We start from the raw sequence: 57671 nt of genomic DNA, 5'->3' as shown, positions 1-57671 counted from the left end.
GCTATCTGCTGCTGCGGCCAGTGCCGGAAGCGCTTCAAAAGTGGCACCGGGATTTTCTAAGGCGATAGCATCCAGTGCCGTCATGGCACCCCACTGCAGGCGATTATTTTTGCTGCGAAGCAGCCCGGTAAAATCATTGAAATAGGGTGCAATTAAGGAAGGCTTCAGGTGGCCGGCTTCATATAGGGTTTTGATACAATCCTGCTGAATGTCCTTGCTTTTGTTAGAGAGGTTTTCTACCAGTTCCCGGATGGCCTTTTTATTATTGGTGGTTGCAATCTGTGCAGCGAGCTCCTGGTTGGGGACTTCATCTTTGCGACCCAGGGATGTGGCCAGTTTTTCAATAATGCTCATAGTGTTGTTGTAGGATTTATGAGAAACGCTTTTATATATGGTCAATAATACGATCAGCCGCTGTAAGGTAATAAGAAGCCGGGATTTGATAATGGTTTTTTTAGAACAGCAGGCGGATCGCCGTAGGGTTTACAATGGCATTGATTATCTTAGCCGCATTACTATTGAAACAGATCAATAATGGAGCATCGGTTTACAGAAGAACAACGCAGGCAGACAAACCCCGGGGCAGAACAATTGGATGCGCTTGCCACCGGCCGGAAAAATATTTTTTTCGACCTGGACGGTACGCTAACCGACTCAGGAACCGGGATCATCAATTCCGTACAGTATGCGCTGGCAAAAATGGCGATAGAAGAGCCGCATCCGGACGAGCTTTTCCGGTTTATCGGGCCACCGCTGCATCATACCTTCAGCACCCGCTATGGCCTCACTCATGCAGATGCCAACAGGGCCGTAGGTTTTTACCGCGAATACTTCAGTGAAAAAGGATGGGCAGAGAACCAGGTTTATTCCGGTATCGAAGTGCTGTTGGAACAACTGGCTAAACACCACCGGCTGTTTGTGGTTACATCAAAACCAGAGGTATTTGCGCGCCGGATCATTCATCATTTTAATCTTGCCCCTTTTTTTGAACAGCTTACCGGAAGCGGGCTGGATAATACCATGACCGATAAGACGGAACTGATCCGGTATACCCTGACAACACATCAGCTGAATCCGGAGAAAACTACCATGGTGGGAGACCGGAAATACGATATCATCGGCGCAAAGAATAACCGGGTTACCGCCGCCGGTGTGCTGTACGGGTACGGTACCGAGGCCGAGCTGCTGGAACATAAGGCAGATCATTTGCTAAGAACGGTAGCAGACCTTGGCCGGTTCCTGCTTAACGAATAATTGATATTGATTTTTTAACGAATGGAGTGGCTGGTACGCAGATCTTGCCTATCTTGCTCCGATGAAACGAATTCTTTGTATTGCCCTTTGCTGCTTTTTTATAAAACTGGCTGTAGCTCAGTCCTCCTTTCAGTTTGCCCAGATCTCCGATCTCCATATCGGCTCTAATAATGCCGATGAAGATCTCCGGAGAACCGTAAAAGATATCAACGCCAACCCCGATATCCGCTTTGTGATTGCTTCCGGGGATATTACCGAGTTTGGTGCCGACGCGGAAATAAAACTGGCTAAGCAGATCCTGGATTCATTAAACAAGCCCTGGTACATCATCCCGGGCAATCATGATGATAACTGGTCCGAAAGCGGTACCAATACGTTTAACCGCATATTTGGCAATGAAGTATTTGCCTTCAGTTATGGGGGCATTCATTTCCTGGGTGCCAATTGCGGACCCAATATGAAAATGAGCCCGGGACAGGTGCCTTACGGAAATATTGTGTGGCTGGACTCTGTGCTGGCCACCATTCCTGCAAGAGCACCGGTCATATTTGTGGATCATTATCCCCTGGATTCTTCATTGAATAACTGGTATGAGGTTGCCGACCGTTTAAAGCAGCACAACATCCAGCTATATATGTGCGGGCACGGACACCAGAACCACCAATATGATTTTGAAGGCATCCCCGGTATCATGGGGCGTTCGAACCTGCGGGCAAAAGACAATGTTGGCGGGTACAATATTATAACTGTCGAAAACGGACGTGCTGTTTACAGGGAGCGGAAACCGGGAGTGGAAACAAAAAAGGAGTGGGCCACGGTAGAACTAAAAGACCATCACCTGGATGCCGATACCCGGAGCTGGTTCCGGCCTTCCTATGCCATTAACCAGCAATACCCCCAGGTAAAAGAGATCTGGCGTTACCAGGATTCTTCGGATATCGGTAATGGTTTTGTACTGTATAAAAACCGGATCATTACGCCCGACAGCCGCGGGAGGATCCTGGCCATTGATCCCGTTAAAAACCGGGTGGTATGGCGCTTTGTTACCGGGGGAAAGATCTATGCAGCGCCGGCCATTGAAAAAAATCGCCTGGTCATTCCTTCCACAGATGGTACCATCTATTGTTTGAATGCCGATAATGGAACGCTTCTTTGGTCAGTACCCACTGCCAAATCGATTGTAGCCACGCCGGTGATAAGGGACGGAGCTGTTTTTATAGGATCTTCCGAAGGAAAGTTCCGGGCGCTCCGTTTATCGGATGGTAAAGTCCTTTGGGAATATGACAGTGTAAAGAATTTTGTAAAGGCAATGCCGCTTTATACAGCCGGCAAACTGGTTTTTGGCAGCTGGGGCAATGAACTGTATGCCCTCAATAGCAAAACCGGGAAAGCGGAATGGGTATTCCATGATGGGTACAGCAACCGGATGTTTTCGCCGGCCTCCTGTTTGCCGGTTACCGCTTTTGGCCGTATTTTTATAGTGGCGCCCGACCGGTATATGACGGCACTGGATGCCGCCACCGGCAAACTGATCTGGAAACACCGCTGGAATGAACATTGGGTGCGCGAGTCAATGGGCCTTTCGGCGGATAAAAAACGGGTATTTGCAAAAACCATGCAGGGCCACCTGGTAGGCATCGATACGCAATCCGACAGTGCGGTGATAGCCTGGAAAACGGATAATGTGTTTAACTACGAACTGAATCCCTCAACGATTACAGAACGGAAGGGACGGGTATATGCATTTAGTGATAAAGGCGTCATTGCGGCATTTGACCGTAAAACCGGCGCTACCCTTTGGGTACATAAAGTAGCCAATTGCCTGGTACATGATCTTCAGTTCATCAATGATCAAAAAATAGCCGTAACCACTATGGATGGAAAAGTAGTAGTGCTTCAGGTCAGCAATTGATGCAGCTTCCGGGTTACCATATTATTCATTCCGAAGATGGTTCAGACAGTGTAGGGATCAATGGAACCAATATCAGTTTTCATTCCACACGGGGCGCCTTTACAGAGTCCATGCAGGTATTTATTGAAAACGGACTGAAGTATTACCTGGAGTTGCACCAGCCTGCACAACTCAATATGCTGGAGATCGGGTTTGGTACCGGCTTAAATGCTTTGCTGACGGCACAGGTGTTAAGTGGCCGGAATCTTCAGACCCGGTATACCAGTATCGACCGGTATCCGCTTCCGGATACAGTTTACAGCCGGCTCAATTACGAGGCGTTTACCCATGACTCCGGTTTGTATCAACAATTGATGGCAGCGCCCTGGAATGCGGAAGTGCGGATCAGTGAACAGCTGCTGGTGCAAAAGATCCGGGCGGATCTGCTGGAATATCAACCGGGAAATGTATGTGATCTGTGCTATTTTGATGCCTTTGCGCCGGATGATCAGCCCGAACTCTGGACGCCGGGTGCTTTTGAAATGATCCGGAACCATATGCGTGAAGGCAGTGTATTGGTTACCTACTGTTCCAAATCCAGCGTGCGCAAAACACTGGCCGCAGCGGGCTTTCGGGTAGAAAAACTGAAAGGGCCTCCCGGTAAGCGGGAAGTGGTACGTGCTATCGCCACGTCAGGGCCTTCGGGAAACTAGCGGTTTTCCCCGGATTTTCCGGATCATTTTTTTGATGATCCAGGTAAAGAACAGGATGAATGCCACCGCCATAATAACCGGCACCAGGAAGCTCAGGATAGAGCCCCCGATAGCCGCGGCATTTTCACCCGTGGCTACTACATTGTTACCCACCCCCAGCGTTGTTTTACTGCTTAACAGCCGCAGCAGCCCGGTTCCGGAGGCAATCAGTCCTGCGCCGCCACCGCCTGCAAGAATGCCGATGATCCATTTCATCCAGTCGTTTTCAACAGGGATCACCGATGTGGCCAGCAAGGTGCCGGCAACGGCGGCCAACGGGGCTGCAATGGTATCCAGGATATTGTCGATAAAAGGAATATAATAACCGGCAATTTCGAAAATGGTAGCAATACCTAACGCGATGAGTGCGGGGGTAGAAGAGAGCCATAAAAAGCTTTCTGAAAAATGAAAGAGATTGAACCGGCCGGCAAAACCCGCCACCAGCATGGGAACAAAAACCCTGAAACCGCAACAGGCGGCCAGCGCAATACCAAGAGCGGCAGCCGAGAAGGTTTGTACATCCCAGTTCATACTGTAAGTTACACCAATTTTACAGAATTGCTAAGCGATTTTTGAAGAATGGTCTTAACTGTATGGTACCGGGACCTGCCGGTTCTTATTTGCGATAAAACGACAGATGATGCGGTTCTGAACACCAGCAGTCTGTGACTGTTTTTTAAAGATGCCGGCATAGAGATCCGGCGGCTGAATAAACCCGCCCGGAATTTATTAAAACGCCTAAAGTTGCAATAGGTGTGAAATGAGTTCATTCTTTAAATCGGCTAAGCGCTCCTGGCCACTGCTGTCATTTACCAGCAGGATAATGGCCGCATCCTGATCAGGATAAAGGTAGCACAGCGAACTGAAACCGGATCCGTCCCGGCCGGTATGCATGATAAACGGTACACCATCATCTTCCTTGCCAATCATCCAGCTCAGTCCCAGGCCCGCACCGTCTGGTTTTGTAAAAGTAATTTTATGACTTAGGTTTATAGCTGCATTTTTCTCGTTCAGATTCGCTTTCGCATAGGTAAGCATATCTGGCAGCGTCGAAAACATTGAGGGCGCCGCTCTGAAACCATTATCAGGAATAAACGTTAATACCTTACCCTGTTCATCATGGCCAGGAATCAGTTGTTTTTCTTCCCTGGCGGTTAACTGTGGGGTGGTATTTTTCATTTCAAGCTGCTTTTTCAAAAACGAAGTAACAAGCTGACTGTAAGAAGTATGATAAACACGCTGCAAAATAGCAATCAACACCATCATTGCATTTCCATTATAGCGGTATTTGGTTCCGGGAATCGTATCAGGTGTAAACTGATGCATGTCTCGGAATAAGCTATCCACCGTATAAACACTATAAAACGCCCGGAATGCTTCTGGTTTCAATTTGGTAATACTGTCGAGATATTGGTCGTCATAGTTTCTCGACATGGAAGGCAGCGCCGAGGTATGGTTGGCTAAATCTACCAGCCGCACCGGATGCCCCTGGTATTGTAAATTGGGATAGCTGCCCGGTAAATAGTTCCGGATATCGTCGCTTAGCTGCACTTTCTTATCAACAACCGCCTGGGCAAGCATGATGCCCACAAACGTTTTTGCAATAGATCCTAAACCAAAAAAAGTAGCAGGGGTACTTAAACTGCCCGTTCCGCGATGAAAGGTATAGCCGTGCTGTATACCGTTTTTAATAATTCCAACCGACAAATCAAACGTTACGGGCGATTGCATATAATGCTCAGCGGCCCGTTGCACCAGACTGTCGAGCGGCGTTTTTAACGGGTTATTATGGTTGATGAGCGCTTTTGTATCCGGTTGCTGGCCATTGCCATAATGCGATAAAAGAATGAATACGATGAGGGCTTTCAGATGCATTGACTTCATTTGAATTTGATTTGTTTTTCCTTCGTTTCGCCGGATGAAGTTATAGCGGCGGGTATTTACGATCGTAGTGGTTTTCGTAAGGAGATGCATGCAATGGTCACAGGCTAATACATTTTAGCGAGCGCCTGTATCTCATTAAATGTATACCGGTATACACCAGGCTGTTCCTGTTTTGCTGCTGCAATCATCGCCCGGGCCACATCATTGGCCTCAATGGCTTTGTATTTTGCCCAGGAGCCGGAGAGGAGGGTGGATGCCGGTTTCATGATCCGCTGGCTAATGGCTTCCAGCCGGCGTTTTTCTTCCCGGTGTCCCAGTAATAAGCTGGGTTGAAAAATATGCAAAATAGGCATGCCGGTAGCAATAAGATCTTCCTCTGTTTGCCCTTTCAGTTGCAGGTAAAAGTTGCTGCTGCTGCTGTTGGCTCCCACGGCAGATACCAGCACCATTTGCCGGCAGCCGGTTTCCAGGGCTATCCTGCATACCCGCACCGGAATGTCGTGATCGATTTGCCAGTAGCGTTTTTTATCACCACCCATTTTTTTCAGGGTGGTACCAATAGCGCAGAAGACTACTTCCACCTCCCTGAGTGCCAGCAGCAGGGAATCAGCGTCGCTGAAGTCAACCAGTTTTACATCTTGCTTTGCATGAACCGGTTCCGATGGCCATCGTACCAGTGTTTTTACAATGCCATAGTCCGGGTCGCGGATCAGCTCGCTTAATAAATGCGATCCGATAAGACCGCCGGACCCAATGATTGCTGCAGTTTTTTTTCCCATAGAAAGAATAATGTTACTTTGCAATAGTTTAAAGCTATGGAAATTTTAGATCATATTTCTTTAAAACCCTATAACAGTTTTGGTATTGAGGCGGAGGCCCGGTATTTTGCTCGTACCACTTCCGTTGCCGGATTAAAGGAAGCGCTGGAATGGGCACAGAAACGGGCGCTGCCTACGCTGGTGATTGGCGGGGGAAGCAACCTGCTGTTAACCGGACCGTATAACGGGCTCGTGATAAAAAACGAATTGCGGGGATACGAAGTATTGCGCAGGGATGATGACGCTGTTTTTGTAAACGTTTGCGCCGGGGAGATCTGGCATCAGTTTGTGTTGCACTGCCTGGAGCATCAGTATGCAGGGGTTGAGAACCTGGCACTGATTCCCGGCTGTGTAGGCGCTTCCCCGATGCAGAATATCGGTGCTTATGGGGTGGAGATCCGGGATGTATTTGAAGAACTTACCGCGGTGCACCGGTATGAAGGATATACCCGCACCTTTACAAATGCTGAATGCGCCTTCGGATACCGCGAAAGTGTTTTCAAAAATATACACCGGGATCAATTTGTGATTACGGATGTTACCTACCGTCTTCGTACAAAACCGGTGTTTCATATCGAGTATGGTGCCATACGGCAGGAACTGGAACGATTGCAGGTTTCAGAACTCTCGATACAGGCCATTGCCCGGGCTGTTATTAATATCCGGTCTTCTAAGCTCCCGGATCCGGCGGTGATCGGAAATGCCGGAAGCTTTTTTAAAAACCCTTCTGTAACCCGGGCTAAATATGAGGCACTGAAAGCAGCATATCCCGAAATGGTGGCCTATGAAAACGAAGACGGAACCATGAAGCTGGCTGCCGGCTGGCTGATTGAGCAGGCTGGATGGAAAGGATACCGGAAGGGCGATGCAGGCGTGCACGAAAAACAGGCACTGGTACTGGTAAACTACCGACAAGCCTCCGGCCACGAAATCCTGGAAGTCTGCAACCAGGTGATCGATGCAGTGATGAAAAAGTACGGCGTGGAGCTGCATCCTGAAGTAAATATTGTCTGAGAGGAGGGGGCGTTTTTAGTCGTCAGTTTTCAGTCGTCAGTCGTCAGTTGTCAGCGGTCAGCTTTTAGCTTTCAGATGATCCGGCGTGGTTTGTGATTTTGTTTTTTGATCTTTGGATTTTGGTCTTTAGCCTTTTGGTCTTTGTTTTTTGGTTCCTGGATCTTGTCCTTTTTTATAATTTAGTATTTAATATTTAGAATTTCAGCGGTCAGCTTTTAGCTTTCAGATGATTCTGTATGCTTTACAATTTTGTCTTTTGATCTTTGGATCTTGGATCTTGTTTTTTTAGAATTTAGTATTTCCCTTGGTTCTTGTTATTTGATTTTTGATTTATTCATGACTTGTTTTAGCGCCACCCCCCGGTGTATAACACTTAGAATTTAGTATTTAAAATTTGGTGCTTTTCCTGCCTCTTGTTATTTGATTTTTCACCTGTCAATAAAGCCGGCTCCTGGTATCCGAATACAGTATGTCCCCAATTCGCGCCGAAATGCCTACTTTTGCGCAAATTTTGTAAAAATGAAAAGATCTTTATTGCTAACAATGGCCTGCATGTTAACGGGGATGACCCTGTTTGCTCAAAGAAGTTTCTATGGACGTCCGATCCGTTTAGGATTTAAGGTAGATCCTGTATTTGTGAACACGCTGCGCCCGCTTGAAAATGGACTGGAAAAAGATGGTTCCGGTTTTGGTGTAAACTATGGCTTGATGGCCGATATCCAGTTCTCTGACACGCGCGGAGCCTTTGCCACCGGGCTGGAAGTAGCACATGCATCCTCCTCCATCCTGATTAAGGATGCCTCAAAAGGATTGTATTCCGGCAACGATAATCAGAAGTACAAACTGAAGTTGCAGTATCTGCAAATTCCGTTGAGTGTAAAATTAAAAACAAATGATATTAACGGTCTACGGTGGTGGGGACAATTTGGTACCTATATGGGCGCGCTGATCGGTTCCCGGTTAGATTATACCTCCGGCTCAAAGTCTGAAACGAACGTAAATGCAATGAACAAAACCAATAAAGTAAATATGGGATTGTTGCTGGGTGCCGGTGGGGAGTACCGCCTTGCTGAAAAAACAGATCTGTATTTCGGACTGGGTTTTGAAAACGGGTTTACCGATATTACCAGGAACAAAGACTGGAACGACGATAAAGTAGCCTTAAATCGCTGGGCACTTCGCCTGGGTGTATTTTTCTAATAAACATGGAAATAAAAGAAAAGGTCGTAACCCCGGTTACGGCCTTTTTTATTGCCCGGCAGATGAAAAAAGGGGCGACAATTCCTGTCGCCCGGCGCTTTGGGTGGGTTAGCGATATGCATTTATGTGGATTGTTTAAAAAGGATCATTCCTTGGAAAGGTTCCGGTGTCCATGTTATGTGGTTTCGATTCATCAGGAAGAGCGGTCCGGCTGTCCCGGGTGTTTTTTTGAACGGCAATGGCTGCAAAAATGCTCAGGGTAAAAGACATAGCATAAAACCCTTTTTCACTCTTTGCAAGCGTCGCATTCCACAAGCCAACGGTCAGCAAAACGATCGACAGAATGGTTGTAAACCACGCGATGCCATAATACAGATTCGTAACCGGGATGCCTTCGAGCTGGTCTCTTACGGCTTTCTGTACCGATATGGCCGAAAAAAGACCAAACATCAGCACTGTAAAATAGTAGCCCTTTTCATTCAGTTGCATTTCGGCATTCCACAAACCGATCATATAGGCCGTTATCCCGATCAATAAGGCAAACCAGGAAGCGGCAATAAAAGCATTGGATGGTTGTTGCGTTTGTTTCATGATATTTGTTTTATAAACACAAATCTATAAGGGCACGCAAACCCTTTTTTTGACAAATGTCAAAAAGCTTCCTGGCAATTGTTAAAAGCGGCTGCGGATCCTGCTCAATGTTTCGGCACTGACGCCCAGGTAGGAAGAGATCTGTCCCAATGGCACGCGCTCCAGGATATGCGGCGCTTCTGCAAGCAGGTGTGCATAACGCTCTGTTGCCGTTCGCAGCTGGGCATTTACATAACGTTCTTCCAGCCGGATATAATATCGTTCATAGATGATCCGCACCAGTCGCTCTATTTCATGATGCGCATCGAAGAGGCGGGTCAGCTGCGCTTTTGATATGCTCCATAAAACACAGCCTTCCAAAAGCTGGATGTTTTCCACGCTGGGTTGCTGGGTGATAAAGCTATGGAAAGAGGTGATAAAATGTTCTTCAAAACCAAACCAGTTGGTCTGTTCTTTTCCATCAACGGTAATATAACCCCGCAATGCACCCTGCTGCAAAAAGTACAGGTGTTTGCATACCCGGCCTTCCGTGATGAGGAATTTTCCTTTCCCCAGCACCTGCTCCTCAAAATTTTCAGCAAGCGCCTCCCGGGCCGCAGTGCTCAGCGGATAGTACTGCGTTATATGATCAAAAAGAAGTTTCATTTGAAGCATATAAATATAGGAAAGAATGGGAATTTGAAAATGTGAAGAGGTGGAAATGTGAAAATGAACCCCCGGGATATTTGATGATCTTTCCTCCGGTGGAGATTCCGGATTACGAACGAAACAGCATTTAATCAGAAGCAGGCGTTCAGCCTTCAGCATTTAGCTTTCAGCCTATCATCAACTGCAACCCAACCAGGAACAAAATATTCCTTGTCTCCCCAGTCTTCCTGTTCCCCCAAAAACCAACCGGAACCTAACCTGGAACATTGATCCGTAGACCTGGAACAAAATAACAGTTTTCAGTCATCAGTTTTCAGTTATCAGTGGATCTGGTACGGGATGGAAGAGGTGGTATCAGCCGAATCCAACTTTAAACAAAATTTTCCTTGTCTCCCTTGAGTCTCCCTGTGCTCCCAAACCTACCTCCCCGGCACAACCCATACTTTCTTCCATTGTTCAAGCTCTTCTTTTGAAGGTGCTTCTATTTTGGCTACTTCCACCGGGCTTTTATTTTCCATAAAAACCCAGGCACGTACCGGCGTATTTTTTTGTGCAGCCTGTTTTAATAATGTGTAATACCCATTGCTGCCCTTTAGTCTTAAATCGAGGTAATACATAGCCGCAGAAGGATATAGGGCCATGAATACCGAATCGTTTTGCAGGTGTAGCGAACCCGGCATCAATAAACCCTGGTATTGTGTGGGCACTTCGTCTTTTATAACCGTTTCTTTTGTGGGATGATGTTTCTTATTACAGGCTACAAAACAAATAAAAGAAATACTGAGAAGCATACAAATGAGTTGCAGCTTTTTCATGGTGAAAATGGAATCGGTATTCATTTTAGTAAGATTCATGGCATGATAAAAAGGAGAAAAAATTACAGGAACCGGCGATATGACCAGTACTGATGGGTAGATACTTCTGTGATGCCGGCATCCGGAAAGCGCTGCTGCAGTTCCTCCGTTAGGGTTCTCCGGAGTTCGATAACATAGATGGACTGCACCGGTATCACCTGGTAGATCTCTTTGGCATCGGCATAGTTGAGGGTAAGCCGGAGCTGGTCGTAGGTCCAGGTTCCTTCCTTAGTTACGTGAGGGGCTTTTGCTGCCGCAAAGCGTACTTTATCCGCTGTAAAGTCAAACCGGAACATTCCGGTATTCCCATTGTCATCCAGTGTTGCCCATAAAGCATTATACAAAGAATCCGTAAGCTTCGGATCATTTGTTTTTACGGTTACATAGCTTTTCATGCCGTCTTTTGCCACCGAAACCCAGTTGCCCGGGTTATCGCTTTGCATATTGACGGGCCACACCAGCAGCGTAAACTGTTTATGTTGCTCATTGGCTAACGTAATGGTGGTCTTCCCCGGTTTGTGTGCATGAACGGTAATGTTTTTATGATCGATGGTAGCCTCTGCAATATCCGGATGCTCATTGGAGATGATGGTGAAAGCATTACCGGTCAGCTCCCATGTAGAGAGCGATGCCGTTGAATCGGCTCCGGCCCATAGTTTTAAAACCGGATTTTCCTTAGGTTCGTTTTTCTTTGTTGCCTCGGTGTTTTTCTGGCAGGCGATGATCGTACAGCAGAGCATCAGTACGATTGCAGCTAGATATGTTTTTTTCATAATTCAGTAATAAGCGTGTTTATGGGTATAACGTAAAACAAAAGTCAAATGCAACAATCACAGAAAAATAGATCAGCTCCATGCCGGTTCCGGTATGCAATGGCTGGAACAGATCTGCTTTAAAATGCCGGTGCAGCAAATGGATGAGATTGGCTAAATTTGATCCAAATTGACATGTGTTATGCCCGATATCCGTTCAGTACAGGTAACCCGATACGTGACGCCGCTGCGGGAAGGCGGCTCACTGCCCGCCATTGCAGAAGCTGATGACGGTTTTTTATATGCCCTTAAATTCCGGGGTGCCGGACAGGGCGTAAAAGCATTGGTGGCGGAGTTCATTGGCGGTGAAGTGGCCCGTTTGCTGCAGCTAAAGGTTCCCGAACTGGTATTTGCGCACCTGGATGAGGCATTTGGCCGTACGGAAGGCGATGAAGAGATCCAGGACCTGCTAAAGGCCAGCCAGGGCTGGAACCTGGCCCTGCATTACCTGAGCGGATCGGTTACGTTTGATCCTGCTGTAACGGAAGTAGATCCGTTAACCGCTTCAAAGATTGTGTGGCTGGATGCGTTTCTTACCAATATGGACCGCACGGTGAGGAATACCAATATGCTATTGTGGCACCGGGAGCTTTGGCTCATCGACCATGGGGCCTGTCTTTATTTTCATCATAACTGGGAGAGCTGGTCCACACAAATGAAGAGTGCATTTCCCCTGATAAAGGACCATGTGTTGCTGAAAAGCGCTTCCAAACTGGAAGCCGCGGATGCGTTTTGTAAAAGCGTACTGACGGAACAGCGCCTGCATGAAATTGTAAACCGGATACCGATGGAGTGGCTGATGTATGAAGAAACGCTGGGCGACGCCGAAGCGGCGCGGGAAGTGTACCTGCGGTTTCTTACCTGGCGGTTAAATAATTCTTCTGTCTTTTTAAAAACGGCGCAGGATGCAAGAGTTGCTGGTATATGAGTATGCGGTGATCCGCGTAGTGCCGCGGGTTGAGCGCGAAGAGTTTATCAATGTGGGCGTGATCGTTTTTTGTAAAAAAACACGGTTCCTGGAAACATCGGTTGCTATAAGCCGGGAAAAGCTGCATTGCCTGCATCCCGACATTGATATCGATTGTATTGAAGATAATTTAAGAGCCCTCCGGGAAATTGCTGCCGGTGACCAAAGCTCCGGCTCCGGCATTGCCCGGCTGGATGCGCCTTCCCGTTTCCGCTGGCTGACCGCCACCCGCAGCACCGTGATCCAGTGCTCGAAGGTGCACCCCGGGAGGGCGCTGGCAATGGAAGGCGTGGCAGATCAGTTGCTCGAAAAACTGGTTTTGTAACATGAAGAAGAACAGCGTGCGCTGGCCTGTGCCGGGGAACCGGGAACCGCTGTGTTCCATTTTCGGGTTTATCGTATATTGCCTATTTTAGCCAGCGGATGCAAAAGGAGAAATTGCCATATTTAATCAAACTGATCTCAGGAGAAAGCAATGAAAATGCATTCAATGAACTGATGCGTTATTATTATCCCGGGCTATTATCCTTTGCAAATTCCATTCTCAGCGACCGGTCGCTTGCCGAAGAGGTGATCCAGGATATTTTTGTACAGGTTTGGGAAAATAAAAAAACGCTTCCAGCCATCAACAATTTGTCCAACTATCTTTACCGTGCGGTGAAATATTCCTGTTTTGCCGAACTGGCAAAAAAGAAACGGGTCCATTACGGTGAACTGGGCGAATCGCTTGTAATGGCGTATACAAAACCGGATTCACGGATCTTAAGCGAAGAAAGTTTAAAGCATATTGCGGAAGCCATCGGCAAGCTGCCTCCCCGGTGCCAGCTGATCTTTCGGCTCATAAAAGACGAAGGCCTCAAATACAGTGAGGTGGCCAGTATCCTGGATATTTCCGTAAAAACCGTAGAAGCACAGATGACGATCGCTTTAAAAGCGCTGACCCTCAGTCTTAAAGCCCTTTTTCCGGAGTACCGGAATCAATATTTCGAAAAAAAATCCAGGTCTTCTTAAAAAAATATACACCCGGCTTAGGGGTATCGATACAAAAAACACACTATACTAAGGTAAGCAGAGGTTTATATGAATAATGACCGGTTATTGGAGCTGTTGGGTAAAAGGTGCGCGGGTGAACTCTCCTTGCAGGAACAGATCGAACTCAGTCACCTGTTGCAGGAGGCGCCGGTTAACCAGGATGTTGCCGAAGCGCTGGAGGAGCTTATGGCTACTTCAACCATTTATGAAGCAGCGGTTTCTGAAAAGGAAACGGATGATTTTGTTCAGCATGTACAGGCTAAGATCAGCCATAAAAGAAAAGAGGGGCAGCGCAGCTCTTTTAACTGGCGTATTTTTAGTGCGGTTGCCGCGGCCCTGGTCGTTATGGTAATGGGAGTGGCCTATTTCCTCAACAGAAGTGCCGTGCAGGTTCTGCCCAATGTAGTGGTTACAAAAAAAGGGAATAAGACCAATATTGTATTGCCGGATGGCACAAAGGTTTGGGTAAATGCAGACAGCCGGTTAACGTATGACCAGTCATTCGGACAACATACAAGAGAGGTGGAACTGACGGGGGAAGCGTATTTTGACGTGGCACACGACCGGAAGCGGCCGTTTATTGTACACACGAAGAATATTGATGTGCGGGTTTTTGGTACGGCATTCAATGTGCGCTGTTATGCAGATGAGCCCAGTACACAAACCACATTGGTAAGAGGTTCTGTGCAGGTCAGTCTGAAACAGGCAAAGGACCAAAAGATCATGCTGGCGCCCAACGAAAAGCTGGTGGTGCAGAATGGCTATCCGAAGCAGCAGTTGAAGAGCAGTGCCGTTGAGGCACCGCAGATCGAATTGCTGAGCATTAAATCAAATCCCAGAGATTCTTTCGTAACAGAAACGGAGTGGGTCAATAACAAACTGGTATTTGATAAAGACCAGCTGGAGCAGATCGTTCCGGTACTGGAGCGGTGGTATAATACAAAAATTGTTCTCAGAAATAAAAGCATTAAGCAAACATTCAGCGGAACATTTGAAAACGATAAGCTTGAGGATGTGCTGCAGTCATTACAACTGTCGGCAGGAATAAAGTATAAAATTGAGAAAGATGTGGTGATCATCTATTGATGCTGCTGCAAAGTATATTAAATAATGTTTAAGCAGGCATACGGATGAAGCAAAATAAGGTATTCCATATTACCTTCGCCCGCACCCGCCGAATGATGCCTATCAATCCGGATACATGAGAACCTGGCTTACAGGGAATTTTATAAACTCAAACAAACGTAATAAAATCATTTTTTATGGGAAGATCAACATAAGATTTTAGCAATAAAAAATGGGAAATGCTGGAACATTCCCCATACAAGACAGTACATAATTGCACGGAGTGCAATCATTTTTTCTATCTCATCCTTAAAAGCAAAAATATGAAAAAAAGTGATTGCCCTGGGAGTGTTATGCCAGGGCATTTGATTATCAAATATCTATTGTTGATGAAGCTCAGTTTTTTTATCCTGCTTGCCACGTCCTTCCAGGCATTTTCAATAAATGGCATGTCCCAGGGCAGGATTACCATGGAAGTAAAAAATACCTCCATATCGGCGATCTTAAATAAGATTGAGAACCGTTATGAATACCGGTTCTTTTATACGGATGAGCTGGGGCTGGGCGACCGCAAGATCGACCTGCTGGCAAAGAATGCCACCATCGATTATGTGATGGACCAGCTGCTGAGTTTTACAGGGTATTCCTATAAAAAAATGAACAACGGGCTGGTGGTGATCATCGGGCAACCGGAAGGTATTGCTGCAATGGAGATCAGGGGCACGGTGGTGGATGAAAACGGCGGACCGCTGACCGGTGTCAGTGTTATTGAAAAAGGTACCGCTAATGGTACTTCTACGGGGGAGGACGGCAGCTTTTCGTTGAAGGTAAAGGATGAAAATGCAGTGCTGATCGTATCCACCGTTGGGTATGCAGTACAGGAAATAGCCGTAAAGGTCCAGCAAAATTTCCGCATTGTGTTAAGGAAAGAAGAGAACAGGCTGGATGAAGTGATCGTAGTAGGATATGGAACCCAAAAGAAAGTAAACCTTACCGGGGCGGTAAGCCAGGTTGGAGCCGAGGCCCTGGAAAACCGCCCGGTAGCCAATATTTCGCAGGCCTTACAGGGAGCCATTCCCAATGTGAATATCAATTTTAATACCGGGCGACCGGGGGCGGAGGGCAGTTTCAATATCCGGGGAAATACGTCTATAAACGGGGGCGGTTCCCCGTTGATATTGATTGACGGGGTGCCGGGAAATCTGAATAGCATCAACCCCCGGGATGTGGAAAATATCAGCGTACTGAAAGATGCCGCCTCTGCAGCTATTTATGGTGCCCGCGGATCGTTTGGGGTGATCCTGGTAACGACCAAAAAAGCGAAACGGGGTAAGATGACGGTGAACTATTCCAATAACTTTGGCTGGGCCGGCTTAACTACCCGTACCGATTTTATCACCGATGGCTATACCTCGGCAAAACTCAATGACGAAGCTTTTTTACGGGCTACCGGTAATACCTACACCCGTTATACTGATGAAGACTACGAAGAACTGAAAAAACGGCAGACCGATAAATCCCTGCCCAGTGTGGTGATCACCAACCGCAGCGGAAAGGATCAGTATATGTATTACGGAAACACCGACTGGTGGCATACCATGTTCCGCGACTGGCAGCCGTCCAGGGAACATGCGCTTACCGTTACCGGCGGCTCAGAAAAAATTGACTTTCTTATTTCCGGAAGAGCTTATGGCAAGGATGGAATGATGCAGATCAACCAGGATAAATACACCTCGTATAATTTCCGGGCAAAGATCACGGCGCGTTTGTCCGACAAACTGGAGCTGTTTACCAACACGTATTTTAATACCAATACGTATACGTACCCGGGATGGGGATGGAACAGCAATTTTGTGTCCATTACCGTACATGCCCTGCCTTCCTATGTGCCGTTGAACCCGGATGGTACAGCAACCTATAGTTCAGGGCTGAACAGCTACTCCATCGGCGATGGCATCTTTGCGGACCTGCTGCACGGTAAATCCAAGGGGGATGAAAAACGCATGGAACTGATCAACCTGGTAGGCGCCACGTTCAAGCCCATTAAAGGGATGGAGATCACCGGGAATTACTCCTATACTTTTAATCCCTATTCTACCATGCAGCGCAGAACAAAAGCGCCCTGGTCCATTAACCCGGGGGTGATCAGCTTTGTGGGCAATGATTACCTGGCGGAAGCGGCCAACCTGGTACAATATCAGGCTGTGAACCTGTTTGGCAGTTATGGGAAAAAAATAGGCGATCATAACGTTAAGATCATGGCCGGCTACAACCAGGAGCTGCGTACGTTCAAAATGATCTCCGCAAGGAATACAGACCTGCTTTCAGAAGACCTGAATGATTTCAGATTAGCTACAGGGCAGGCAACGCTCGAGGGGCAGGCAGAGGAGTGGGCATTACAGGGGTATTTTTCAAGGCTGAACTATGATTTTAATAACAAATACCTGTTAGAGTTTAATGGCCGCTATGACGGATCTTCCCGTTTTCCCTATGGCCAGCGCTTTGGCTTTTTTCCTTCGGTATCAGCAGGCTGGCGCATCAGCCAGGAACCGTTCTGGGCTTCACTAAAAGGAGCCATTAACGAATTTAAATTAAGAGGATCATATGGTTCCCTGGGCAACCAGCAGGAAGCGGCCACATACGGGTATATTCAAACCCTTCGCCGGTCAACCATGAACTATATCTTCAATGGTGCAAGGGGCCAGTCGCTGGCAGTGCCCGTTCCTATTTCAAAGGATCTGACCTGGGAGCGTTCCAAATCGACCAACTTGGGTGTGGATATGGGGGTGTTGAACAACCTCCTCAACATCACGTACGACTGGTATGTACGGAATACGCTGGATATGTTAATTGCGGGCAAAACATTGCCGGCCGTTTTTGGTGAAGCATCTCCCAAGACCAATGCCGGCGATATGCAAACAAGGGGCTGGGAATTGATGGTGGCCTGGAGCGATCATGTATCGGTGGCCGGCAAGCCCTTTAACTACAATGTAAGCGTGGGCGTAGGCGATTACAAGGCAAAGATCACCCGCTTTGATAATCCTCAAAACCTGTTAAGCAATTACTATGTAGGTCAGGAGCTGGGAGAGATCTGGGGATATAAGATCGGAGGGTATTTTAAAACGGATGAAGAAGCCGCCGCTTATCAGAAAACGGTGAACCAGGACTTTGTAAACAAGCAACGGCTGGGAGCACCGGGTAACTGGTCGAAACTGATGGCCGGTGACCTGAAATTTATTGACGTCAATGGTGATGGCATCGTAAACAACGGGAAAAATACACTGGAAGATCATGGAGACCTTATCAAAATAGGAAATAAGCAGCCCCGCTATACATTTGGCATCAATATGGGCGCCGACTGGAATGGTTTCGATCTTTCTGTTTTTGTGCAGGGCATCGGTAAACAACAATGGTACCCAGGGGCGAATGCCGATAAATTCTGGGGACCTTATTCCCGCCCGTATTATTCATTTCTGCCCATTGATTTCGAGGAAAAGGTATGGAGTGAAGATCATCCGGATGCCTATTTCCCAAAGCTGCGTGGGTATGAAGCATTGAATGCCGGGGGATCGCTGAATGCGCCGAACGACCGCTATCTGCAGGACCTGGCCTACATCCGGCTGAAGAATCTTACCGTTGGATATTCCCTGCCGGCAGGCCTGCTGTCAAAAGCAAAGATCTCCCGGTGCAGGATCTACCTTAGCGGAGATAATATCTTTACCGCAACCAAATTGAAAACGAAATACATCGATCCGGAGATGGCCGCTGCTGAAGCCAATGGGCGTATTTACCCCATCAGTAAAATTTACTCTTTTGGTTTAGACCTCTCCTTTTAAAATTTAAGTAACATGAAGCAATATAAATTAATCATACTGTTCATTTTTTTATCGGGGTTCCTGGTGCAGTGTAACAAGGGGTTCCTTGACAGAACTCCTAAGAGTGAAATCATCCCCGAGATCTTTTTTAATTCGGAAAAGGACCTGGAACTGTATACCAATTCTTTTTATATCAATACCGCCGTTATACCAGATGCGGAAGGCGTGTATAATGAGGATGATGATAATGTGGTAAAAAACAGCCTGAGCGATTTTTTAACCGGCAAACGGGTGGTGCCGGTTTCCGGTGGCGGCTGGAGCTGGTACGACTTGCGGAATATCAACTACTTTTTAATGAACTATCAAAAGGCGCAGGTGCCTACGGTAAAACAATATGGTGGTGTGGCCTACCTGTTCCGTGCCTTATTTTATTTTGATAAGGTATCCCGGTTTGGCGATGTGCCCTGGTATGGCGGCGTTATCGATATAAAAGATTCTTCCCTGTTGAACCGGCCCCGGGACAAGCGTACCCTTGTTATGGATAGTGTACTGGCGGATCTGGATACGGCGATCAGCTGGATGAGCACACAGAAGTCGGTAGAAAAAGTAACGAAATGGACGGCCCTGGCCTATAAATCCAGGATCTGTTTGTTTGAAGGTACCTTCCGCAAATACCATCCCGAGTTTAATTTGCCGGATGCCGATAAGTTTTTAGCAGAAGCCGCTAAAGCCGCGGAAGCGTTGATCAGTTCGGGCAATTACAGTTTGTATACCAGTACTCCTGAAAAGGCCTACCAGGAACTGTTTTCCTCAAAGGCAGCCATTGATAGAGAAGTGATCCTCACCCGCAGGTACAGCAATGATCTGCAGATATGGCATAATGTGAATTACTATACACTAACGGCTTCTTATGGCCGGCCCGGACTGGAAAAAAAGCTGGTGAACAGTTACCTGATGAAGGATGGCAGCCGCTTTACGGATAAGCCGGACTATAGCACACAGCCGTTTTTTAATGAAGTGCAGAACCGCGACCCCCGGCTTTCCCAAACCATCCGTACACCTGGATATACCCGTACCGGCAATACCCGCAAATTGCCGCCGGATTTTACCGGAACCGTTACGGGGTACCAGCTGATAAAATTTGTAACATCAGAAGCAGAAGATTTCTATAACCGGTCCACGAACGATATGCCCATTGTACGTTATGCAGAAGTACTGCTGAACTTTGCGGAAGCAAAAGCGGAGTTGGGTACATTGACGCAGGCTGATATCGACAAATCGATCAAATTGCTGCGCGACCGTGTAGGCATGCCGAATATGAATCTTGCAGCGGCGAATGCCAATCCGGATAACTACCTGGCGGCACAATACACCCATGTGTCGGGAGCAAATAAAGGGATCATTCTTGAAGTGCGCCGCGAACGCAGGGTAGAACTGGTGATGGAAAGCTTCCGCCGTAAAGACCTGTTAAGATGGAAGGAGGGACATTTATTTGCCGAACAGTTTAAAGGGATGTATTTCCCCGGCGTGGGGCCGTATGACCTGGATGGCGACGGTAAAGTAGATGTATATATTTATACGGGAACAAGGCCAACAGAGCCCGGCCCGCAATACCTGAAACTGGGAAGTGAAGTAATTCTTGAAAACAATACAGCCGGCGGATCCATTGTTATAAATCCGCAGGTGGCCAAAGTGTTTAATGAAACAAGAGACTACCTGGATCCCATCCCGGTGCAGGAGATCCAGTTAAATCCCAGCCTGGTACAGAACCCTAACTGGAAGTAAGCCAGATAAAAGCAGGAGGCAGATGATACCGGTTACGGATACACCGGTATCATCTGTTTTTCAAAATCGTACAAACAAAATAAGATAACGATGAAAATAAAACATGTATTTGCCGCCTTGCTTTTGTGGGCCTGTGTATGCGGTGGTGTTGCCCGCGCACAAACTATAAAAGTACTTACGTATAATATCTATCATGGAGAAGAACATTATGCCAGCGGAAAAAGCAACCTGAAAAAGATCGCAGCCGTGATCAACCGGTATAAGCCGGATTTTGTGGCCATGCAGGAGGTAGACAGTATGACCAGCAGAACGGCTTCTTTTAATAACGGGGTTAAAAAAGACCTGGTAGCAGAGCTGGCAAAAATGACCGGTATGCATGGCTATTTTGCAAAGGCAATGAATTATAGCGAAGGCGGATACGGCGAAGGGTTACTATCCCGCTATCCGGCAAAGCCCGTAGTGCACCATCTGCCCACGCCGGCCGGGGGAGAAGGAAGGGCTCTGATCACCATTGAGCACCGGTTTGCAAATGGTAAAAAAATGGTATTTGCCGGCACGCATCTTTGTCATGAGTTTGATGAGAACCGCCAGGCGCAGGCACAAGCCATTACCGATATCCTGTTGGGAATGCACCTGCCGGTAGCGGTTGGCGGCGATTTTAATATTACGCCGGAATCCAAGCCATATGGTATCATTACCAAAACAATGGATGATGCTGCGGTGCGGTTTGGTAATCCCCAACTCACATTTCCTTATACCAAACCCAAGGTCCGGTTAGACTATATTTTCCTGAACCGGGGCAAAACCTGGAATGTGAAAAAGGTGGAGGTGATCGGTAATGAAGACGCTTCGGATCATAAACCGGTATTGGTTACATTGGAGCTGGCAAAATAAAGCGCTTGCTGGTTCTTGAGGATATTCACGGTATTTTTGAAAAAACGAAAGATGTTTATGAAAATGGCAGAACTCCGGGTATGGGCCCTCCCGGTAAAGATGGGGCTTTGTTTACTTTTTCTTACAGCAGCAATCCATAGCAACGCGCAGGAAAAAATAAAGATCACACATGAACCTTACCTGCAGGCAATGACCGATTCCAGCGTATCCATTGTATGGACCACGAACAAGCCCGCAACGGCATGGGTAGAACTGGCCCCGGATGATGACAGCCATTTTTATCAGAAAGAACGTCCGAAATACTTTAGTGCTTCCAATGGATTAAAAAAAGTGGGTACTGTGCACCGGGTAACGCTGAATGGCTTAACGCCCAACACGCGGTACCGTTACCGGGTATATAGCCAGGAAGTATTGAAACACGAGTGGGTGAAAGTACAGTATGGGGAAGTGGTGGCCACGGCAGTGTATCAGAAAAAGCCGCTTGCCTTCCGAACCAATGGAAGGCCCGGACCCTTTGAATTTGCAGTGGTCAATGACATTCATGAGCGGAACCCGGTGCTGAAGCAATTACTGGGGCAGGTCGATTTTCCAAACACTGCGTTTGTGGTATTTAACGGAGATATGGTGAACAGTTCCATGAGCGAGGAACAGGTGTTCCGGGGTTTTATGGATACGGCCACGCTTTTATTTGCCAGTGAAATACCCATGTACTATGCCCGTGGCAATCATGAAACCAGGGGCCCGTTTGCTGCACAATTCCCGGAATACTTTCCAGGCAACAGCGGAACGCTTTATTATATGTTTACCCGCGGGGATGCCTGCTTTATTGTTTTAGACGGGGGGGAGGATAAACCGGATTCGGATATTGAATACAGCGGCATCACCGATATGGATGCCTACCGCACCGAACAGGCAAAATGGCTGCGCACCATTGTACAAACGGCTGCTTACCGGAAGGCAACATACAAAATTGCGATTTGTCATATTCCGCCTGCAAACGGCTGGCATGGGAACCAGGAGATCACAAAGAAATGGTTACCCATTCTCAATGAAGCAGGTATCCAGGTAATGCTGAGCGCCCATGAGCACCGTCACCGGATCCAGCAGCCATCTGAAACCACGCGGTTCCCCATTATCGTAAATTCCAATAACAATATTATTAAGGCGAGTATTACCGATAAAGAAGCCCGTTTCCGCATTTTTGATCCATCGGGCAAACTGGTGGATGAGCTTTCTGTAAAACGGCCTTAAACAACGATTGGGCTGATTGTCTTATGAAGCAACGGCGTCCGGCTGGGTTTGCCGCACACCGTCAATCAGGAAATTATTTCCTTTGGAAACAAGCTCGATCGGAAGTAGGTGATCTTAAAATCACGGTCCAGGATAGATACCGCATAAATATAGTGCCCTGCTGTTGTTTTCCGGATAAACAGACAGCGGGGCACTGTTATGGTTCCGAAATCCTGTCCGCTGATCAGGAAGCCGGTCCCTGTTCCGGCCTGTTCAACCGGTCTTGCGGGCCACTTTTTCCGTATCTCAGCAATGCTGAATCCGCCATCCATACCGGCATTGGTAATGGCCTGCTGAAAGGCAGCAAAGTCCGGCGTGCAAATGGCCGCGAAGTCGCCCTTTAAGGAATCGTATTTATTGAAGTAGGTTTCGATCGTGGTCTGAAGCCATTGCTGTCCGTTGGCAAGGGTATCACTGCTCCCCGGTAATGCGGGCTGCTGTATGGCGGCTTTTGCAGGGGCGGATGGTGCCGCCGGAGCTGGTCCGGTACAGGCATACAGGAAGAGCAGGTACAGGCTTGAAAGCAATAATAATTTTGACATATGCGGTTGTTTTTGTGAACGATCATTGCGCATGTTGTTGCGTTTTTATGGAAGGTCTTTGCAAAAATAAGCGGTGTTTTTAGATTGAAAGAACAAAGGCCACCGGAAGTTAAACCGGGTATCATTTTTCACGCACGCTTTCCCTTAAAAATTGCCTTTAGAATGGTAAGATAAAAAAGAAAGAATGACAGGGCGACCCGGGTGGCTGGTCGTCTCCGCAGCAGGTTCAATCGCTGAGCCAGCGGAGGGTTGATCTGACCTTGATTTGCACATAAGAAAGCAGTACCGTTATGGGGCATAAAAAAAGAGGCTGCCTTTATCCAGACAACCTCTTTTTCCTTATTTTTTATTTTCAGATCATCTTCACGCTCCTTTCCACAAAGGAAGTAAGGTCTGCGCCGGTAAGCATGCCCTGTGCCAGCAGCGCCAGGTCAAAGGCCTGTCGTGCCAGTGCCTGACGGGCATCGGCATTGGTCTCTGCCAGGATCTTTGTGGCCAGCGGATGATTGGCATTAATGGCTACCTTGTATTTATCGGGCATGGCCCCATAAAAACTCATACCACCGCCCATAGCGGCCATATCCTTCATGCGACGCATAAACTCATCCATGGTAACGGTTACCGGCATGGCCTCCGCAGAAAGTGTTTCCACGTTTACATCCATACCCGGTTTGGTAATGGCTTTTTCAAAAACCTCTTTGATCTCTTTGGTCTGTTCTTCTGATAAATTACTGGTGATGGTCTCGCCTTTGTCGATCAACTTCTCCAGCACATCAGCATCCACCCGCTTGATCTGGGTTTTTTCCAGGTCGCGCTCCAGGTGACTGATAAAATGGTTGTCGAGCGGACTGTCCATCAGCAACACATCATATCCCTTCCGGTTGGCGGCCTGTATATAACCATCCTGCTTTTCTGCATTAGGGGTATAGAGGTATACCAGGTTGCCGTCTTTATCTGTTTGCTCCGGTGTTACAAAGTCTTTGTACTCGTTTAGTGTATAGTACGCTTTCTTCGTGTTGCCCAGCAATACAAAGTCTTTGGCACGTTCCCAGAACTTAGGCTCGCTGATGGCGCCGTATTTTACAAACACACCGATATCATTCCATTTTTCCTCATAACCCTTGCGGTCGTTCTTAAACAGCTCCGCCAGTTTATCGGCCACTTTCTTCGTGATATAGGTATTGATCTTTTTTACGTTGCCGTCCGATTGCAGGAAGGAGCGGGATACGTTCAGCGGAATATCCGGTGAATCGATCACACCATGCAATAACATCAGGAACTCGGGAACGATATCCTTTACCTCATCCGTGATAAATACCTGGCGGCTGTACAGCTTGATCTTGTTGCGCTGCATCTCGATATCGTTTTTGATCTTGGGGAAATACAGCACACCGGTAAGGTGGAAGGGGTAATCAACGTTCAGGTGGATCCAGAACAGCGGATCTTCGCTCATCGGGTACAGTTCCCGGTAAAAATTCAGGTAATCTTCATCTTTCAGTTCACTGGGGGCCTTCGTCCAGATGGGTACGCTGGTGTTGATAATATTGGGTACCTCAACGCTTTTATACCTGGGCTTGCCCTCTTCGTCTTCACCATCGGGCTCGCTTTCTGTTTTAGTACCAAACTGAACCGGAACGGGAAGGAATTTTGCGTATTTGTTCAGGATGCCTTCAATACGGTGCGCTTCCAGGAAGTCCTGGTTCTCATCGTTCACATAAAGGATCACATCAGTACCCCTGGTAGTACGGCTGCCCTCGCTGATCTCAAATTCAGTGCTGCCATCACAGGTCCATTTGGCTGGTTCAGCGCCTGGCTGAAAACTCAGGGTCTGGATCTCCACACGGTCGGCCACCATAAAGGCAGAATAGAAACCTAACCCGAAACGGCCGATGATTTCCGAAGCATCCTTTGCTTCCTTGAACTTTTCCATAAACTCCTCCGCACCGGAGAAAGCGATCTGGTTGATGTATTTTTTGATCTCGTCAGCGGTCATCCCGATCCCGTTATCGGAAATGGTGATGGTTTTTGCATCTTTGTCCACTTTAACGGCTACCAGCGGTTCGCCGATCTCTCCATTGAACTGGCCCAGGGATGCCAGGCGTTTGGCCTTTTGAATGGCATCTACCGCGTTGGAAACCAGCTCGCGAAGAAAGATCTCGTGGTCAGAATAGAGGAATTTTTTAATAATGGGGAAAATATTCTCCGTATGAATGGAAATGGAGCCTTTTTCTTGTATCATAGTTCGTAGAAATTTTTTCTTTATACATCAAATGCAATACCATCGCCGGAGGGAAGGTCATTTTGTCAGGTTAGAGGCTTGTTTTAGGTTTAACGCCCGCCTGACCGGACGGGCAGGTTTAATGTTCCAGGTTGGGCTTCTAGGGGACAGGGAGACTTGAGGGGATAAAGGGGTTTTGTCTCAGGTTTAAGGTTCCAGGCAGATTCCGCTTTATGCTTGGTATAAACGTTACGTTTTCGGTTTCGGCGATATATAGATATCAATCGGAGGGAAGAACATGGAACTGTAACGGTCTATCCATTTCCACATTCTCACTCCCGATATCCATCGGGATTCAAATTTTCAAATTTCTCAATTCCCCATATTAACTTTCCCTTATTTATCATCACACCTCGCGGTCGGTAAAGACAAAAGCGATTAATTTGTAACATGAATCTGGTATCCCGCTTTATTGCTGCAATTGTACTGACTGTTATGATGGTTCCCGGTTTTTCGCAGCCCCGGGTTGAACGTGATAAGATTTTATTGCCCAACGGCTGGTCGCTCACGCCCGCCGGTACCCATGTACCCCTGGGTGATCTTCCCCTGAACCTGGTGATCAGCAACAGCGGGCGCCTCGCTGCCGTTACCAATAACGGGCAAAGCACACAAACAATTGATTTGATCGACCTGGTTGCAAAGAAAAGAGTCGATAGCATTGTGATCGCCAAATCCTGGTACGGACTCGCTTTCAGCAGTAACGATCAGTACCTGTATGCATCCGGTGGTCATGATAATATGGTGAAAAGATATGCGGTACAAAACAACCGCCTGGCTTTAAAAGATTCTTTTCTACTGGGCGAAAAATGGCCCAACCGCATTGGTACTGCGGGCCTCGATGTGGATGATAAAACCAGTAACCAGCTCTTTGTGGTTACCCGGGAAGACAGCAGCCTGTATATATTTGACCTGGCTACCAAAAAAATAAAAAGCAAAACAAGCCTGGGATCGGAAGCCTATACCTGTAAGCTATCGCCCGACCGGAAAAAATTGTATATCAGTGTTTGGGGTAACCGGAAATTACTGGTATGGGATGTAGCCGCACAAAAGATCACTGCGAGCATCACCACCGGCAATCATCCCAACGAAATTTGTATCAGCAAAAACGGTAAATTGTTATACGTAGCCAATGCCAATGATAATTCGGTGTCGGTAATCAACACGACTACCAATAAGGTTATCGAAACATTAAATGCCGCGCTGTATCCCAATGCGCCCAGCGGTTCTACCAGCAATGGGGTGGCGCTTTCCGCAGATGAAAAGACCCTTTATGTGGCTAATGCCGATAATAACTGCCTGGCTGTTTTTGATGTATCAGTTCCCTCAAAATCGGTGTCTAAAGGATTCATCCCCGTAGGCTGGTACCCTACCAATGTAAAAGTGTTGGGGAAACAGATCCTGGTGACCAATGGTAAAGGAATGTCATCGATGGCCAATCCCTACGGCCCCAACCCGGTGAATAACAAAGAAGTGGTATTGCGGCATGCCGGTGATATGGATCGCCCGGCGCAGGTACAGTATATTGCCGGGTTGTTCCGGGGTACATTGAGCTTTATCCATACGCCCACTCCGGCACAGCTGGCTGTATATTCACATAAAGTTTACCAGAACACACCTTATTCGAAAGATAAAGAGCTCACGGCCCAGGGAGAAGAAGGCAACCCGGTGCCTATGAAGGTGGGTGCGCCTTCCCCCATCAAACATGTATTTTATGTGATCAAGGAAAACCGTACTTATGACCAGGTGCTGGGAGATATTGCCCATGGGAACGGCGACAGCAGTCTTTGCCTGTTTGGCGAAAAGATCACGCCCAACCAGCATAAGATCGTAAACAATTTTGTATTGCTCGATAATTTTTATGTAGATGCAGAAGTAAGTGCCGACGGACATAACTGGAGCATGGGGGCTTATGCTACCGATTATCTTGAAAAGACCTGGCCCTCCAGCTATGGCGGTCGCGGCGGTACCTATGGAGGCGAAGGAGAGCGTAAGATTGCGAATAACCGCGATGGCTTTATCTGGGATCATGCCGCACGGAACAACGTGTCTTTCCGTACCTATGGAGAATTTGTGGATGATGGCAAGGCAAAACTGGATGTGCTTAAAGGCCATTTTGCCCGGGGATATACCGGCTACGACCTGGGTGTGCCGGATACTACCCGTTTCCGGCAATGGAAGCATGACTTTGATTCATTGGTAGCGGCAAACGCGCTGCCCCAATTAACCACCCTGCGTTTTGGTAACGATCATACCGAAGGAATGCGTGCCGGACGTAAAACACCTTTTGCGCATGTGGCCGACAATGATCTGGCTGTGGGCATGTTTGTAGATTATATCAGCAAAAGTCCTATCTGGAAGGAGTGCGCCATCTTTATCCTGGAAGACGATGCCCAAAACGGGCCGGATCATGTGGACGCGCACCGGAGTACGGCCTATGTGATCAGTCCCTATGTAAAACGGCGCTCGGTAGATCATACGATGTATTCCACCTCCGGCATGCTGCGTACGATTGAGCTGATCCTGGGCATGCCACCCATGACGCAATATGATGCGGCTGCTACACCCATGTGGCGTTGTTTTACCGCTACGCCGGATTTCACTGCATTCGATCATCTGCCTGCAACTATCAACCTGCTGGAGCGCAACCCGGCACAGGGAAAACTGGCCGCAATAAGCGAAAAATTCGACTGGTCTAAGGAAGATGCTGTTCCGGACCTGGTGTTCAATGATATCCTCTGGATGGGCATCAAAGGAACCCCGGCACCATCGCCGGTACGGGCTGCTTTCTTAAAAATCCCGGAGAAGAAAAAGAAAGGGGATGACGATTGATGCTTTAAGGATAACCAGGTTGCCACAAAGGCTCTAAGGCACGAAGATGCACTAAGGTTAAGTTCTTCTTTGTGTTTCCTGGTGTTTTCCGGTCTTCGCGGTTGTTTTTTCACGCAACGACGCAAAGGAACTAAGACGCGGCGATGTAGGCATTTGCCACAAGACTCTAAGGCGCGAAGATGCACAAAGGCTAAGTTTCTCTCTTTGTGTTTCTTTGTGTCTTCCGGTCTTTGTGGCTATATCCCTTCCGGAGCACCCAGCCGCCCTTTCGCCTTTTTCAAAAACCGCAGCGTTAAAAATAAGGCAGAAACCGTAAGGCCCACGATCAATCCCAGCCAGATGCCCACACCACCCATGTTAAAATGAAAGGCCAGCAGGCATCCGATCGGAATGCCCAATACCCAATAGGCGATGGCGATAAAAATAGTGGGTACGTTTACATCTTTAATGCCCCGCAGCAAACCGGCGCTGATGGCCTGGATGGAATCGGAGATCTGGAAAACGGCTGCCAGCAACAGGAAGGTAGCCGCAAGGGACAGTACTTCCGTATTATTATTAAACAGGTGCGGCAGCTGGTTACGCAGCAAAATAAACAGCAGGCAGCAGAAAGAACCATAGATCAGCGCCAGCACAATGGTGCTTTTGCCGATCACAGAAATGCGTTTGAGATCCGTTGCTCCAAAGGCCGTGCTTACACGGATGGAGCCCGCCTGTGAAAGTCCCATCGATACCATAAACGTAAACGAAGCGCAGCTCAATGCGATCTGGTGTGCGGCCTGCGTAGTAGCATGGATGGTGCCCATCAGGATGCCTGAAACGGCAAAGGCCCCGGCTTCCATCCCGATCTGGAGACTGCTGGGGATCCCGATCTTTAACAGCTGCCGGAACGTAGGACCATTCAGCTTCCACTGGTTCTTTGCAACGGCAATATAGGGCCGGAATACGCGGTGGTTCAGGATCACCAGGGCAAGGGCAATAAAAATAGCTGTGCGTGTAATAAGCGTGGCATAACCGGCGCCGATCAATCCAAATTCCGGAAGGCCCCAATGTCCGTAAATAAACACCCAGTTCAGGAGCGCATTCAGTGGTATGGCGGCTATAGACAGCACCATGGCCGTTTTAGTATACTGCAGCCCGTCTGCAAATTGTTTCAGGGTCATAAACAGGATCATAGGAATAATGGAGAGGCCCATAACCCGCATCAGCGGGGCAGCATAGGCCACCACCTCCGGATCCTGGTCCAGGTGATAAAGCACTTCGGTTCCTGCAACAATGGCCGCCGCAATCACAATAGCGGCAAGGGTACAGAGAATAAACCCGTTATATAGATAATGCGAAATCAGCTGGCGATCGTATTTTCCATGGGCCAGAGAAACCATCTGGGCCACAGAAATCGTTACCCCGATGCCCAATACAAAGGGAATATTGATTACGTTCAGTACCAGTGCAGCAGCAGCCAGCTCCTTATAGCCCAGTGCGCCGATCATGGCCGTATCTACCAGGTGCAAAGAGATCTGCGCAATTTCGCCAAGAATAATGGGAAATGCGAGCAGTAATGTATTTCTGGCTTCTTTCTTGTAATTCATAGATGGGCAAAATTAGCATTCATAAATGAGGGGATAACATTTAAACGGCATAATTTTTTATACTTTCGGGTAGGGAGCGATCCGCAATGAGTTTTCAGTGGTCAGTTTTCAGTCTTCAGCGCTGAATACTAAAAGCTGAATGCTGAAAGCTAAAAGCAAATGGCTGACAGCTCAACCCAAAGATCTGAACCAATAAAAAATGAAAAGTGAAATAAGATCTACAGATGCACTGAAAGCGGCGCAGCTGAAAAAACATAAGGCCCTGGCCACCGGTTTGTTTTTACTAATGACGCTGGTATTCCTGGGCTGTGTATACCTGTTAAAGTCCCGCACGGATCTATGGATCGGTTATGTAAAGGCATTTGCAGAGGCGGCAATGGTGGGGGCGCTGGCAGACTGGTTTGCTGTAACCGCCCTGTTTCACCATCCGATGGGATTGCCCATTCCGCATACCAACCTGATCGAGCACAGTAAGAAAAGCATCGGGGATAACCTGGGGAATTTTGTAGTGTCCAATTTTCTCAATGCAAAAACCCTGCGTCCTTACATCGAACGGCTCGAATTGAGTTCGGTGGCCGCTGCCTGGCTGATCAAGCCGCAGAATGTGGAGCTGCTGGTAACGGAAGCCTCAAGGTTATTAAAGCGGATGATCGAAACTTCAGATGCTCCCATGATCACGGGGTTTATTGCGCGTAAGGCCGGTGAACTCCTGGATGGTGTACGGTTGAATGAGGTGGTGGCAAACGGATTGGGACTGATCGTGCAACGGGGCGATCATGAACGGGTGCTGAATTTTGTATTGGGTAAGGTACGCAACTATGTGATGGATAATGAAGCGCTGGTAAAACAGCGGGTAAAGGAGCAAAGCCATTTCCTGATCCCGGGATTTGTAAATAATTATATTGCAGCCAAACTCACCAGCGGTATTGCCACCTATCTGCAGGAGATCGAAAAAGATCCGCAACATAAGATCCGGAAAGATTTTAACCGTCAGCTGGCAGTATTTACAGAAACATTAAAAACAAGCCCGGAATGGCAGCGCGACCTGGAATCATTGAAGAACGACCTGCTTACACCGCAGAAGCTGGAGCAATATGCAGGGGATATCTGGCAACGGTTACAGGCACAGGTGCTGCAGGATCTTTCGGCTGAAGATTCGGCACTGCGCCGGTATTTTAAAAAGTCGGTGGAAGAACTGGCCGTCAGCCTGCAGCAGGATGCGGAAATGCGCACCAAGATCGACCGCTGGATCCGGTATAACGCCTACTACTATATTTTACGCAATACCAAACAGGCCGGGACCCTGATCAGCAATACGGTGGGCAATTGGGAAGGAAAGGAGCTGAGCAATAAGCTGGAACTGGAAGTAGGAAAAGACCTTCAGTTTATCCGCATCAATGGTACATTGGTGGGGGGAATGGTGGGCTTATTGATTTATACAATCAGCAGGTTGTTATAGCACAGGAACTTTCCATCATTAAAGCTCAAAAAGATCGGATATCGGAGCAGGTCTTTATCTCTAACATAAATTGGTTCAATAAGCGGCTTGCTGAAATTCAAAAACGATATTCATATCTTGGCAGGTAGATTCCCCGGCTCTATTTTATTTCACTGTCAATGACAGATCCCATTACGTATTGGAGAATAATCATTCTTATCGTCGTGGTGAGCGGAGCGCAGCGCAGTCGAAGCATCTCTGTAATGCCGGACTGCCCGAAGATCGGGAGGTCCTTCGACTTCATTTTATTGCGCTCAGGACGACGGAAGCGGGTATCTCATTTCGTTGTGAATGTTGCCCTAATGGCATGCATATAAATACATTTACAAGCACCCGTGTTACTGGTTTGAGCAGACCAGGCTCCCGCCCCCGCTATAACGTTCCCCCGCCTGCCGGCCAACAAAGGTTACGCGTTGCTTCGCCCAACATGACGCTGAATAATGATTTGAACGAGCCCGGCACCGGTATCCGTTACGGCTTCCTTAAATGATAAGCCTTTGGCCTGGTAAAAGCTCTTAATCCCGAATGGGATAAAGTAGCGCCAAACCCCGAATGTTTACGGCCACTCCAGGGTAATGCTGCACTTACCCGGTCACAGCAATTCCAATAACCTGTTCCGGCATCCACCTGCTGTAAAATGGCAGCAGCTCTTTTGAAATCACTGCTGTATACGGATGCGGTAAGTCCATATTCCGTATCCTTCATCTGCGCAATGGCATCTGCATCATCCTTTACCTTCATGATGCCAATGACCGGTCCGAAGGATTCCTCTTTCATGACCCGCATATCGGCGGTAACATCCGTCAGTACCGTGGGCTCAAAATAATAGCCTTTTCCCACGGCTTTTTTTCCACCTGTGATGATGGTGGCCCCTTTGTTAACCGCATCTTCGACCTGTGCATCCAGTACGGCGATCTGTTCTTTGCGGGTGAGCGGGCCAAAATAAACGCCTTCTTCCGTTGGTGCTCCTGTTTTCCAGGAACGCAATTCGTTTACAAATGCTTCCACATAGGCGTTGTATTTATTTTCATGTACATAGATCCGTTCTACAGAGCAGCAGCTCTGGCCGTTGTTATAAAACGCGCCGTCTGCGGTGGCAGCTGCTACGGCTGCAATATCTGCCACGTCGTCTGCCACATACAATGGATCCTTACCGCCCAGCTCGCACTGGCAGGGCACCATCTTTGCGGCCACTTTATTGTAAATAAACTGGCCGGTCTTATAGCTGCCGGTAAAATAATACCCGTTAAAGGGCATGTCTAAAATGGCAGCGCCCACACTGCCGGTGCCAATGGCGGTGAGGAACAGATCGGCCTCCAGCCCGGCTTCCTTCCACAGCCGTTCTATTTCCAGTCCTGTAAGCGACGCATATTCCGAAGGTTTATACAACACCGCATTACCGGCCAGCAAGGCGGGTACAAATACATTTACGCCTACCAGGTAAGGATAGTTCCAGGCGGAGATATTGGCGATCACACCCAGGGGCTCATATACGATCCGTTCTTCCATATCGGCAGTTTCGTTCATCACCTCATCGCTGAGGTATTTTGCTGCATTTGCGGTAAGCCAGCTGATGCGGCCAATGGCGCCGCGGATCTCGTTGGCCGACTGGCTTAGAGGTTTTCCTACCTCACTGGTGAGCACCTGTGAAAGTGTGTGGCTATTCGCTTCCAGCAGTTCACTGAATTTTTTTACCACGGCGATCCGTTCTTCCAGGGGGCGTGCCTGCCAGGCAGGTTGCGCGGCCTTCAGCCGCTGCCATTTTTCCCGGAGGCTTTGTGCATTATCTTCTGTAAGGGTTGCGATCCGCTCTTCTGTGGCGGGATTGATAACTTCCATGTATCAGTTGCTTTGTATGGCTTCTAAAAATATTGTCCGTATGCCTTTGGAGGACGGGGTTTGCTCTAATCCGAAATGGTACATCCGTTCCGGGTGCCACTGCACACATAAGAGGAACGGATGACCGCCTGGCGACAGGCGTTCCAGGGCTTCGGCTACTCCGTCGGGTGCCGTGGCCGTGATCTGTAAGCCCCGGCCAAGGTTGCCAATGGCCTGGTGGTGTGCGCTGTTTACGGCACATAATTCGCTGCCCACGGCCTGGTGCAGGATGCTGCCTGTTTTTATATGAATGCCGTGTACCTTATCCAGGTTGCTGGCTACTTTATGTACTTCATTCCGGGTGCCAAGGTCCTGTACCAGGGTGCCGCCGTAAATGCAATTGATCAGCTGCATACCGCGGCAAATGCCCAGTACCGGTAAACCCTGGTCCTGTGCCTGCCGGAAAACAGCGGTTTCAAAAGCATCCCGTTCTTCCTGGAATTGATCCGGGGCATTGGGGTAACCGGCCTTGCCAGAGTAATATTCAGGAGTAATATCCACACCGCCGGATAATACGATGCCATTACAGCCGGCCGCTGCATCCAGGTTGTTCAGCGCTGCAGACAGGGTGACCACTTCAATGGCAGCATCGCCTTTGAGCCAGCCGGCATAATTGGCATGTTTAAGCTCCGACCCGGTATATGTTAATCCGATCTTCATGCGTTTATAATGCTTCGAGATATAATTGTTTAAAGTTTTCCCTGGATACCGGTTTGGGGTTGTTGGGATGTGCAAAATCCGCAACAGCAAGATCGGCCAGGGTTTCGATATGCGCTTCCTGAACGCCAATGGCCGATAGTTTATGCGGGATGTTAATGGCGGTATTCAGTTCAAAAAGATAATCTACTACATCGGCACCCGTATTCCCGGTGAGGTTTAGGGCCGCCGCAATTTTTTTAAACTTCTGTTCCTGTCCTTCTATATTAAAACGCATACCATAGGGAAGGTTTACGGCGTTGGCCAGGCCATGATGGGTATCCAGCAGGGAAGACAGCGGATGCGCCAGTGAATGCACCACGCCCAGTCCTTTCTGAAAGGCCACGGCACCCATCAGGGAGGCGATCAGCATTTTACTCCTGGATTCAAGGTTCGGGTTCTGTACGGCAGTTGCAATAGACTCCCCAATCAGTGAAATACCCTGCAGGGCAATGCCGTCGCACATCGGATGCTCCATGTTTACGAGGTAGGCTTCCAGGTTATGGGTAAGCGCATCCATACCGGTGGCGGCGGTTATGGCCGGAGGAATGTCCATCGTCAACAGCGGATCGGCAAAGACCACCCGGGCAAGGAGCTTGGGGGAGAAGAGTATTTTCTTTTGATGGGTTTCATCGTCGGCAATGATGGCGCTGCGTCCTACCTCGCTGCCGGTACCGGCGGTGGTAGGAATGGTAATAAAATGCGGTACATCATTGGTTACGTAAATATCGCCTCCAATAAGATCGTCATATTTGAACAGGTCCTCGCGGTGATGCACCCGCAGCACAATGGCCCGGGCTACATCCAGCGCGGCGCCACCCCCAATGCCGATGATAGCATCGCGTCCGGTGGCATCGTATACCTCCGTACCCTTATACACATCTGATTTTACAGGGTTTTTATGAATGTCATAAAATATTTCCACCGAAATCCCGTTTGCGCGAAGCCCTTCTGTGATCTTCTTAAAAAAATCCAGCTGCGCAATCACCGGGTCGGTTACAATCAGTGGCCGCGCCAGGGCGTTCTTTTTTAAATAATCGCCCAGCTCGTTGCTGGCCCCGGCGCCAAAACGGATGGTGGTAGGGAAATTGTATTGATAAATTTTGTCAAATGCCATATGGTAAAATTAATTATAAAAACAGTTGTATTAAGGCCATAAAAAGATAAGCTGGTATTTGTGGATACTTTTAAATAGGTAACCCTATGGAGCTTAAAGTTATAAAAAGGGGATGTTTTATTGTCCCTCCGGGGCAACCCTGTAAGGGCGTTCTGTTGGTAACACGGAGTAAAAGTGCATACAGCCCCATAGGGGCGATCTGTTTTCTCATGATCCTGAAAGTAAAAAACTTCGTCATTGGAAGTTAAAAAAATGCTGATAAAGATGAAGATAAAAGCATCGTGGCTGATTACATGTTTTATGATGCAATAAAAAAACGCTATACGGTATCTTAAGAATGCTTACCGGTTAAGTTCTTTTTCGGTATGAAACGGAGTTATATGATCTCAAAATAGCGTTTCATTTCCCAGTCTGTTACGGTTTTTAAATGTTGTTTCCATTCCCATTCGCGGGTGGCAACAAAATGTTCGGTAAACTTTTCGCCGAATAATTCCCGCGCAATTGCAGAAGCTTTCATTGCAGCGGTGGCCTGCTCCAGGGTGCGTGGCAATACACCCTGCGACTCGTCGGTATACCCATTGCCGGTTACGGCATCCTGCAGTTCCAGTTTATGCCGGATACCATAGAGGCCGGATGCCAGCGCGCCGGCCATGGCAAGGTAGGGGTTCGCATCGGCCCCGATAACCCTGGTTTCCAGCCGGCAGGCGCTTTCGCTTTGCTGCAGTACCCGCAGGGCTACGGTTCGGTTGTCGATCCCCCAGGTAAGGGTTGTTGGTGCCCAGGCGCCTTCTACCAGTCGCTTATAACTGTTGATGGTAGGCGCAAACAGCGGTAAGATCTGCGGCAGGCAATACAGCTGCCCGGCTATATAATGCCGCAGGGTGGCACTCATCTGTTGTTTGTCTTTACCATTGTAAAACACATTCTTTTTATCACTTTTATCCCGCAGACTTTGATGCACATGCCCGCCGCAACCGGGAAGATCTTCGTGGATCTTTGCCATAAACGTAGCCATAATGCCATGTTGATAGGCGATCTCTTTAACCGCGGTTTTAAAAAGCACCGCCCGGTCTGCAGCAGTAAGGATATCGGAATATTCAATAGCGGCTTCGTAGGTGCCCGGTCCGGTTTCTGTATGAATGCCCTCGAGCGGAACATCAAAATCGCGCAGCAGGTCAAACAGTGCCGTAAAAAAACGGTTATTCTGTGAGCTCCTTAAAATAGAATAGCCAAACATGCCCGGAGTAAGCGGGGTAAGCTGCTGAAAGCCTTTGTCTGCGGCGGTTTGCGGCGTTTCTGCAAAATTATACCATTCAAATTCCTGTGCGGCATAAGGCTTAAATCCCTGTTGCAGGGCATCGTTCAATACTTTTTTTAACAGTTGGCGCGGACAAACAGCAGCAGGCCCTCCTTTGCTGTCGATGATCTCGCCCAGGAAAAAAGGAAGCCCGTTCTCCCAGGGAATTTTGCGAAATGTGCTGAGATCGATCCGCGCGGGCGCATCCGGGTATCCTGTGTGCCAGCCGGTATAGCTGCAATTGGTATAAGATACATCACCGGAATCCCAACCGAAAATGACATCACAAAAGGAGGTCTCTTTTTCTGCAATGCCCAGGAATTTTTTTGAGGAAATATATTTCCCGCGGAGGATGCCGTCAATGTCCACATAGGCGATCTTCACTTTTCCCGATGCGTGGTTTTTAACGTACTGTAAAATGTCTTTTGTAGTCATAAGGATTTCTTGAAAAAGAGACTGAATAAAATATAGCTGATCAGCAGCAGGCCCAGGTACACCAATGCAAGTTTGAAATTATAAGCGACCACGGCAATAAAAGAAATACAGGCCAGGATCAATGCCAAAAAAGGAAACAAGGGATAAAAAGGTACTTTGAACGGCCGCTCCAGAGCGGGCTCTGTTCGGCGCAGCCGGATCACCGCGATCATGGAAATGATGTAAAGCGTAAGGGCTCCAAATACGGAAAGGATGATGATCTCCCCGGTTTTGCCGGTCAGCAATGCAATGATGCCCACTACCATGTTTGCAATGAGCGCATTGGACGGAGTTTGAAACCGGCTGTTTATTTTTCCCAGCCAATGCGGGGCAAAGCGGGCCCTTCCAAACTCAAAGGAAGACCGGCCGGCCGCCAGGATGATGCCATGAAAGGACGCTACCAGTCCGAACAACCCTACGGTGATCAGCATATGATACAGGAAGGCATTATTGGTAACAATATGCGATAAGGCCAGTGGCAGCGGAGAGTCTGATGTGGCACCATCATGTGTATATACCACCGATTCCCAGCCGGCCACGCCTACGGAACTGATAAAGGTAAGTGCGCAAAGTACCACCAGGGTAAAGATAGCCGAACCAAATCCTTTTAAAATAGTGCGCTGCGGGTTTTTGGTTTCTTCCGCCACATTAGCGATGCCTTCAATGCCCAGGAAGAACCAGATGGCAAAGGGGATACTGGGGAAGATGCCGGCCCATCCTGCGGGCAGCGCATTTTTTTTAAGATGGGCCATGTCAAAATGCGGCAGGGTAATGCCGGCAAACAACAACAGTTCGCCCACGGCCATGATCGTTATGATCAGCTCAAAGGCCGCCGCCGCTTTTACCCCGGAAATATTCAGCGCGGTAAAAATAATATACACGGCAATGGCAATGCCCAGTACCGGTAGCTGGGGAAAAAATAAATTAAAATAGGCGCCAATTGCAAAGGCAATCGCCGGCGGGGCAAAGATGAATTCGATGCTTTGTGCCATGCCTGCCAGGAAGGCCAGGTCTTTACCAAGGGTGCGGTTGGCATAATCAAAAGCGCCCCCGGCTTTGGGAATGGCGCAGGCCAGTTCTGTGTAACTAAAGGTAAAAGCCACATACATCAGGGCAATAAACAGGGTGGCAATACCCATACCCAGGGTGCCTCCTTTTTCAAGACCCAGGTTCCATCCGAAATACATGCCTGAAATAACATAGCCTACGCCCAGGCCCCACAACATGGTGGCATTAAGCGTTCTTTTTAACTGCTGTGCAGGATTCGTCATATGCTTTTGCTAATAGTTGGTTTCAATGAATCGTTGTCTTATAAAGATATTGATAATATGACCGGTTCTGTTTCTGTAAGGGATTTTTTTTTGCTCAGCAGGAAAAGCCTGTAACCGGTCTTACTCCGGGAACCAGGCGTAAAAGAATTTGCGGATGCTGTCAATTTGGTATACCTTGGCCCGCTTTCGTTTTTAAAGCGGATTCATAAAAACAACAAGATGAGCGCAGGCACACTATACACGGAAGTGGTGTTTTTGAATACCACCGCAGACATATCAGAACTGCTGATTGCAGCATTTGCTGATAAGGCAGATGGCTTTGAAGAGGGCGATACGCAATTGAAAGCATTCTTTAGCGAATCGATCACCACGGAGGAACTGGATGCCGTTTCGGGCCCGCTGCATATTACCTATGAGATCCGGGAGCTGGAATCACAGAACTGGAATGCGCTCTGGGAATCTAATTTTGATCCGGTGGTGGTGGATGATTTTGTGGCGGTGCGTGCATCCTTTCATGCGCCTTTTGAAAATGTGGAACAGGAAATTGTCATCAATCCCAAAATGAGCTTTGGCACCGGACACCATGCCACTACCTGGCTGATGATGCAGCAAATGCGAAAGATTTCATTTTCCGGCAAACGGGTCTTTGATTTTGGCACCGGTACCGGCATCCTGGCCATCCTTGCCCGGAAACTGGGTGCTGCGGCAGTGCTGGCAACCGATATTGATGCATGGAGCATTGAAAATGCCCGGGAGAACTTTGAGATCAACCAATGCACCGGCATTGAGCTGCTGCAGTCGGGGGTGGCCGGCCAGGAGGGTGTTTTTGATGTGATCCTGGCTAATATCAATAAAAATGTACTCATGGAAACCATACCGCAATTAAAGGTACAGCTGGCGCCCGGAGGGGTATTGCTTTTGAGCGGTTTATTGGAAGACGACGCATCTGAAATTGTGAACCGGGCCGTGGAAACCGGGTTGCGGCTGAATGATAAGTTTTTGAAAAACAACTGGTTGTGTATGAGTTTTCAAGTGTGAAATTTTATAAGAATGTTAAAGATTTATTAAGTGACGGTTAGCTTTTTATCGCTATTTTTGTATTTCACTTAGCTGGATATACATGAATTATGTACTACTCTTTTTATTAGCGTATTGTTTGGGCAGTATTCCTACTGCAGTTTGGGTAAGTAGAGGCTTTTTCGGAATCGATATACGGGACTATGGCAGCGGCAATGCCGGTGCTACCAATACCTTTAGGGTACTGGGACCTCGCTGGGGTTCTTTTGTAATGGTCTGCGATTCGCTGAAAGGATTCCTGGCGGTAAAGCTGGCGTTGTTCCTGCCACAGTTTGCAGACAACGATATCGCTTTTTTAAACATCCAGCTCATCTTTGGTATTGCCGCAGTACTGGGGCATATATTCCCGGTATGGGCCAATTTCCGGGGCGGAAAGGGAGTGGCCACTTTATTCGGACTGGTGATTGGTATCAGTCCCTGGACGGCCCTGGCCTGTTCCGGTATTTTTCTGATGGTACTGTACCTGACCCGCTTTGTTTCGCTGAGTTCCATATTAGCGAGCCTGGCATTCCCGGTTTTTATACTCGTGATCTTTAATGTAGACAATCATTTTTACCGGGTCTTTGCCGTTGCAGTGGCACTGCTGGTGATCCTTACGCATCAGAAAAACATCGGGCGGATCCTCAAGGGCGCCGAAAATAAAGTGCCGATCTTTAAAAACAGGGACCGTCGCAAGCGCCGCAGCCGTTAGCCGTAAGCTCTCAATGACCAGTAAACCAAACTGTAAGCTCAGGGCCGGCGCCAACCTTCAAAAAACAAAAATCAAAGATTCAAATTTCAGAATCTGACATGGGCAGCTAAAAGCTGATAAACTGACTTTCAAAGGCAAAAGCCAAATCTCAAAAAACAAAAAATAAAAACCAGAAACCCAATTCACGGACGGCATACTGACCGCTGAAGGTTAAAAGCTGACAGCTCCCGCCTGACTTTGGTATAAAGATTGTTTATTAGCAAATTAAAATCCAATACTATGATAAAAAACGTATTCTTTGTGCTGGTTGTGGCAATGCTGGGTGCCGGCTGTTCCACCAATGCGATAACCGGCCGCAGCCAGATAAAATTGCTGCCGGAATCGGAATTGCAGCAAATGGCGGTATCAGAATACCAGACCTTTCTTTCTTCCAATAAAGTAGTAACCAATACCAGCAACCGGGATGCCGAAATGGTAAACCGGGTGGGGCAGCGCATCATCAATGCGGTAAATGCCTTTTATAAGCAGAACAATCTGACCGGCGATCTGAGCGGGTACCAGTGGGAAACCAGGCTGGTGCAAAGTAATGAAGCCAATGCCTGGTGTATGCCGGGTGGAAAAATTGTAGTATATACCGGTTTGCTGCCCATTACTCAAAACGAAGCGGCGCTGGCCAATGTAATGGGACATGAAGTAAGCCATGCGTTATTTGGTCATACCAACGAGCGCATGAGCCAGACCATCGCTGCACAATATGGCGCCAATATCCTGGATGCATTTATGGCTAATAAGTCATCCGCTGGTATGCGCCAGGTTTTTGGTACGGCGGTTGGACTGGGTTCGCAGGTGGGGATCCTGGCTTTTTCCCGCAAACAGGAACTGGAGGCCGATCATTATGGTATGATCTGGGCAGCTATGGCCGGCTATAACCCGCAGGAAGCGATTGGCCTTTGGCAGCGGATGCAGGCCCAGGCACAGGGAAACCGTCCCCCCGAATTTTTAAGCACGCACCCCGGACCGGAAAGAAGGATTGAACAATTACAAAAGTTTATGCCACAGGCCATGAGTTATTACCGGCCGGTAGGAAAATAAATACATCATATTTGAAATGCATAAGGCCCTTACTTTTAATAAAGTAGGGGTTTTGTGGTAAAAGCTTGTCTAAAACTTTAATTTTTCGTACTTTTGCACTTTAATTAGATGAATCTTGTTTGCTAAGAGTATTTAAGTCAGATTTTTTAATAAACCCCTTCAAGTTCTTATGACTCAAACAGTGTTCGAAAAATTACAGTACGCGGAAGAAAAAAATCTCTTAATTCAAGGACTCCCCTCATCCATCGAAAAACAATTCAGTAAATTATCATTTGCCAAGAACATGACTCCTTTGTTGAAATCAAGAAAACTTGATTTTGCGCTGGTGTTTGCGGTAAACGAAAATCAGCTGAATGGAATTTTGAACGAGGTAATGCCCTGTCTGAAAGAGAATACAAAATTTTGGGTAGCACATCCGAAATCGACTTCCAAGATCGTTACCGATTTGAACAGGGATCGTAGCTGGTGCCAACTTACCGACAAGGGTTATTCGGGGATGGATAGTGTAGAGCTGGATCATGTGTGGACCGCAACCCGGTTTGAAAAATGTTGTGAAACGGAGCGCGATAGCAGCGCCCGTGTAAAAGGTAAAAGAAGGGCAGAATTGGTTTAAGTTTTAATGGTAGTTAAAAAATGGGGAAGGCCTCATTCTGGAATAACAGAATGAGGCCTTTTCTTTTATTTATAGATCATGGCGTGCCAGTCATAAAAACAGATAGGTGGTTTTTATTTCACGCAACGGCGCAAAGGAGCAAAGACGCGGTGTTTGCAATCTTCGCCACAACACTAAGGCGCGAAGATGCACTAAGGTTAAGTTCCTCTTTGTGTTTCTTAGTCTTTGTGGTTCCTTTTTCACCCAATCCCGAAAGCTTTCGGGACAAAGGAGCAAAGACGCAGCGGTTTTAATGTCCGCAGCAAAGGCCCTAGTATGAAGATGCACTAAGATTAAGTTCCTCTTTGTGTTTCTTAGTGTCTTCCTGTCTTTGTGGTTTTTTTTCACGCAACGGCGCAAAGACTCGGTGGTTTTAATGTCCGCAGCAAAGCCCTAAGGCATGAAGATGTACTAAGGTTAAGTTCCTCTTTGTGTTTCGAAATGTCCCACAAGTCATCCAGTCACCCTGGGGCCTCATTACACCGCCCGCTTCACCACTGGCTTTGCTTTCATCCACCGCCTTCCTTTTTGCTTATGAAAAAGCCGGGCAACCGGTTGGGGTTCCTGTACTGCTTTTAAATCTGTTGGTTGTTGCACCGGGATCAGCGGAATTACCACTGCGGGCTCCGGTTCTGCAGAAGCCGCCGGTTGAAGGAGGGTTTCCGCCTGCAGCAGTTCGGCACGGTTTGCTTCATAAGCCGTACGGCATTGTATCGCCCGGTTCAAGGTATACTCCACATCACCCAGCTCCAGCCGGGTCATCGCCAGGGCCGGCCGGCGATCCTCCAGCCGCAACTCCAGCTGCAGCATGCGGCCGGTTGCCAGGTGGATCCTGCAGCGGCATTCACGGGCCCGGCGCCCTTCTTCAAGGCCGGCTAATTCAGCATTCAACCGGGATAACGTCCATTGCAGGCTATTCATTTCCTCCATTGTTTTGGAAATGATTTCCTCCCGCGTTTCCACCTGATCGCTAAGCCGGTTTCTTTTTGAGGTTAGTCGTTGGATGACCTTAGCTAGTTTCTTAAGGACTGCATCGCATTCGGCGATGGTTGACAGCCGCAGTATTTCATCGTTGGCCATAACTTTTCATTTAAGGTTAAATAATATTTTAAATATACATTTTTTTTAATGTAAAAACAAATATTTTTTGTTAAAAGAACAGCCGAATCCCTCTTTTTTCCGGCTTATCTCTGAAAAGGAATACCAAAGACAAAACATTTCCTCAACCTATCCAAAGTGAGTGTGGTATATGCAACCGGAATATTTTTCCCGACAGGATTGCCGGGTGCAATACTCCTGGTAAAAAGAAAGAGGGGCGTGTTTGTAAGGAGAAGAAACTATAATAAGATACCAAAGGACCGTCCAGGGCGGTAATGCGTTACTGCCTCTTTTTATTTATATGCGGGCGCGGCCAGTACGAGTGTCCAGTAGGCGCCGGAACGGGCGGCACCGATTTCAGTAACATTCCGGCTCATAATATTCCGGCAATGCTGCGGACTCTGTAGCCAGCTTTGAATGACCTGCCGGGTGCTTTGCTGACCCATAGCAATGTTTTCGGCTACATAGCTCCATTGGTAACCGGAAGCCGCAACTCTTTTTTCGGGCATCATTCCATTGCGTCCCCGATGTGTCAGCTGACGGCTGCGCAGCATATAACTGCTGTGAGCGGCGGCCGTATTTTCCAGTTTTTGATTCCAGGTTACAGCCGGTGCCGGGGCATATTTCCGTCCGCCGCAATTGCATCCTTCCGCGCGAACCGCATTGATCTGCTGCAGGAAGCTCCGGCTGTTAAAGCCCGTATCGCCATCACCGGATCGCGGTTGTTTTGAAGAAGAGCAGGCAGCAACGCTCATGCATATCAACAGGAAAAGGGAAAAGGATTGGAAGCGCACCATCATCTGATCTGGTTTTAGATACCCGGTCAAACTTTATGCCATAGATAAAATAGATGAGGGGTGATGATCATAAGGCTTTAAACTGCTGAAGCTGCTTTCTGTCTTTTAATTCCATCAATAGTATCCCATTTGCCGCAGGTGTGCCATAGAGGGCGATTGCCCGGGGGCCGTTTACTAGGGTAATGCGCTCAAAAGACGTATTACGGATCAATGCTGCAAGGGTGCGGGCTGTGGTGGCGGGTGTTGGCTCGTAATATTCCCGGGGAACCGGATAACCATCTATCAGCAGGAGGGGCATGCGTATGCCTTTAAATTTGCGGGGAATGGCTTCGTGGGTTTGTTTCAGCCGTTCCGTCGCCTGCTTCTTTGCTGAAAGACCAGTGCTACAAGAAGGCCGCGTAACAACAATAAGCGTATCTGCAAGAAGACGGCCGGCAATCATTTTTGCCTGGAGGGTTACCGGCTGCCGGGATAGCTGCTCCATCCAGCGGGCGTGTTGTTGAGCGGTAGTGACCAGGTGGCCGGGCTGCGCGGATAGTGCCTGCACCATACCTGCCAGCAATAGCACCAAACAACTTTGTTTCATTGCATTTATGCTAAAGATGCAGGCACTGCGTTTTTTGCATAATCCAATGCCCTTTTTTTGCAGTTTTGCTTCTTGGGTTCCGGAAAAGCACCTGAATTTAAAAGCCGCTGCTGATACTCCTGTACTTGCTCCCTGAATGTTCTGGATTATTCCGTTGTTCAACACCGGAATGTTGCCACCCTACTGGTTACCGCTTTGTTGCCGGTTCCGGTAAATGAGCCGGTTGCCTTTTACCAACAGCTTCAGCGTTTGCCGTTTCAGGGAGATATGTACCTGTTTATGCTCCCGGGCATTCTGTACCTGCTGATACGCTGTCATCACGTTTTTGTAGTTGATACTGCCCACCACTACCTGGTCCTGGTCAACCACCGGAAGCAGGTCCACATCAAATTGAAGCATGGTTTCCACCGCCGTTTTCAATGGGCCGTTTTCCTGCACCCAGGCCGCTTTGCGTTTGATCAGGGTATCTACCCGTGCCGCCGGATCCTGGTGGTTGCTCAGCAAACTGGAAGAGCTAACCACACCACTCAGTTTATTATCGGCGCCGGTTACAATAAAATAACTGGCCCTTGTATCGGGGTGCTGATCCAGCCAGGTTTTTACATCTGCGATCAGGTTTTCATTGCTGATCAGCAGCGCCTCATTGCTCATTACATCTTTTACCTGGTATTGCTCCAGCACATCGGGTGTGTAGGAAACCGGGGTTCTTACGCCGCGGCGGGCAATTTTCTCCGTCATAATGGTATGCTCCATCAGGTAAAAAGAAATAAAATAGGCCAGGGCGCAGGCGGCCAGCAATGCCAGCAGCGCATGCACCTGCCCGGTGGTTTCAAGGGCAAAAAGGATCGAGGTCAACAATGCCCGGGAGGCACCGGCAAACATAGCCGACATGCCGATGAGTGCCGCCAGGGAAACAGAAACGTCCAGCTGCGGAAAAAAATATTGAAAGGCCATACCGGTAAGGGCACCGGCAGCACCACCGATTGTCAGCAGCGGCGCCAGGGTTCCCCCCGATGTTCCGCTGGACAGGGCGATGGCCCAGGAAAGGAATTTGAACAGGAATAACAGCGCAATCACCTTCAGGGTAGGGCTGCCCGACAGCACGTCGGTAATATTGTTATAGCCTACCCCGAGGGTATTGGGATGAAAATAGCCGATGATGCCTACGGCCAGTCCGCCGATGGCCGGCCACCACATCCAGTGTACCGGCAGGCGCTCAAAGAGCGCTTCGAGCCCGTATACGGCCTTGGTAACCACTACCGCGAGCAAACCGATCAGGATACCTTCAATACTGTACAGGAACAGTGCCGGGTTGGAAGGCGTGGCAATGGTTTGTGCGATGGCAAAAACCGGCGTGCTGCTGAATAAGAAATGATGTCCGGCGGCACCGGTGATGCAGGCCAGGGCAACCGGTAAGATAGAGGCGGCTGAAAATTCGAACAACAGCAGCTCAATGGCCAGGAAAATGGCCGCAATGGGACTTCCAAAGATGGCCGACATGCCCGCAGTGGCGCCGGCCGCCAGCAATACCTTCCGTTCCTGGTGCGATATTTTGAGCAGCTGACCCAGGGTGGATCCCAGCGCGCCACCGGTGGCAATGATGGGACCTTCTGCGCCAAAAGGTCCGCCGGTACCGATGGCGATAGCCGAGGATAGGGGCTTCAGATAGGTGATGGTGGGCTTTATTTTGCTGTTATTGGTGAGGATCTGCTCCATGGCCTCCGGAATGCCGTGTCCCCTGATGGCCCGGGAACCATAGAGGGCCATAAAACCTACGATAATGCCCCCGATCACGGGTACGATGATTACAAATATCCCAAGGTGATGCTGACCGGGGGAGGCGTCTGCGAGTGAAAAAGTGCCGAAAAAAGAAATATTGGTTACCAGGTTAATCAGGCTCACCAGGAGTTTGGCAATAAGGCTCACCAGTGCACCAATGCCGATGGCAAGCAGGGAGATAAATACCAGCCGGATCTTTTTGGAGGAAGGCCGTTGCTCCATCTGTTCGGAGGCTAATGTGGATTGCAGGGACGTCGAAATTGGAATACTCATAGTCTGTGTGATCTAAAAAGAAGCTGCAAAATTATGATTTATATCATAATTTTATTTAAAAAAGTTCATAAATCTCGCTGCAGCAGCAGAAAAGACGATTGCATGAAGGGATTCTTGCCGTATTTTTTTATTTTTGAAAACAGCAATGAAAGAACTACAGGACGATTTCCCCGATAATAACATACTATATCACTATTGCATGCCCGAATGGCGGATAATGGTAGATGCCAACCGGCAGGAACTTGTAGTAAAAAAAGGACAACCTGTTTTTTCCGAAACGGATATGGTAAAAGGAGTGTTCTTTATCCGGTTGGGTAAAGTAAAAATTCACCAGCGCTGGGGCAATGAAAAAGAACTGATCATCCGGTTTGCCAAAGGCGGGGACATGATCGGGTATCGGGGACTGGGAAAGGATAAGGTGTACCCGGTATCGGCTACGGCACTGGAAGACACGCAGCTGATGTACCTGGATATTCAATTTTTTGAAGCCACGCTGCAGGTAAACCCCCGTCTTACCTACGCGCTGATGGATTTTTATGCCAATGAGCTGGAGGCTACAGAAAAACGGGTGCGCAATATGGCGCATATGGAAGTAAAAGGACGCATCGCGGAAGCCCTTTTAATGCTGAAGGAAAGCTTCGGTATCAATAAAGAGGGATTTATTGACATCCGGCTTACCCGGCAAGACCTGGCGTCTTATGTAGGAACCACCTATGAAACCATTTCCCGCACGGTCAGTGAACTGGAAACCGAAAAACTGATCCGGACCAGCGGTAAAAATATAGCCCTTTTAAAGGAAAAGCAGCTGGTAAAGCTGGTAGAATCGAATATCCGATAGCCCCGGTTTTTAATTACAGGTGAAACGTAGCTGGGGCTGATTGAAGTGCCTGATTACATATTGCAAAATTGGTCAGCGGCCCGTTTCTTATTCTAAATGACAGGAGGTGGCTGCGTTATGTATAAGGGAGGTTAAAAAAAGAACGTGATTTTAAAAAATGTGATTTATATCATACTTTTGTGGTATGAAAACAAAAAATTACAACAGTCATATTTACAGACCGCTGATGGCCGGTTTGTTTGCAGGCTATATCGCCACCGTTTTAAACCTGGTATATGATGTGCTTTTCCGGGAATCGACCACCTTTCCCTTGCATGACCTGGTGAATGTATCCACCATAATTTTTGCCACGCTTTTTGCCTTGCCGCTGGCCGGTGTGGTGTTTGCACTGATCGACCGGCTTTTTCCGAATGGCAGCCGGATCTATGTGGTGTTGTCGGCCCTGTTTACCGGTCTTTGTATTTATGGAACCTTGCAGGTGCACCGTTCACCGGATCCGGTATTAACCGTACAGTTCCAGCATCTTTTACTGGGCATTGTAATTATATCCGGGGTATTTGCAACAGCTGCCGTTCCCTGGCTGGTGAAGCATCAGGAGATTTATATGTAAGGGTTTGTTATTAGTTATCAGTGGTCAGTTATCAGCAGTCAGCTTTTAGCTTTTAGATGATCCGGTTTGGTTTGAAGTTTTGTCTTTTGATTGTTGTTTTTTGATCTTTGGTTCTTGGAGCCTTTAGAATTTAGGATTTAATATTTAGAATTTTAGCGGTTAGCTTTCAGATGATCCGGTTTGGGGAGCAATTTTGTCTTTTGATTATTGGTTCTTGGCCCCTTTTTAGAAATTTAGCGGTTAGCTTTCAGATGATCCCGGTGTGGTTTGAAGCTTTGTCTTTTGATTATTGTCTTTTGATTTTTGGTTCTTGTTTTTTGCTCCTTTTTAGAATTTGGAATTTAGTGTTGGGTGACAGGGCGACAGATGGGACATTGGTATTTGTTTTTTGGATTATTGGTTCTTGTCTCCTTTTAGAATTTTAGCTATCGGAGACAGGTCGACCGGGAAACATGGAGCAGCGCTGCATTATTTTGTGGGAATATAACCGCTGCGTCTTTTGCTCCTTTGTCCCGAAAGCTTTCGGGATTGCTGAAAAAAGAGCCACGAGACAGAAAGGCACAAAGAAACACAAAGAAGAATCTCGCCTTGGTGCTCTTCGTGTCTTCGAGCCTTCGTGGCGGGTATCTCAGCCGCAGCGTCTTTTGCTCCTTTGTCCCGAAAGCTTTCGGGATTGCGTGAAAAAAGAGCCACGAGACAGAAAGGCACAAAGAAACACAAAGAAGAATCTCGCCTTGGTGCCTCTTCGTGTCTTCGAGCCTTCGTGGCGGGCATCTCAGCCGCAGCGTCTTTGCGCGAAATAATGCTGATTAATAATGTGCGAAATCGGCTTCGTAGCTGCCTTTGATCCGCTCCATCGGTGGGTTGTAATACCCGTATTTTAAGTGGGGGAATTCCTCTCGGATAAGGTCCATCAGTTGTTTTACGCCCATGAATTCACCGGTTTCACTCACCCCTATCTTTCCAAGATACCAGTCCGGATCAATGTTGAAGTTGCGCCACTGGATCATCTTCAGTTCCGTTTCCCGGATCAGCTTCCGCAGCGCTTCATATTCCGCTACACTATCCGTCATACCCGGAAATACAAAATAGTTGATGGAGGTCCAGCCGCCAAAACCGTTCACTACTTTCAGGCTTTCTACAATATCTTCAAACTGGTAATTGTTGGGCCGGTAATAAGGCATATAGATCTCGCTGCGGGCACTGTTGGTACTTACGCGGATCGAGTTCAGTCCGGCTTCGCACAGGCGTTTCACCGCATCCGGCTTCGATCCGTTGGTATTGATATTAATGCTGCCCTTTGGCGTATGTTTGCGGATTTCGATGATCGCTTTCTCCAGTGTTTCCCACATCAGCAGGGGCTCTCCTTCGCAACCTTGTCCAAAGCTGATCAGGGGATAAGGCGCGGTTTCAAGGTGCGGCACCGTAAATTCAACGATCTCTTCCACTGTGGGTTTAAACTGCAGCCGGTCCTGGGTAGAAACGATGGTTTCTTCATCGGGTTGCAAAGAGATACAGCCTACGCAATTGGCGTTACATGCCGGGGATGCGGGCACGGGGCACTCCCAGCGACCGATAAAATAATTTCTTGCTGCCGGACAGTGATAGGTAAGTGCACAATTATTGGCCAGGTGATTTACCAGGCGATTATGCGGGTAGGCCTTTGTGAGATAGTCTACGCCAGACTTTACCTTGTCGGCATCAAAGCCGGCGCATTCCTGGCGGATGTCCTGTTCAATACGGACGGCCGGTACATAAAATTTTTCGTTTTGCCAGGCCACTGCCGTATAGCAAAACAGCGGCAGGGTAGGTGCGTCTGGCTGGGTTTCGTAAGCGGCAATATAAAAGCCGGTATGTGCCGGGGGTATAAATGCAGCTACCGCCCATCCTTTGTCGCAAAGCCGGAGATCCCCGGTTTTTACATCAATGCCAATGCCTACACGCCCCGGCAGTTCATAAAGGGAACCGCCATCCGGCAATTCGATCCAGTCTTCTACGGGCACCGGCAGGGCATCCCACCCGCTGCGGCCTACGGCATAAAGACTGGTATCTTCAAAAATATTTCCGTTGCCATCGGAGTATAAAAGGTATGGGGAGGATGTTAATGCCATTATTTTAAATACTAAACGTTAAATGCTAAATATTAAGCCCTAAACACTAAAAGAGAACCAAAAGGCAAAAGTCAAAAAACAAATACCAATGTCCCATCTGTCGCCCTGTCACCCAACACTAAATTCTAAAAAGGATCAAAAAACAAAAAACAATAATCAAAAGACAAAGCTTCAAACCAAACCGGATCATCTGAAAACTAACGACTGATAACTGATAGCTGATTGCTGAAAACTGTTACCTAACCGCTGCCAGCTGTTTCCTGCAAAATTCGTTAAATATTTCTTCAGAAACGATTTGATCTGCATCTTTTACAAAATGCTGGTATACTTTATTATTCTTAAGATCGATGGTAAGAATATCTGCTTTTAGCACCAGGTTGCTGACCGCGCTCCAGGGAATCTTTTTAACGGGGAATGAAGGATAGCGGATCTCTTCAGGGGTGACGTCAATTGCCAGCTGCCGGCGGGATACCAGGTACAGGAACCACAGCAGCACATTGATGGCAAATCCCCATCCCAGCGCATACTGGTACCAGCGAAAACCAAGAATCAGGATAACGATGCCCAGCGATTGCAGGGTATTTTTTTTTCTTAAAAGGTAGATATCCCGGAAGATGAACAGTATAAAAAGCAGGGCACATACCAGCACACTTATCCTCAGGTTGGGACTGTTGCGCTGATAGTCCATCAGCAGCTGACCCAGGATATTTAAAAAAATAATGCCATAGGCAAAAACCTGGTAAATCAGCACGCGCGCATTAGGGATCACAAAACGATAGCCCTGACCGGCGTTTGCAGCGCTTGCGGCGGGTTGCTTATTTTGTGTGGGCTGACTCAATACGATGGAATTTTGTACCCGGAACCGGGCTATTGATTGCTCCCCGCCAGCAGGTTACATAATTTGTAAAGTGCCCGGGCACCTACGTTTGCATTCCAGTCTGTTTCACCGGTACCCACTTCCACCAGGTCGAACCCGATCAGCTGGCGGCCGCTTTCGATGATCTTTTTAAACAGGAAGAAGACCCGGTCCAGTTCAAATCCGCCGGGAACCGGGGTGCCGGTATCGGGGCAGAGTTTGGGATCGAGCCCGTCAATATCAAAGCTGATATGCACTTTTTGGGGAAGCTTGCTGATGATCTCTTCGGCAATGTGCTTAAAGGTATCGCCATCAAACAGGCGTTCTTTTATCTCCTGGTCAAAATAGGTAATGACCCGGTATTCGCTGTTTTTAATGTATTCCCACTCATCCTGTCCCAGGTCGCGAACACCTACCTGTACAATATTTTTAATCTGGGGGATCTCATTCAGCGCATTGTACATAATGCTGGCGTGAGAGTACACAAAGCCTTCATAGGCTTTCCGCAGGTCGCAGTGCGCGTCGATCTGCAGGATCCCGAATTCGCCATGTTTTTCTGCCAGGGCTTTAAACAAACCCAGCGGGGTACTATGATCACCGCCCAGCAGGCCCACCAGTTTATTGTCATCCAGCAGCACCCGGGCCTGGTCGTACACCCAGTTATTTAAATACACACCGCCTTCATTTACTTCTTTGATGGTGCGGCACATGAACTGGTTTTTGCCCAGTTCTTCTCCTTTGGAGATATAATCGATGTACAGTTCCGCTTCTTTACGCAGAAAATCGCTTTTCAGCAATACGGTCCTGTCGGTAGGTTTCAGGTAATATCCTCTTTTCCAGGCGTCCGGGAAATCAGAATCATACAGGTCTACCTGCATACTGGCTTTCAGGATGGATTCCGGTGCCCTGGCGGTTCCGGCGCCATAGCTTACGGTTACTTCCCAGGGAACATTGATGATGATCAGGTCAGCGTTTTCTTCGGTACTGGGCAACCCAAAAATGTTGTTGTTCGGGTTCGCTACACAGTTCTGATCGAAATTTGTTATGTCCAACATTATTGTCTCCTTTTTTTGGAAGGCGCAAAGTTATACGCTTTTTACCGCATCACACAACAATTAACGTTTGTTGTCGGCAATTAGCTGTCAGCGATCAGCAATCAGTTGTTAGCTGTTCGCTTCCTGAAAGCTAAAGGCTGATAGCTGACAGCTACTTCAGCTTGTCTTTGAATACTTTACGGAATTTGTCCACCTTGGGCCGGATGACCATGGTGCAATAAGGGTTTTGATTTTCGTTATTGTTAAAATAAGACTGATGGTAATCTTCTGCCGGGTAAAATACGGTGAAGGGCTTTATTTCGGTTACGATCGGGTTGTCAAAGGCTCCGCTCTTGTCCAGCTCATTTTTATAAAATTCCGCTTTTTCTTTCTGGGCGGTGTTGTGATAATAGATCCCGCTGCGGTACTGGGTACCTACATCTCCGCCCTGCCGGTTCAGCGTAGTGGGATCGTGTGTTTTCCAGAAGATTTCCAGTAGTTCGTCAAAAGAAATAACAGCCGGGTTATAAACGATCTGTAAGGCTTCTGCATGACCGGTGTTGCCGGTACATACTTCTTTATAGGTCGGGTTCTTTGTATGTCCGTCTGTATAACCGCTGGTAACGGAGGAAACCCCCTTTACATCCTGGAAAATAGCTTCTGTACACCAGAAGCATCCGTTGGCGAAGGTAGCTGTGTCTGTTTGTTGGCTCATTTTTGAAGATTTTGCTGCCGGCCCTGCAAAAACCACGGGCTCCTTTTTTTTCTGCGCACAGGCTGTTGCCGCCAGCGAGATCAATAATAATATGGGGATAAACGTTTTCAATTTTTGGGATTACTGACTGTAAATTACAGATTCGGACTGTATTTTACAATTTAATAACAAGGGAAGGCTTGGGAAAGTTTAAATGGCGGTGCGTGAGGTTCAGTGCGCGACTACAAGTCACGGACAGGGGAGGGGTTTTAGTCGTCAGTTTTCAGTTATCAGTTATCAGTCATCAGTTTTCAGCTTTTAGCTATCAGTGATTTGGTTTGAAATTTTGTTTTTAGGTTATTGTTTTTTGACTTTTGGTTCTTACTTTTTGCTTTTTTGTCCCTTTTTAGATTTTGGAATTTAGTGTTGGGTAACAGGGCGACAGATGGGACATTGGTATTTGTTTTTTGATTTTTGGTTCTTGGATCTTGTCCCTTGTTAGAATTTAGGGCTTGGGATTTAAAGTTTTAGTGGTCAGTTTTCAGTTCTCAGATGATCCCGTTGTATTTTGTCTTTTGAAATTTGGTTCTTGACTTTTGGTTCTTGCTTTTTTGTCCCTTTTTAGATTTTGGAATTTAGTGTTGGGTAACAGGGCGACAGATGGGACATTGGTATTTGTTTTTTGATTTTTGGTTCTTGGATCTTGTCCCTTTTTAGAATTTAGGGCTTGGGATTTAAAGTTTTAGCGGTCAGTTTTCAGTTCTCAGATGATCCCGTTGTATTTTGTCTTTTGAAATTTGTTTTTTGATTTTTTGGTTCTTGCTTTTTTGTCCCTTTTTAGAATTTGGAATTTAGTGTTGGGTAACAGGGCGACAGATGGGACATTGGTAATTGTTTTTTGGTTCTTGGATCTTGTCCCTTTTTTAGAATTTAGGGCTTAGAATTTAGTATTTAACATTTAGCCCTTCCTCTCCGTATCTTTGCAGGCTTGAAAATTGTAGAGCGCATTTATGAAATTATACCCGGAATCGGCATATATACAGTTAGAGTTTGATAAGATCAGAGAGCTGCTGGCAAAGCATTGTGAAACGGATTATGCACAACGCAAGGCAGCGCAGCTGCGTATTCATACCCATAAGCGGTTTATTGATGAGGAATTAAAGCAGTCGCACGAGTTTAAGCAGTTGCTGCAGAATGCGGTTTATTTTCCCAACGACTATATTTTAAACCTGGCAAGGGAGCTGAAATTACTATCCATTCCCGGGGCCTTGCTTACGGGCGAGCAGCTGCTGCAGATCCGTAAACTGGCGGAAAGCATTGAAAAGATCTTCCGTTGGTTTGATGCGGAGCGCAAGCTGGCCTATGAAAGCTTATACCGGGTGATAAAAGAAACCTATTATGAAAAAGCCATTATCAGCCTGATCGATGAAGTGGTGGATGAGATCGGCCAGGTGAAGGACAGCGCATCGCCGGCATTAAAGGATATCCGGCTGAGCCTGTACCGAAAGCGTACGGAGTTGCGAAGGATCTTTGACAGGATCGTTGCCAAGCTCAATAAGCAGGGCTACCTGGCAGAGATCGAGGAAAGCTTTATGAATGGCCGCCGGGTAATTGCCGTTTTTGCAGAACAAAAACGTGCAATCAAGGGGATCCTGCATGGGGAGAGCGATAGCCGTAAAACGGCGTTTATTGAGCCCGAAGAAACCATGCACCTGAATAACGAGGTGGCCGACCTGGAGCATGAAGAACGCAAAGAGGTTGACCGGATCCTGCGGCAGCTGACAGCAACCTTATCTACCCATGCCCCGCTGCTGAATACCTGGCATACCGTTGTTGGGGAATTTGATTTTATCCGTGCCAAGGCAAAATTTGCAGGGGATATTAACGGCGAATTTCCGGTGGTGGCCGATAAGGCACAGGTGCGCCTGGTAAATGCCTACCACCCCTTGCTGTACTTATACAATAAACGCTCCGGCAAGCAAACCTTCCCGGTGTCCATTACACTTGATGAAAGTCAGCGTATACTGGTGGTGAGCGGCCCGAACGCAGGCGGAAAAACCGTTACGATGAAAACGGTGGGATTGTTGCAGATGATGGTACAAAGCGGATTGCTGGTACCGGTACATCCCAACAGCGAGTTTGGTGTATTTAAACAGCTCATGATCCATATCGGCGATACGCAAAGCCTGGAATTTGAGCTCAGTACCTATAGCAGCCACCTGATCCATATGAAATATTTTATGGAGCATGCCAATGGCAAAACCCTGTTCTTTATCGATGAACTGGGAAGCGGCAGTGATCCGAACCTGGGAGGGGCCTTTGCCGAAGTGATCCTGCTGGAATTGCTGAAAAAACATTCCTATGGTATTGTAACCACCCACTACCTCAACCTGAAAGTAATGGCAGGGAAAACACATGGTATTGTGAATGGTGCCATGGCTTTTGATGAAAAAAATCTGCTGCCCATGTTCAACCTGGTGGTGGGGCGCCCGGGCAGTTCGTATACGTTTTCCATTGCAGAACGGATCGGGCTGGATAAACGCCTCATCAACCAGGCACGGCAGATGGTTGACGATGACCAGTACCGGCTGGATAAGCTGCTGAATAAAACGGAGCAGAACCTGCGCGATCTTACCAAAAAGGACCAGGAGCTGGAACGGCTGATCAAAGAAAATGAGCGGTTGAAAAAGGAAATGGAGCGGGTGATGGATAAGGAAAAACACCGCCAGCAGATGAATGTATTGCGCGAGCAGAATAAGATCTCCGAAGACCGGATCACCTATCTTAAGGATATGGAGCGCAAGCTCAAACAGATCACCATCGAATGGAAAAAGGAAGAGGATAAGCAAAAACTGATCAAACAGATCAATAACCTGCTGTTTAATAAGAATGAAAAGAAAGCAGTGGGAAAGGCTCAGAAAAAGATCGAATCCAAATACCAGGAAGTAGGCGGGGAAATAAAGGTGGGCGACCAGGTAAAGATGAAACGGAATCACCAGGTGGGCGAAGTACTGGAGATCAAAAGCAAGCGTGCTGTGGTAAAGATCGGCCTGCTGCCCATGCAGGTAGAGCTGAGTGACCTGGTAGTGGTAAAGGAAAAAGAGACGAAAGAAAAGATATAAAGAACGCTATTATCAGGGTATCTGTAAACTGGTTTGTTAAATGAATAAGTTGGAACGATTTCCTGTATTATATAGCCGGCGATTGGTTTTGCGTCAGTTAACCATCGATGATATTCCCTGGCTGGTGAAGTACGCAAATAACAAGCGTATATCGGATAGCATCATCAACATCCCTTACCCGTTCGATGAACCCGATGCCGTATTCCGGATCGCCTACGTCTCCCGCGGGTTTAAAACTCAAAAACATTTCTCTTTTGCTATTGTTTTAGAAAACGCGCAACATCTTATCGGAGAAATAGGGCTGCATATTCAACCGGAAGGGAATACCGGGGAGCTGGGTTACTGGCTGGGTGAACCATTTTGGAATACCGGATTAACAACGGAAGCCATTGGGGCGATACTGGATTTTGGTTTCCGGAAGCTGGGGCTGGACCGGATATTTGCAGTTTGTGCGCAGCAGAACCAGGCATCGATAAAGGTTTTGGAAAAGAATAAAATGTACAGACAGCTGATCGCACCCGGGATGTATGAATATTCCATTACCAACAGCATATATGGTTAAAGCGAGCGGCCTGCTGCTTCACATAATTAATGAATTGAAGGAAACATAATATGCATACACTTCTTCAGGAACTACAGATCAGCTACCCGGTTATACAGGCGCCAATGCTGGGTGTTTCCACCCCGGAAATGGCCGCAGCAGCCTCCAATGCCGGCGGGTTGGGATCGCTTCCGGTTGGCGGTTTATCGCCGGATGCCATTGCTGATTTATTGCACAAAACAAAGGCATTAACCGCCCGTCTCTTTGCGGTAAACCTGTTTGTACATACTATACCGGAGGTAGATGTCGCAATACTGGAGCCCATGCAGGCGCTGATAGGCCGTTTGGCAAACGAACGCGGATATCGTTTAACCAGTGCCGATCTTCAGATTCCCCGCCTGTATTCGTATAAAGACCAGCAGGAGGTGTTGCTGCAGGAAGGCGTGCGACTGGTAAGTTTTACCTTCGGATGTCCGGATGATGGAAGCATCCGGCTGCTGAAAGATCATAAAGTATGGCTGATGGGTACGGCTACCAGCCTGGAAGAGGCTGTTTACCTGCAGGCGAAGGGCGTCGATATGGTAGTGGCGCAGGGCATTGAGGCCGGCGGACACCGCGGCAGTTTTTTGCAGGAGAATGTGCAGCAGCAATCCTCGCTGGAGGCCTTGCTTGAAATGATAAGAACGGAGGTTCATATCCCCGTGATCGCTGCAGGTGGCATACGGGATATAGCAGGCGCCAAGCGGGTAATGGAGCTTGGTGCCGCTGCGGTACAATTGGGAACGCTTTTTATTCCCACGCAGGAAAGCATGGCCATTACCGGTTATAAACAACTGCTTAGCGGGAAACAGGAACGCCATTCGGTACTGACCACTGCTTTTTCGGGACGATGGGCCAGGGGGCTGTCTAATGATTTTATAACGGCAATCGAAACCTCCGGCATTCCCGTGCCGCCCTATCCGTATCAGAATGCGCTCACCGCCCGGCTCCGGAAAATGGCACAGGCGCAGCAGGATCCGGAGTTTACCAGTCTTTGGTCCGGAACAGCCCTGCCACTTGCTAACGCAGCAACTTCAACCGCCGAAATTGTGGAGGCATTTGGCCGGGCATTGGCGGGAACTAAATATCTCTAAAAGCTGCTTATGAAACTGCATACCACCCGAAAATTCAACGCAACCTCGGAGCAGCTATGGCCCTTGCTCTTCCATTCAAAAATGGATACCCGTAAACCCTGCTATTTTCTTCTGGGCCTTCCCAAACCGGAGGAATGCCGGCTGGCGGACGGGAACGGAGGCGTTGGTGCTACCCGGGAATGTGTTTCTGATAAGGGGCTGATCCGGCAAACTATTTTAGAGTGGGTGCCGGCAAAAAAGCTCCGGTTTGAAATGCGGGAAACCAGCATCTATTTTGGTCCCTGCGTGGATACGATTGTAGAAACCTTTGTCTTAACTCCTGTAAGTGCAACGGAAACGACCATCACGCGCACCACTGAATTTACATTGAAACCAGGTGCCCGGATCTTGGCTTCCCTGCCCATGTGGATCGGTCTGAAAAGCATTCACCGGTATGTATTCCGTAACTGGAAGGCGTTAACAGCCAGGAGACCGGCAGCGCATGAAGCATAGCCTGTTGGTTGCTTTGTTCCAGGTTTAATAATTAACCGCTATCATTATTACTAAAATAGTCATATCCTTTTGATAGTTGTTTTACTGCCCCGGGGTTTTGGTAATATGACTCCAACGCGCGTACTAATGTGTTTTCTACATCGTCAAGGCTGTTGAATATTTT

Annotated in this window: 49 protein-coding genes (1 of these 49 running past the window's edge); 25 read left to right on the top strand and 24 right to left on the bottom strand. The window is 47.9% G+C overall.

Translation table 11 applies throughout. The features are described 5' to 3' along the window. Positions 1–354 carry the 5' portion of a hypothetical protein gene (locus Q1V85_RS05085; RefSeq protein ID WP_300598110.1) on the bottom strand. 270 nt of this gene lie to the left of the window's left edge, so only the first 354 of its 624 coding nucleotides appear in the window; it begins with the start codon at positions 352–354; its stop codon lies off the left edge, out of view. 180 nt (positions 355–534) lie between these two features. On the opposite strand from Q1V85_RS05085, the gene Q1V85_RS05080 reads away from it, so the two are divergent. From Q1V85_RS05080 to mnmD, 3 genes are all read left to right on the top strand, one after another. Continuing rightward, positions 535–1254: an HAD family hydrolase gene (locus Q1V85_RS05080; protein WP_300598108.1), complete on the top strand. Its 720-nt coding sequence runs from the start codon at positions 535–537 to the stop codon at positions 1252–1254. A gap of 61 nt (positions 1255–1315) precedes the next feature. Beyond that, on the top strand, positions 1316–3166 hold the full coding sequence (locus Q1V85_RS05075) for a PQQ-binding-like beta-propeller repeat protein (protein WP_300598106.1): 1851 nt from the start codon (positions 1316–1318) through the stop codon (positions 3164–3166). Continuing rightward, positions 3166–3858: a tRNA (5-methylaminomethyl-2-thiouridine)(34)-methyltransferase MnmD gene (gene mnmD, locus Q1V85_RS05070; RefSeq protein ID WP_300598104.1), complete on the top strand. Its 693-nt coding sequence runs from the start codon at positions 3166–3168 to the stop codon at positions 3856–3858. The genes Q1V85_RS05075 and mnmD overlap by 1 nt, the downstream gene beginning before the upstream one ends. Here mnmD and Q1V85_RS05065 read toward each other — a convergent pair. The 3 genes from Q1V85_RS05065 to Q1V85_RS05055 all read right to left on the bottom strand — a co-directional run bounded on the left by Q1V85_RS05065 (position 3838) and on the right by Q1V85_RS05055 (position 6560). Beyond that, positions 3838–4428, bottom strand: coding sequence for a DUF4126 domain-containing protein (locus Q1V85_RS05065; RefSeq protein ID WP_300598102.1), 591 nt, complete (start codon positions 4426–4428; stop codon positions 3838–3840). The genes mnmD and Q1V85_RS05065 overlap by 21 nt on opposite strands. Positions 4429–4635: 207 nt before the next feature. Then, positions 4636–5781 carry a serine hydrolase domain-containing protein gene (locus tag Q1V85_RS05060; RefSeq protein ID WP_300598100.1) on the bottom strand — a complete coding sequence of 382 codons (1146 nt, stop codon included), beginning with the start codon at positions 5779–5781 and terminating at the stop codon, positions 4636–4638. Between the two features lie 104 nt (positions 5782–5885). Continuing rightward, positions 5886–6560 carry an NAD(P)H-binding protein gene (locus Q1V85_RS05055; RefSeq protein WP_300598098.1) on the bottom strand — a complete coding sequence of 225 codons (675 nt, stop codon included), beginning with the start codon at positions 6558–6560 and terminating at the stop codon, positions 5886–5888. 36 nt (positions 6561–6596) lie between these two features. On the opposite strand from Q1V85_RS05055, the gene murB reads away from it, so the two are divergent. Both murB and Q1V85_RS05045 read left to right on the top strand, forming a co-directional pair. After that, positions 6597–7613 carry a UDP-N-acetylmuramate dehydrogenase gene (gene murB / locus Q1V85_RS05050; protein ID WP_300598096.1) on the top strand — a complete coding sequence of 339 codons (1017 nt, stop codon included), beginning with the start codon at positions 6597–6599 and terminating at the stop codon, positions 7611–7613. 519 nt (positions 7614–8132) lie between these two features. Continuing rightward, entirely contained in the window at positions 8133–8813 is a 681-nt protein-coding gene (locus Q1V85_RS05045) for a porin family protein (RefSeq protein ID WP_300598094.1), read from the top strand. A gap of 135 nt (positions 8814–8948) precedes the next feature. Here the strand turns inward: Q1V85_RS05045 and yiaA are convergent, their stop codons facing one another. The 4 genes from yiaA to Q1V85_RS05025 all read right to left on the bottom strand — a co-directional run bounded on the left by yiaA (position 8949) and on the right by Q1V85_RS05025 (position 11679). Further along, a complete protein-coding gene (yiaA, locus tag Q1V85_RS05040; protein ID WP_300598092.1) occupies positions 8949–9404 on the bottom strand; it encodes an inner membrane protein YiaA in 456 nt (151 codons plus the stop codon). An 81-nt stretch (positions 9405–9485) separates the two neighbouring features. After that, on the bottom strand, positions 9486–10049 hold the full coding sequence (locus tag Q1V85_RS05035; RefSeq protein WP_300598090.1) for a Crp/Fnr family transcriptional regulator: 564 nt from the start codon (positions 10047–10049) through the stop codon (positions 9486–9488). Positions 10050–10471: 422 nt separating this feature from the next. Continuing rightward, on the bottom strand, positions 10472–10891 hold the full coding sequence (locus Q1V85_RS05030) for a hypothetical protein (protein ID WP_300598088.1): 420 nt from the start codon (positions 10889–10891) through the stop codon (positions 10472–10474). A gap of 38 nt (positions 10892–10929) precedes the next feature. Further along, positions 10930–11679 carry a hypothetical protein gene (locus Q1V85_RS05025; RefSeq protein WP_300598086.1) on the bottom strand — a complete coding sequence of 250 codons (750 nt, stop codon included), beginning with the start codon at positions 11677–11679 and terminating at the stop codon, positions 10930–10932. Positions 11680–11860: 181 nt separating this feature from the next. On the opposite strand from Q1V85_RS05025, the gene Q1V85_RS05020 reads away from it, so the two are divergent. From Q1V85_RS05020 to Q1V85_RS04985, 8 genes are all read left to right on the top strand, one after another. Further along, positions 11861–12646, top strand: coding sequence for a HipA family kinase (locus tag Q1V85_RS05020; protein ID WP_300598084.1), 786 nt, complete (start codon positions 11861–11863; stop codon positions 12644–12646). Then, positions 12624–13010 (top strand): DUF3037 domain-containing protein, encoded by a 387-nt coding sequence (locus Q1V85_RS05015; protein ID WP_300598082.1) that lies wholly within the window; start codon positions 12624–12626, stop codon positions 13008–13010. Before Q1V85_RS05020 ends, Q1V85_RS05015 begins: the two co-directional genes overlap by 23 nt. 113 nt (positions 13011–13123) lie before the next feature. Further along, positions 13124–13696 carry an RNA polymerase sigma-70 factor gene (locus Q1V85_RS05010; RefSeq protein ID WP_300598080.1) on the top strand — a complete coding sequence of 191 codons (573 nt, stop codon included), beginning with the start codon at positions 13124–13126 and terminating at the stop codon, positions 13694–13696. Positions 13697–13765: 69 nt separating this feature from the next. Continuing rightward, positions 13766–14803: a FecR domain-containing protein gene (locus Q1V85_RS05005; protein ID WP_300598078.1), complete on the top strand. Its 1038-nt coding sequence runs from the start codon at positions 13766–13768 to the stop codon at positions 14801–14803. Positions 14804–15171: 368 nt separating this feature from the next. Then, a complete protein-coding gene (locus tag Q1V85_RS05000) occupies positions 15172–18618 on the top strand; it encodes a SusC/RagA family TonB-linked outer membrane protein (RefSeq protein ID WP_300598076.1) in 3447 nt (1148 codons plus the stop codon). 12 nt (positions 18619–18630) lie between these two features. Then, on the top strand, positions 18631–20382 hold the full coding sequence (locus Q1V85_RS04995) for a RagB/SusD family nutrient uptake outer membrane protein (RefSeq protein WP_300598074.1): 1752 nt from the start codon (positions 18631–18633) through the stop codon (positions 20380–20382). Between the two features lie 90 nt (positions 20383–20472). After that, positions 20473–21276, top strand: a complete 804-nt coding sequence (locus Q1V85_RS04990; protein ID WP_300598072.1) for an endonuclease/exonuclease/phosphatase family protein — start codon at positions 20473–20475, stop codon at positions 21274–21276. Positions 21277–21333: 57 nt separating this feature from the next. Continuing rightward, positions 21334–22527 carry an FN3 domain-containing metallophosphoesterase family protein gene (locus tag Q1V85_RS04985; protein WP_300598070.1) on the top strand — a complete coding sequence of 398 codons (1194 nt, stop codon included), beginning with the start codon at positions 21334–21336 and terminating at the stop codon, positions 22525–22527. Between the two features lie 65 nt (positions 22528–22592). Here Q1V85_RS04985 and Q1V85_RS04980 read toward each other — a convergent pair whose 3' ends face one another. Beyond that, entirely contained in the window at positions 22593–23108 is a 516-nt protein-coding gene (locus tag Q1V85_RS04980; RefSeq protein WP_300598068.1) for a hypothetical protein, read from the bottom strand. Between the two features lie 352 nt (positions 23109–23460). After that, positions 23461–25347, bottom strand: coding sequence for a molecular chaperone HtpG (gene htpG, locus Q1V85_RS04975; RefSeq protein WP_366914001.1), 1887 nt, complete (start codon positions 25345–25347; stop codon positions 23461–23463). A 429-nt stretch (positions 25348–25776) separates the two neighbouring features. Between htpG and Q1V85_RS04970 the strand changes: the two genes are divergently transcribed. After that, the gene (locus Q1V85_RS04970) at positions 25777–28215 is read left to right on the top strand and encodes a bifunctional YncE family protein/alkaline phosphatase family protein (protein ID WP_300598066.1); all 2439 of its coding nucleotides are present in this window, start codon (positions 25777–25779) and stop codon (positions 28213–28215) included. Between the two features lie 236 nt (positions 28216–28451). On the opposite strand, the gene Q1V85_RS04965 is transcribed toward Q1V85_RS04970, so the two are convergent. Next, on the bottom strand, positions 28452–29801 hold the full coding sequence (locus tag Q1V85_RS04965) for an MATE family efflux transporter (protein ID WP_300598064.1): 1350 nt from the start codon (positions 29799–29801) through the stop codon (positions 28452–28454). Positions 29802–30000: 199 nt separating this feature from the next. On the opposite strand from Q1V85_RS04965, the gene Q1V85_RS04960 reads away from it, so the two are divergent. Beyond that, positions 30001–31260: a DUF445 domain-containing protein gene (locus Q1V85_RS04960; RefSeq protein WP_300598062.1), complete on the top strand. Its 1260-nt coding sequence runs from the start codon at positions 30001–30003 to the stop codon at positions 31258–31260. A 510-nt stretch (positions 31261–31770) separates the two neighbouring features. Here Q1V85_RS04960 and Q1V85_RS04955 read toward each other — a convergent pair. The 5 genes from Q1V85_RS04955 to eat form a co-directional block, all read right to left on the bottom strand. Next, the gene (locus tag Q1V85_RS04955) at positions 31771–33138 is read right to left on the bottom strand and encodes an aldehyde dehydrogenase family protein (RefSeq protein ID WP_300598060.1); all 1368 of its coding nucleotides are present in this window, start codon (positions 33136–33138) and stop codon (positions 31771–31773) included. A gap of 3 nt (positions 33139–33141) precedes the next feature. Continuing rightward, complete coding sequence (locus Q1V85_RS04950; RefSeq protein ID WP_300598058.1) at positions 33142–33837, bottom strand: gamma-glutamyl-gamma-aminobutyrate hydrolase family protein; 696 nt, start codon at positions 33835–33837, stop codon at positions 33142–33144. Between the two features lie 4 nt (positions 33838–33841). Further along, positions 33842–34990: an iron-containing alcohol dehydrogenase gene (locus tag Q1V85_RS04945; RefSeq protein WP_300598056.1), complete on the bottom strand. Its 1149-nt coding sequence runs from the start codon at positions 34988–34990 to the stop codon at positions 33842–33844. A 376-nt stretch (positions 34991–35366) separates the two neighbouring features. Beyond that, positions 35367–36722: a glutamine synthetase family protein gene (locus Q1V85_RS04940; RefSeq protein ID WP_300598054.1), complete on the bottom strand. Its 1356-nt coding sequence runs from the start codon at positions 36720–36722 to the stop codon at positions 35367–35369. Next, entirely contained in the window at positions 36719–38032 is a 1314-nt protein-coding gene (gene eat, locus Q1V85_RS04935; RefSeq protein WP_300598052.1) for an ethanolamine permease, read from the bottom strand. Before eat ends, Q1V85_RS04940 begins: the two co-directional genes overlap by 4 nt. A 219-nt stretch (positions 38033–38251) precedes the next feature. On the opposite strand from eat, the gene prmA reads away from it, so the two are divergent. From prmA to Q1V85_RS04915, 4 genes are all read left to right on the top strand, one after another. Next, positions 38252–39070, top strand: a complete 819-nt coding sequence (prmA, locus tag Q1V85_RS04930; protein WP_300598050.1) for a 50S ribosomal protein L11 methyltransferase — start codon at positions 38252–38254, stop codon at positions 39068–39070. An 82-nt stretch (positions 39071–39152) separates the two neighbouring features. Beyond that, entirely contained in the window at positions 39153–39800 is a 648-nt protein-coding gene (gene plsY / locus Q1V85_RS04925; RefSeq protein WP_300598048.1) for a glycerol-3-phosphate 1-O-acyltransferase PlsY, read from the top strand. 279 nt (positions 39801–40079) lie between these two features. Continuing rightward, positions 40080–40892, top strand: coding sequence for a M48 family metallopeptidase (locus tag Q1V85_RS04920; RefSeq protein WP_300598046.1), 813 nt, complete (start codon positions 40080–40082; stop codon positions 40890–40892). A 295-nt stretch (positions 40893–41187) separates the two neighbouring features. After that, positions 41188–41505: a hypothetical protein gene (locus Q1V85_RS04915; protein WP_300598044.1), complete on the top strand. Its 318-nt coding sequence runs from the start codon at positions 41188–41190 to the stop codon at positions 41503–41505. A gap of 516 nt (positions 41506–42021) precedes the next feature. Here the strand turns inward: Q1V85_RS04915 and Q1V85_RS04910 are convergent. From Q1V85_RS04910 to Q1V85_RS04895, 4 genes are all read right to left on the bottom strand, one after another. Further along, positions 42022–42624: a hypothetical protein gene (locus Q1V85_RS04910; RefSeq protein ID WP_300598042.1), complete on the bottom strand. Its 603-nt coding sequence runs from the start codon at positions 42622–42624 to the stop codon at positions 42022–42024. A 311-nt stretch (positions 42625–42935) separates the two neighbouring features. After that, on the bottom strand, positions 42936–43442 hold the full coding sequence (locus Q1V85_RS04905; RefSeq protein ID WP_300598040.1) for a CAP domain-containing protein: 507 nt from the start codon (positions 43440–43442) through the stop codon (positions 42936–42938). Between the two features lie 64 nt (positions 43443–43506). Beyond that, positions 43507–44025, bottom strand: a complete 519-nt coding sequence (locus Q1V85_RS04900; protein ID WP_300598038.1) for a hypothetical protein — start codon at positions 44023–44025, stop codon at positions 43507–43509. A gap of 180 nt (positions 44026–44205) precedes the next feature. Further along, positions 44206–46077, bottom strand: a complete 1872-nt coding sequence (locus Q1V85_RS04895; RefSeq protein WP_300598036.1) for a chloride channel protein — start codon at positions 46075–46077, stop codon at positions 44206–44208. A 145-nt stretch (positions 46078–46222) separates the two neighbouring features. On the opposite strand from Q1V85_RS04895, the gene Q1V85_RS04890 reads away from it, so the two are divergent. After that, a complete protein-coding gene (locus Q1V85_RS04890) occupies positions 46223–46915 on the top strand; it encodes a Crp/Fnr family transcriptional regulator (RefSeq protein WP_300598034.1) in 693 nt (230 codons plus the stop codon). 184 nt (positions 46916–47099) lie between these two features. Then, positions 47100–47525, top strand: a complete 426-nt coding sequence (locus Q1V85_RS04885) for a hypothetical protein (RefSeq protein WP_300598032.1) — start codon at positions 47100–47102, stop codon at positions 47523–47525. Positions 47526–48334: 809 nt separating this feature from the next. On the opposite strand, the gene Q1V85_RS04880 is transcribed toward Q1V85_RS04885, so the two are convergent. From Q1V85_RS04880 to msrA, 4 genes are all read right to left on the bottom strand, one after another. Then, positions 48335–49636: a radical SAM protein gene (locus Q1V85_RS04880; RefSeq protein WP_300598030.1), complete on the bottom strand. Its 1302-nt coding sequence runs from the start codon at positions 49634–49636 to the stop codon at positions 48335–48337. 235 nt (positions 49637–49871) lie between these two features. Continuing rightward, on the bottom strand, positions 49872–50474 hold the full coding sequence (locus tag Q1V85_RS04875; protein ID WP_300598028.1) for a hypothetical protein: 603 nt from the start codon (positions 50472–50474) through the stop codon (positions 49872–49874). Between the two features lie 29 nt (positions 50475–50503). Then, on the bottom strand, positions 50504–51547 hold the full coding sequence (locus tag Q1V85_RS04870; protein ID WP_300598026.1) for an agmatinase family protein: 1044 nt from the start codon (positions 51545–51547) through the stop codon (positions 50504–50506). 151 nt (positions 51548–51698) lie between these two features. After that, positions 51699–52241, bottom strand: a complete 543-nt coding sequence (msrA, locus tag Q1V85_RS04865; protein ID WP_300598024.1) for a peptide-methionine (S)-S-oxide reductase MsrA — start codon at positions 52239–52241, stop codon at positions 51699–51701. Between the two features lie 989 nt (positions 52242–53230). Between msrA and Q1V85_RS04860 the strand changes: the two genes are divergently transcribed. From Q1V85_RS04860 to Q1V85_RS04845, 4 genes are read left to right on the top strand one after another with little or no spacing between them, the layout of a single operon-like run. Next, positions 53231–55342 carry a MutS2/Smr-associated SH3 domain-containing protein gene (locus Q1V85_RS04860; protein ID WP_300598022.1) on the top strand — a complete coding sequence of 704 codons (2112 nt, stop codon included), beginning with the start codon at positions 53231–53233 and terminating at the stop codon, positions 55340–55342. A gap of 49 nt (positions 55343–55391) precedes the next feature. Then, entirely contained in the window at positions 55392–55904 is a 513-nt protein-coding gene (locus Q1V85_RS04855) for a GNAT family N-acetyltransferase (protein ID WP_300598020.1), read from the top strand. A 50-nt stretch (positions 55905–55954) separates the two neighbouring features. Beyond that, positions 55955–57016 (top strand): nitronate monooxygenase, encoded by a 1062-nt coding sequence (locus tag Q1V85_RS04850; protein WP_300598018.1) that lies wholly within the window; start codon positions 55955–55957, stop codon positions 57014–57016. Between the two features lie 9 nt (positions 57017–57025). Then, the gene (locus Q1V85_RS04845) at positions 57026–57508 is read left to right on the top strand and encodes a hypothetical protein (protein WP_300598017.1); all 483 of its coding nucleotides are present in this window, start codon (positions 57026–57028) and stop codon (positions 57506–57508) included. The last annotated feature ends 163 nt before the right edge of the window (positions 57509–57671 follow it).

The organism is Niabella sp. (genome assembly GCF_030150205.1).
Classification (GTDB): domain Bacteria; phylum Bacteroidota; class Bacteroidia; order Chitinophagales; family Chitinophagaceae; genus Niabella.
Note: the sequence above shows the minus strand (reverse complement) of the source record. Positions and strands in the feature narration are given on the sequence as shown.

Coding starts and splice junctions, on each gene's coding strand:
- Q1V85_RS04910 (WP_300598042.1), bottom strand. CDS start 42,624: ATGGCCAACGATGAAATACTGCGGCTGTCAACCATCGCCGAATGCGAT.
- Q1V85_RS04890 (WP_300598034.1), top strand. CDS start 46,223: ATGAAAGAACTACAGGACGATTTCCCCGATAATAACATACTATATCAC.
- Q1V85_RS04990 (WP_300598072.1), top strand. CDS start 20,473: ATGAAAATAAAACATGTATTTGCCGCCTTGCTTTTGTGGGCCTGTGTA.
- Q1V85_RS04850 (WP_300598018.1), top strand. CDS start 55,955: ATGCATACACTTCTTCAGGAACTACAGATCAGCTACCCGGTTATACAG.
- eat (WP_300598052.1), bottom strand. CDS start 38,032: ATGACGAATCCTGCACAGCAGTTAAAAAGAACGCTTAATGCCACCATG.
- Q1V85_RS05045 (WP_300598094.1), top strand. CDS start 8,133: ATGAAAAGATCTTTATTGCTAACAATGGCCTGCATGTTAACGGGGATG.
- Q1V85_RS05000 (WP_300598076.1), top strand. CDS start 15,172: ATGAAGCTCAGTTTTTTTATCCTGCTTGCCACGTCCTTCCAGGCATTT.
- Q1V85_RS05030 (WP_300598088.1), bottom strand. CDS start 10,891: ATGAATACCGATTCCATTTTCACCATGAAAAAGCTGCAACTCATTTGT.
- Q1V85_RS04970 (WP_300598066.1), top strand. CDS start 25,777: ATGAATCTGGTATCCCGCTTTATTGCTGCAATTGTACTGACTGTTATG.
- Q1V85_RS04845 (WP_300598017.1), top strand. CDS start 57,026: ATGAAACTGCATACCACCCGAAAATTCAACGCAACCTCGGAGCAGCTA.
- Q1V85_RS04965 (WP_300598064.1), bottom strand. CDS start 29,801: ATGAATTACAAGAAAGAAGCCAGAAATACATTACTGCTCGCATTTCCC.
- Q1V85_RS05060 (WP_300598100.1), bottom strand. CDS start 5,781: ATGAAGTCAATGCATCTGAAAGCCCTCATCGTATTCATTCTTTTATCG.
- Q1V85_RS05080 (WP_300598108.1), top strand. CDS start 535: ATGGAGCATCGGTTTACAGAAGAACAACGCAGGCAGACAAACCCCGGG.
- Q1V85_RS04985 (WP_300598070.1), top strand. CDS start 21,334: ATGAAAATGGCAGAACTCCGGGTATGGGCCCTCCCGGTAAAGATGGGG.
- Q1V85_RS04945 (WP_300598056.1), bottom strand. CDS start 34,990: ATGGCATTTGACAAAATTTATCAATACAATTTCCCTACCACCATCCGT.
- Q1V85_RS04885 (WP_300598032.1), top strand. CDS start 47,100: ATGAAAACAAAAAATTACAACAGTCATATTTACAGACCGCTGATGGCC.
- Q1V85_RS05015 (WP_300598082.1), top strand. CDS start 12,624: ATGCAAGAGTTGCTGGTATATGAGTATGCGGTGATCCGCGTAGTGCCG.
- yiaA (WP_300598092.1), bottom strand. CDS start 9,404: ATGAAACAAACGCAACAACCATCCAATGCTTTTATTGCCGCTTCCTGG.
- Q1V85_RS04880 (WP_300598030.1), bottom strand. CDS start 49,636: ATGGCATTAACATCCTCCCCATACCTTTTATACTCCGATGGCAACGGA.
- msrA (WP_300598024.1), bottom strand. CDS start 52,241: ATGAGCCAACAAACAGACACAGCTACCTTCGCCAACGGATGCTTCTGG.
- murB (WP_300598096.1), top strand. CDS start 6,597: ATGGAAATTTTAGATCATATTTCTTTAAAACCCTATAACAGTTTTGGT.
- Q1V85_RS05065 (WP_300598102.1), bottom strand. CDS start 4,428: ATGAACTGGGATGTACAAACCTTCTCGGCTGCCGCTCTTGGTATTGCG.
- Q1V85_RS04905 (WP_300598040.1), bottom strand. CDS start 43,442: ATGATGGTGCGCTTCCAATCCTTTTCCCTTTTCCTGTTGATATGCATG.
- mnmD (WP_300598104.1), top strand. CDS start 3,166: ATGCAGCTTCCGGGTTACCATATTATTCATTCCGAAGATGGTTCAGAC.
- Q1V85_RS05025 (WP_300598086.1), bottom strand. CDS start 11,679: ATGAAAAAAACATATCTAGCTGCAATCGTACTGATGCTCTGCTGTACG.
- Q1V85_RS04950 (WP_300598058.1), bottom strand. CDS start 33,837: ATGAAGATCGGATTAACATATACCGGGTCGGAGCTTAAACATGCCAAT.
- htpG (WP_366914001.1), bottom strand. CDS start 25,347: ATGATACAAGAAAAAGGCTCCATTTCCATTCATACGGAGAATATTTTC.
- Q1V85_RS04895 (WP_300598036.1), bottom strand. CDS start 46,077: ATGAGTATTCCAATTTCGACGTCCCTGCAATCCACATTAGCCTCCGAA.
- Q1V85_RS04995 (WP_300598074.1), top strand. CDS start 18,631: ATGAAGCAATATAAATTAATCATACTGTTCATTTTTTTATCGGGGTTC.
- Q1V85_RS05020 (WP_300598084.1), top strand. CDS start 11,861: ATGCCCGATATCCGTTCAGTACAGGTAACCCGATACGTGACGCCGCTG.
- Q1V85_RS04900 (WP_300598038.1), bottom strand. CDS start 44,025: ATGAAACAAAGTTGTTTGGTGCTATTGCTGGCAGGTATGGTGCAGGCA.
- Q1V85_RS04860 (WP_300598022.1), top strand. CDS start 53,231: ATGAAATTATACCCGGAATCGGCATATATACAGTTAGAGTTTGATAAG.
- plsY (WP_300598048.1), top strand. CDS start 39,153: ATGAATTATGTACTACTCTTTTTATTAGCGTATTGTTTGGGCAGTATT.
- Q1V85_RS04955 (WP_300598060.1), bottom strand. CDS start 33,138: ATGGAAGTTATCAATCCCGCCACAGAAGAGCGGATCGCAACCCTTACA.
- prmA (WP_300598050.1), top strand. CDS start 38,252: ATGAGCGCAGGCACACTATACACGGAAGTGGTGTTTTTGAATACCACC.
- Q1V85_RS05055 (WP_300598098.1), bottom strand. CDS start 6,560: ATGGGAAAAAAAACTGCAGCAATCATTGGGTCCGGCGGTCTTATCGGA.
- Q1V85_RS05075 (WP_300598106.1), top strand. CDS start 1,316: ATGAAACGAATTCTTTGTATTGCCCTTTGCTGCTTTTTTATAAAACTG.
- Q1V85_RS05005 (WP_300598078.1), top strand. CDS start 13,766: ATGAATAATGACCGGTTATTGGAGCTGTTGGGTAAAAGGTGCGCGGGT.
- Q1V85_RS04940 (WP_300598054.1), bottom strand. CDS start 36,722: ATGACTACAAAAGACATTTTACAGTACGTTAAAAACCACGCATCGGGA.
- Q1V85_RS04920 (WP_300598046.1), top strand. CDS start 40,080: ATGATAAAAAACGTATTCTTTGTGCTGGTTGTGGCAATGCTGGGTGCC.
- Q1V85_RS05035 (WP_300598090.1), bottom strand. CDS start 10,049: ATGAAACTTCTTTTTGATCATATAACGCAGTACTATCCGCTGAGCACT.
- Q1V85_RS04980 (WP_300598068.1), bottom strand. CDS start 23,108: ATGTCAAAATTATTATTGCTTTCAAGCCTGTACCTGCTCTTCCTGTAT.
- Q1V85_RS04960 (WP_300598062.1), top strand. CDS start 30,001: ATGAAAAGTGAAATAAGATCTACAGATGCACTGAAAGCGGCGCAGCTG.
- Q1V85_RS04870 (WP_300598026.1), bottom strand. CDS start 51,547: ATGTTGGACATAACAAATTTCGATCAGAACTGTGTAGCGAACCCGAAC.